At 70.8% G+C, this 57,671-nt stretch carries 47 protein-coding genes and 1 pseudogene (1 of these 48 running past the window's edge); 18 read left to right on the top strand and 30 right to left on the bottom strand.

Going from position 1 to position 57,671, the window contains the following annotated elements; genetic code table 11:
• On the top strand, positions 1-595 hold the end of the coding sequence (locus AC0T5L_RS23805) for a family 16 glycosylhydrolase (protein ID WP_476167707.1). 683 nt of this gene lie to the left of the window's left edge; 595 of the gene's 1,278 nt are visible here — the last part of the coding sequence; the start codon falls outside the window, past its left edge; it ends in the stop codon at positions 593-595.
• A gap of 58 nt (positions 596-653) precedes the next feature.
• On the opposite strand, the gene AC0T5L_RS23800 is transcribed toward AC0T5L_RS23805, so the two are convergent.
• A complete protein-coding gene (locus AC0T5L_RS23800) occupies positions 654-1,469 on the bottom strand; it encodes an NRDE family protein (protein WP_476167706.1) in 816 nt (271 codons plus the stop codon).
• A gap of 524 nt (positions 1,470-1,993) precedes the next feature.
• On the opposite strand from AC0T5L_RS23800, the gene AC0T5L_RS23795 reads away from it, so the two are divergent.
• Positions 1,994-4,435: an HAD-IC family P-type ATPase gene (locus AC0T5L_RS23795; RefSeq protein WP_476167726.1), complete on the top strand. Its 2,442-nt coding sequence runs from the start codon at positions 1,994-1,996 to the stop codon at positions 4,433-4,435.
• Positions 4,436-4,477: 42 nt separating this feature from the next.
• Here AC0T5L_RS23795 and AC0T5L_RS23790 read toward each other — a convergent pair whose 3' ends face one another.
• Complete coding sequence (locus AC0T5L_RS23790; protein ID WP_476167705.1) at positions 4,478-5,137, bottom strand: class I SAM-dependent DNA methyltransferase; 660 nt, start codon at positions 5,135-5,137, stop codon at positions 4,478-4,480.
• Positions 5,138-5,276: 139 nt separating this feature from the next.
• Here AC0T5L_RS23790 and AC0T5L_RS23785 point away from each other — a divergent pair, with 139 nt between their 5' ends.
• Complete coding sequence (locus tag AC0T5L_RS23785) at positions 5,277-5,756, top strand: nucleoside deaminase (RefSeq protein ID WP_476167704.1); 480 nt, start codon at positions 5,277-5,279, stop codon at positions 5,754-5,756.
• Positions 5,757-5,825: 69 nt separating this feature from the next.
• Here the strand turns inward: AC0T5L_RS23785 and AC0T5L_RS23780 are convergent, their stop codons facing one another.
• The gene (locus tag AC0T5L_RS23780; protein ID WP_476167703.1) at positions 5,826-6,383 is read right to left on the bottom strand and encodes an FxsA family protein; all 558 of its coding nucleotides are present in this window, start codon (positions 6,381-6,383) and stop codon (positions 5,826-5,828) included.
• Positions 6,384-6,487: 104 nt separating this feature from the next.
• On the bottom strand, positions 6,488-8,185 hold the full coding sequence (lnt, locus tag AC0T5L_RS23775; protein WP_476167702.1) for an apolipoprotein N-acyltransferase: 1,698 nt from the start codon (positions 8,183-8,185) through the stop codon (positions 6,488-6,490).
• Positions 8,186-8,793: 608 nt separating this feature from the next.
• Here lnt and AC0T5L_RS23770 point away from each other — a divergent pair.
• The 4 genes from AC0T5L_RS23770 to AC0T5L_RS23755 all read left to right on the top strand — a co-directional run bounded on the left by AC0T5L_RS23770 (position 8,794) and on the right by AC0T5L_RS23755 (position 15,726).
• Complete coding sequence (locus tag AC0T5L_RS23770; RefSeq protein WP_476167701.1) at positions 8,794-10,014, top strand: ABC transporter ATP-binding protein; 1,221 nt, start codon at positions 8,794-8,796, stop codon at positions 10,012-10,014.
• 227 nt (positions 10,015-10,241) lie between these two features.
• Positions 10,242-12,425, top strand: coding sequence for a prolyl oligopeptidase family serine peptidase (locus tag AC0T5L_RS23765; RefSeq protein ID WP_476167725.1), 2,184 nt, complete (start codon positions 10,242-10,244; stop codon positions 12,423-12,425).
• A gap of 232 nt (positions 12,426-12,657) precedes the next feature.
• Positions 12,658-13,860, top strand: a complete 1,203-nt coding sequence (locus AC0T5L_RS23760) for a JmjC domain-containing protein (protein WP_476167700.1) — start codon at positions 12,658-12,660, stop codon at positions 13,858-13,860.
• 1,005 nt (positions 13,861-14,865) lie between these two features.
• The gene (locus AC0T5L_RS23755; RefSeq protein ID WP_476167699.1) at positions 14,866-15,726 is read left to right on the top strand and encodes a ferric iron reductase FhuF-like transporter family protein; all 861 of its coding nucleotides are present in this window, start codon (positions 14,866-14,868) and stop codon (positions 15,724-15,726) included.
• Between the two features lie 23 nt (positions 15,727-15,749).
• Here the strand turns inward: AC0T5L_RS23755 and AC0T5L_RS23750 are convergent, their stop codons facing one another.
• The 4 genes from AC0T5L_RS23750 to panD form a co-directional block, all read right to left on the bottom strand.
• A complete protein-coding gene (locus tag AC0T5L_RS23750) occupies positions 15,750-16,352 on the bottom strand; it encodes a hypothetical protein (RefSeq protein ID WP_476167698.1) in 603 nt (200 codons plus the stop codon).
• A gap of 336 nt (positions 16,353-16,688) precedes the next feature.
• Complete coding sequence (locus AC0T5L_RS23745) at positions 16,689-17,978, bottom strand: MFS transporter (RefSeq protein WP_476167697.1); 1,290 nt, start codon at positions 17,976-17,978, stop codon at positions 16,689-16,691.
• Positions 17,979-18,080: 102 nt separating this feature from the next.
• Positions 18,081-18,338, bottom strand: coding sequence for a hypothetical protein (locus AC0T5L_RS23740; RefSeq protein WP_476167696.1), 258 nt, complete (start codon positions 18,336-18,338; stop codon positions 18,081-18,083).
• A 282-nt stretch (positions 18,339-18,620) separates the two neighbouring features.
• On the bottom strand, positions 18,621-19,025 hold the full coding sequence (gene panD / locus AC0T5L_RS23735; RefSeq protein ID WP_476167695.1) for an aspartate 1-decarboxylase: 405 nt from the start codon (positions 19,023-19,025) through the stop codon (positions 18,621-18,623).
• A gap of 279 nt (positions 19,026-19,304) precedes the next feature.
• Here panD and AC0T5L_RS23730 point away from each other — a divergent pair, with 279 nt between their 5' ends.
• Positions 19,305-20,384 carry a LacI family DNA-binding transcriptional regulator gene (locus tag AC0T5L_RS23730; protein ID WP_476167694.1) on the top strand — a complete coding sequence of 360 codons (1,080 nt, stop codon included), beginning with the start codon at positions 19,305-19,307 and terminating at the stop codon, positions 20,382-20,384.
• A gap of 65 nt (positions 20,385-20,449) precedes the next feature.
• Here AC0T5L_RS23730 and AC0T5L_RS23725 read toward each other — a convergent pair whose 3' ends face one another.
• The 7 genes from AC0T5L_RS23725 to AC0T5L_RS23695 form a co-directional block, all read right to left on the bottom strand.
• Positions 20,450-23,290, bottom strand: coding sequence for a DEAD/DEAH box helicase (locus AC0T5L_RS23725; protein ID WP_476167693.1), 2,841 nt, complete (start codon positions 23,288-23,290; stop codon positions 20,450-20,452).
• 12 nt (positions 23,291-23,302) lie between these two features.
• Positions 23,303-24,199, bottom strand: coding sequence for a diacylglycerol/lipid kinase family protein (locus AC0T5L_RS23720; RefSeq protein WP_476167692.1), 897 nt, complete (start codon positions 24,197-24,199; stop codon positions 23,303-23,305).
• Between the two features lie 65 nt (positions 24,200-24,264).
• Positions 24,265-24,687, bottom strand: coding sequence for a DUF397 domain-containing protein (locus AC0T5L_RS23715; protein WP_476167691.1), 423 nt, complete (start codon positions 24,685-24,687; stop codon positions 24,265-24,267).
• Between the two features lie 107 nt (positions 24,688-24,794).
• A complete protein-coding gene (gene tatC / locus AC0T5L_RS23710; protein ID WP_476167724.1) occupies positions 24,795-25,625 on the bottom strand; it encodes a twin-arginine translocase subunit TatC in 831 nt (276 codons plus the stop codon).
• A gap of 165 nt (positions 25,626-25,790) precedes the next feature.
• Positions 25,791-26,108: a Sec-independent protein translocase subunit TatA gene (tatA, locus tag AC0T5L_RS23705; protein ID WP_476167690.1), complete on the bottom strand. Its 318-nt coding sequence runs from the start codon at positions 26,106-26,108 to the stop codon at positions 25,791-25,793.
• Positions 26,109-26,174: 66 nt separating this feature from the next.
• Positions 26,175-26,360, bottom strand: coding sequence for a hypothetical protein (locus tag AC0T5L_RS23700; protein WP_476167689.1), 186 nt, complete (start codon positions 26,358-26,360; stop codon positions 26,175-26,177).
• A 60-nt stretch (positions 26,361-26,420) separates the two neighbouring features.
• Positions 26,421-28,472, bottom strand: a complete 2,052-nt coding sequence (locus AC0T5L_RS23695) for a helix-turn-helix transcriptional regulator (RefSeq protein ID WP_476167688.1) — start codon at positions 28,470-28,472, stop codon at positions 26,421-26,423.
• 96 nt (positions 28,473-28,568) lie between these two features.
• On the opposite strand from AC0T5L_RS23695, the gene AC0T5L_RS23690 reads away from it, so the two are divergent.
• Positions 28,569-29,672, top strand: coding sequence for a DUF3866 family protein (locus AC0T5L_RS23690; RefSeq protein ID WP_476167687.1), 1,104 nt, complete (start codon positions 28,569-28,571; stop codon positions 29,670-29,672).
• 57 nt (positions 29,673-29,729) lie between these two features.
• Here AC0T5L_RS23690 and AC0T5L_RS23685 read toward each other — a convergent pair whose 3' ends face one another.
• The 6 genes from AC0T5L_RS23685 to AC0T5L_RS23660 all read right to left on the bottom strand — a co-directional run bounded on the left by AC0T5L_RS23685 (position 29,730) and on the right by AC0T5L_RS23660 (position 35,901).
• Entirely contained in the window at positions 29,730-30,845 is a 1,116-nt protein-coding gene (locus AC0T5L_RS23685; RefSeq protein ID WP_476167686.1) for a methionyl-tRNA formyltransferase, read from the bottom strand.
• Between the two features lie 266 nt (positions 30,846-31,111).
• Positions 31,112-32,245 (bottom strand): FKBP-type peptidyl-prolyl cis-trans isomerase, encoded by a 1,134-nt coding sequence (locus tag AC0T5L_RS23680; RefSeq protein ID WP_476167685.1) that lies wholly within the window; start codon positions 32,243-32,245, stop codon positions 31,112-31,114.
• A gap of 144 nt (positions 32,246-32,389) precedes the next feature.
• Entirely contained in the window at positions 32,390-33,748 is a 1,359-nt protein-coding gene (pafA, locus tag AC0T5L_RS23675; RefSeq protein WP_476167684.1) for a Pup--protein ligase, read from the bottom strand.
• Positions 33,749-33,859: 111 nt separating this feature from the next.
• Positions 33,860-34,633 (bottom strand): proteasome subunit alpha, encoded by a 774-nt coding sequence (gene prcA / locus AC0T5L_RS23670; RefSeq protein WP_476167683.1) that lies wholly within the window; start codon positions 34,631-34,633, stop codon positions 33,860-33,862.
• A gap of 54 nt (positions 34,634-34,687) precedes the next feature.
• Complete coding sequence (gene prcB, locus AC0T5L_RS23665; RefSeq protein ID WP_476167682.1) at positions 34,688-35,530, bottom strand: proteasome subunit beta; 843 nt, start codon at positions 35,528-35,530, stop codon at positions 34,688-34,690.
• Between the two features lie 167 nt (positions 35,531-35,697).
• The gene (locus tag AC0T5L_RS23660; protein ID WP_476167681.1) at positions 35,698-35,901 is read right to left on the bottom strand and encodes a ubiquitin-like protein Pup; all 204 of its coding nucleotides are present in this window, start codon (positions 35,899-35,901) and stop codon (positions 35,698-35,700) included.
• A 736-nt stretch (positions 35,902-36,637) separates the two neighbouring features.
• Between AC0T5L_RS23660 and AC0T5L_RS23655 the strand changes: the two genes are divergently transcribed.
• The 3 genes from AC0T5L_RS23655 to AC0T5L_RS23645 all read left to right on the top strand — a co-directional run bounded on the left by AC0T5L_RS23655 (position 36,638) and on the right by AC0T5L_RS23645 (position 39,985).
• Positions 36,638-37,789, top strand: coding sequence for a S1 family peptidase (locus AC0T5L_RS23655; RefSeq protein WP_476167680.1), 1,152 nt, complete (start codon positions 36,638-36,640; stop codon positions 37,787-37,789).
• A gap of 503 nt (positions 37,790-38,292) precedes the next feature.
• Complete coding sequence (locus tag AC0T5L_RS23650) at positions 38,293-39,453, top strand: S1 family peptidase (protein ID WP_476167679.1); 1,161 nt, start codon at positions 38,293-38,295, stop codon at positions 39,451-39,453.
• A 286-nt stretch (positions 39,454-39,739) separates the two neighbouring features.
• Positions 39,740-39,985 (top strand): hypothetical protein, encoded by a 246-nt coding sequence (locus AC0T5L_RS23645; RefSeq protein ID WP_476167678.1) that lies wholly within the window; start codon positions 39,740-39,742, stop codon positions 39,983-39,985.
• 34 nt (positions 39,986-40,019) lie between these two features.
• Here the strand turns inward: AC0T5L_RS23645 and AC0T5L_RS23640 are convergent, their stop codons facing one another.
• Positions 40,020-42,566 (bottom strand): FtsX-like permease family protein, encoded by a 2,547-nt coding sequence (locus tag AC0T5L_RS23640; protein WP_476167677.1) that lies wholly within the window; start codon positions 42,564-42,566, stop codon positions 40,020-40,022.
• 3 nt (positions 42,567-42,569) lie between these two features.
• Positions 42,570-43,280, bottom strand: coding sequence for an ABC transporter ATP-binding protein (locus tag AC0T5L_RS23635; protein WP_476167676.1), 711 nt, complete (start codon positions 43,278-43,280; stop codon positions 42,570-42,572).
• A gap of 519 nt (positions 43,281-43,799) precedes the next feature.
• Between AC0T5L_RS23635 and AC0T5L_RS23630 the strand changes: the two genes are divergently transcribed.
• The gene (locus AC0T5L_RS23630) at positions 43,800-44,813 is read left to right on the top strand and encodes an ethyl tert-butyl ether degradation protein EthD (protein WP_476167675.1); all 1,014 of its coding nucleotides are present in this window, start codon (positions 43,800-43,802) and stop codon (positions 44,811-44,813) included.
• Positions 44,814-44,970: 157 nt separating this feature from the next.
• On the opposite strand, the gene AC0T5L_RS23625 is transcribed toward AC0T5L_RS23630, so the two are convergent.
• Both AC0T5L_RS23625 and AC0T5L_RS23620 read right to left on the bottom strand, forming a co-directional pair.
• Positions 44,971-46,584 carry an amidohydrolase gene (locus tag AC0T5L_RS23625; RefSeq protein WP_476167674.1) on the bottom strand — a complete coding sequence of 538 codons (1,614 nt, stop codon included), beginning with the start codon at positions 46,582-46,584 and terminating at the stop codon, positions 44,971-44,973.
• 95 nt (positions 46,585-46,679) lie between these two features.
• On the bottom strand, positions 46,680-47,978 hold the full coding sequence (locus AC0T5L_RS23620) for an MFS transporter (RefSeq protein WP_476167673.1): 1,299 nt from the start codon (positions 47,976-47,978) through the stop codon (positions 46,680-46,682).
• 270 nt (positions 47,979-48,248) lie between these two features.
• Here AC0T5L_RS23620 and AC0T5L_RS23615 point away from each other — a divergent pair, with 270 nt between their 5' ends.
• Complete coding sequence (locus tag AC0T5L_RS23615) at positions 48,249-49,763, top strand: PucR family transcriptional regulator (protein WP_476167672.1); 1,515 nt, start codon at positions 48,249-48,251, stop codon at positions 49,761-49,763.
• Positions 49,764-49,822: 59 nt separating this feature from the next.
• Here AC0T5L_RS23615 and dop read toward each other — a convergent pair whose 3' ends face one another.
• Both dop and AC0T5L_RS23605 read right to left on the bottom strand, forming a co-directional pair.
• Positions 49,823-51,340 carry a depupylase/deamidase Dop gene (gene dop / locus AC0T5L_RS23610; protein WP_476167671.1) on the bottom strand — a complete coding sequence of 506 codons (1,518 nt, stop codon included), beginning with the start codon at positions 51,338-51,340 and terminating at the stop codon, positions 49,823-49,825.
• Between the two features lie 253 nt (positions 51,341-51,593).
• A pseudogene (locus AC0T5L_RS23605) lies at positions 51,594-51,868 on the bottom strand (hypothetical protein); the annotation flags it as partial.
• Positions 51,869-52,298: 430 nt separating this feature from the next.
• Here AC0T5L_RS23605 and AC0T5L_RS23600 point away from each other — a divergent pair.
• Positions 52,299-52,448, top strand: a complete 150-nt coding sequence (locus tag AC0T5L_RS23600; protein WP_476167670.1) for a hypothetical protein — start codon at positions 52,299-52,301, stop codon at positions 52,446-52,448.
• A gap of 91 nt (positions 52,449-52,539) precedes the next feature.
• Positions 52,540-53,028, top strand: coding sequence for a hypothetical protein (locus tag AC0T5L_RS23595; protein ID WP_476167669.1), 489 nt, complete (start codon positions 52,540-52,542; stop codon positions 53,026-53,028).
• A 39-nt stretch (positions 53,029-53,067) separates the two neighbouring features.
• Here AC0T5L_RS23595 and AC0T5L_RS23590 read toward each other — a convergent pair whose 3' ends face one another.
• A complete protein-coding gene (locus tag AC0T5L_RS23590) occupies positions 53,068-53,436 on the bottom strand; it encodes a DMT family transporter (protein WP_476167668.1) in 369 nt (122 codons plus the stop codon).
• A gap of 74 nt (positions 53,437-53,510) precedes the next feature.
• Between AC0T5L_RS23590 and AC0T5L_RS23585 the strand changes: the two genes are divergently transcribed.
• A complete protein-coding gene (locus tag AC0T5L_RS23585; protein ID WP_476167667.1) occupies positions 53,511-54,077 on the top strand; it encodes a TetR family transcriptional regulator in 567 nt (188 codons plus the stop codon).
• A gap of 1,342 nt (positions 54,078-55,419) precedes the next feature.
• A complete protein-coding gene (locus AC0T5L_RS23580) occupies positions 55,420-56,016 on the top strand; it encodes a hypothetical protein (protein ID WP_476167723.1) in 597 nt (198 codons plus the stop codon).
• A 315-nt stretch (positions 56,017-56,331) separates the two neighbouring features.
• Here AC0T5L_RS23580 and AC0T5L_RS23575 read toward each other — a convergent pair whose 3' ends face one another.
• Together AC0T5L_RS23575 and AC0T5L_RS23570 are read right to left on the bottom strand one after the other, a co-directional pair.
• Entirely contained in the window at positions 56,332-56,715 is a 384-nt protein-coding gene (locus tag AC0T5L_RS23575; protein WP_476167666.1) for a macro domain-containing protein, read from the bottom strand.
• A gap of 532 nt (positions 56,716-57,247) precedes the next feature.
• On the bottom strand, positions 57,248-57,460 hold the full coding sequence (locus AC0T5L_RS23570; RefSeq protein ID WP_476167722.1) for a tyrosine-type recombinase/integrase: 213 nt from the start codon (positions 57,458-57,460) through the stop codon (positions 57,248-57,250).
• Positions 57,461-57,671: the final 211 nt, after the last annotated feature.

Here is a 57,671-nt window from a genome sequence, read left to right as displayed (position 1 = left end):
GTCCGTGGACGGCACCCCCTTCAACACCATCACCTCCGCCGACGTCGGCGGAAACCCCTGGGTCTACGACCAGTCCTTCTTCATGATCCTCAACGTCGCCGTCGGCGGCGAATGGCCCGGCTACCCCGACGAGACCACACAGTTCCCGCAGCAGATGGTCATCGACTACGTCCGGGTCCACTCTCTGGAGGACGGCGGCCCCGGCGGGGGCACCGGCACGGTCACCGCATCCAACGGCCTCTGCCTCGACGTCGCCGGGGCGCAGACGGGCGACGGGACCCCCATCCAGCTGGCGCACTGCAACGGCAGCCAGGCCCAGCAGTGGACCGTGGGCACCGACGGCACGGTCCAGGCGTTCGGCAAGTGCCTGGACGTGGCCGGCGGCGGAACCACCGCCGGCACCCCGGTACAGCTGTGGAGCTGCAACGGGACCGGCGCCCAGCAGTGGGCCCACGACGGCGGGGCGCAGGCTCTGCGCAACCCGCAGTCGGACCGCTGCCTGCAACCGCAGGGAAGGGTGCAAAACGACGGCACCCGCATGGAGATCGCCGACTGCGACGGCAGCGACGTCCAGCGCTGGAACCTGCCCGGCTGACCCCCACGTCCCCGTAGGTGCCGCCCATCAGGCCTTCCCGGTGGGCGGCACCGTGCTCTCAGGCCCGGGGCGACGGCGGCGGGTCGGTCATCCGCCACGCCCCGAGGTCGGCCGGGGCGTCGGTGAAGGCATAGCGCACGGTCTCGCGGTCCAGAGCCAACAGGGTCACCGACCCCGTGGCCCATACCCGCCCGCCGCCCAGGTCGGCCCGGGCGACCAGGCCGCCCGGGTCACCGGACTCGTCGGTACCCGCCGAACGGGGCGCGGAGTTGGCGGCCTCGGTGATCAGGCTCGGCCACTCCCCCCACACGTCCTCGACGCTCTCGGCGCGTGCGAGATCGACCGGGTCGGGCCGGGTACGCGCGAACCCGGGGGTGTGCCGCACGGCGCGCGGGTCCTCCGGGTCCAGCCCGGTGTTGACCACGATGCTCACCCCGACCGGCAGCGTCCGTGTGTCCAGGCAGCGGCCGTCCCAACTGTGCAGACTGGCCCGGTGGGCGTCGGCGTCCAGCAGGTGGAAGGGCGCGTACAGGGTGGGATCCTCGCCATGCAGCGGGTCCCGCTCCGGGTCCCTGACCGTGTGCGCGAGGGCGCGCAGCGGCAGCTCCCCCCGACTGGCCGGGTAGGTGCCCTCCCAGGGCATGCGCCCGTCCCAGGGCCACCCGTTGAGCAGAGCGGCCGTCCGTGCGCGGAGGGGGTCGACGGCAAGCCAGGTTCCCCCGGCCAGACGGTCGCGGCCGCCGACCAGGTCGGGCTGGTCGGGCCAGTGGTGCCCGGGCCGGTCCCAGGGCCGGGAGGAGATCTCGTCCCTGAGCGCGGCGATGACCAGGGGCGTGTCCGCGCCGGGATCGAAGCCGACGATGACAGTGCACATGACGACCTTTGCTGTGGCTCCCGGCGACGCGGCCGACGTGGCGGGACGACCGGGAAGGCGGACGGATAAACGAACGCAACGGTACCCGGACTCTACGACGCGGTGCGCCCCGCGGGCGACAGGTGTGGACATACCCGAACCGTGTGGTGCGAACACCGGGCCCGGGTACTCGTGTGCGGACCCGGGGCCGCCCAGTGCGGCGGCCAGACGCCGGGCGAAACCGGCCAGCCTCGGCGGTCACCGCACTAGTCTTTTTGACTCCTTATTGTTGAGCATCCGGGGCGGGTGTGTCCGACGTGCTCTCCCCGGACCACCGCCCCGGCTCCCCGTATCACCCAGGAGTGTGCGTGCCCGAACAATCCGACCAGCCCGACGACGGTGCGCGCGGTACCGCGGACAGGGCGCAGAGGACCGTCCCGGCGGCCACCGGCACGTGGCCGGGCAGCTGTTCCCCCGGAACGTCCGGCACGGCGGACTCCCCGGCTGGCCGGTCCGGCCCACAGGCTCCCCCGGACGAGCCCGGCCTGACCCGGCAAGAGGTCGCCGATCGCGTCGCCACCGGCCGGACCAACGACGTTCCGGTACGCGCCAGCCGCACGGTCGCCCAGATCGTCCGCGGCAACGTGTTCACCCGGATCAACGCGATGATCGCGGTGCTGTTCTCCATCATCGCGGTGATCGGCCCCGTCCAGGACGGGCTGTTCGCGATGGTCATCCTCATCAACACGTTCATCGGTATCGTCCAGGAGTTGCGCGCCAAGCGCACTCTGGACAGGCTCGCCATCGTCAACGCCGCCCGCCCGCGGGTGGTGCGCGACGGCGCCACCGTGCGCGTGACCACCCAGGAGATCGTCCTGGACGAGGTTCTGGAGGTGGGCGCCGGCGATCAGATCATGGTCGACGGCACCGTCAGGTGGGCCGGTGCGCTGGAGGTCGACGAGTCGTTGCTGACCGGCGAGGCCGACCCGGTGGTCAAGCGTCCCGGCGACACGGTGATGTCGGGCAGCTTCGTGGTGGCGGGCACGGGCCGCTTCCGCGCCACCAAGGTGGGGCGGCACGCCTACGCGGCACGGCTCGCCGAGGAGGCGAGCCGGTTCTCGCTGGTGCGCTCGGAGCTGCGCTCGGGGATCAACCGGATCCTGACGTGGATCACCTACGCGCTGTTCCCGATCGGCGCCCTGCTGGTCTACAGCCAGCTGTTCATGGGCGGACACGTGACCCTGGAGGAGCCGACGGCGGGCGGGCAGCTCTCCGGCCCACTGGCTGACGCGCTGCGCGGCATGGTGGCGGCGCTGGTGTCGATGATCCCCGAGGGACTGATCCTGCTCACCAGCATCGCGTTCGCGGTCGGGGTCGTCCGGCTGGGGCGGCACAAGTGCCTGGTACAGGAATTGCCCGCGATCGAGGGCCTGGCCCGCGTGGACGTGGTGTGCACCGACAAAACGGGCACGCTGACCGAGGCGGGCATGAAGCTGGCCGGGGTCCGCGACCTGGGCGGGCACGGCGACGGGCCGTCTCCGGCCCGGGTGCTGGCGGCACTGGCGCTCAACGACCGCGACCACAACGCGAGCATGGCGGCGATCGCACGCGGATGCGCGTCCTCGGGCTGGTCCGCCCCCGACTGGCCGGTGGTGGCGCTGGCGCCGTTCTCCTCGGCCCGGAAGTGGAGTGGGGCGAGCTTTCTGACCCCCGACGGCGAGGAGCACTGGGTGCTGGGCGCAGCCGATGTGCTGGCCCCGTCCGAGGGCCCTGCGGCGGCCGAGGCGGCCCGGCTGGGCGCGCGGGGGCACCGGGTGCTGCTGTTGGCCCGGGCCTCGGCCCGGGTTGACTCCGAGGAGGCACCCGGCACTGTGGTGCCGGTGGCTCTGGTGGTGCTGGACCAGAGGGTGCGCGAGGACGCCGGTCCGACCCTGGACTACTTCGGCGAGCAGGGCGTGGACGTCAAGATCCTCTCCGGCGACCACGCGGCGTCGGTGGGCGCGGTGGGCCGGGAGCTGGACCTGGCGGGCGCGGACCAGCCGGTCGACGCGCGCGCACTGCCTGAGGACGGCGGTGAACTGGCCCGCGAGGTGGAGGAGCGCTCGGCTTTCGGGCGGGTGACGCCCGAACGCAAGCGCGACATGGTGCGGGGCCTGCACGAGCGCGGGCACACGGTGGCGATGACCGGTGACGGTGTCAACGACGTGCTGGCGCTGAAGGAGGCCGACATCGGCGTGGCGATGGGCTCGGGGAGCCCGGCGTCGCGTTCGGTGGCCCAGTTGGTGCTGCTCGACGACCGTTTCGCGGCACTGCCGCGCGTGGTGGCCGAGGGCCGCCGGGTGATCGGCAACATCGAGCGGGTGGCCGGCCTGTTCCTGACCAAGACCGTGTATACGATGACGCTGGCCACGGTCGTGGGGCTGCTGGCGGTGGCCTACCCCTTCTTCCCGCGCCACGCGACGCTGATCAACGCTGTGACGTTCGGTATCCCGTCGTTCTTCCTGGCGCTGGCGCCCAACACCGACATCGCCCGGCCGGGGTTCGTGATGCGGACGCTGCGACTGGCGATCCCCGCGGGAATGGTGTCGGGCTTCGCGGCGGTGACCACCTACCTGCTGGTGCTGGGCGGGCGGACGGTGCCCGATCCGGCGGACCGCACGGCGGTGGTGATCACGCTGTGCGCGACGACGCTGTGGGTGCTGCTGCTGGTGGCCAAGCCGTACGTGTGGTGGAAGTTGGTACTGGTGGGGTCCATGGTGGGCCTGCTGTCGCTGGCCATGGTGACGCCGCTGGGGCAGTGGTTCTTCGACCTGGACGTGAGCGACCCGGCCAAGGTGCTCACCGGCCTGGCCGTGGCGGGCGTGGCGATCGCGGCGATCACGGTGATCCGCGTGGTGGACGACCGGATGATCGCCCGCTCGGAGGCCCGGACCACCGAGGAGTCCGCCCGGAGGGGGTCCGAGGAGCGCGCCCCCGAGCCCGTCTGAGGACTGCCGCGGGGGCCGCTGGGATCACGGCGGCCCCGTCGGTCAGCCGCGGTCCGGCCGGCGGGCGAGGAGGTAGGCCTGCCGGGTGGACTCCGGGCCTTCCGGCTCACGCACCGCTCGGGTGTGCACGACCAGCCCGGCGGCCTCCAGCAGGTCCGCGATCCGTTCCGGGGTACGCCGGTGGAAGTCGAGCAGTACGGCGTGCCCGAACGCCTCCTCCAGGTGCAGCGGCGGCCCGTCGCCCGCCTGGAACACGACCAGTGCCTGGCCGCCCGGGGCCAGGGCGCGGCGGAACCCCGCGAACACCCCCGGCAACAGCTCGGCCGGGACGTGGATGGTGGAGTACATGGCCACGATCCCGCCCAGGGAGGCCTCCGGCAGGTCGAGGCCGGTCATCGAGCCCTCGGTGAAACGCAACTCCGGGTAGGCGCGCCGGGCTACTTCCAGCATCCCCGGCGACAGGTCGATCCCGGACACGTCCAGCCCCAGTCCGTGCAGGTGGGCGGTGGTCGTGCCCGTACCGCACCCGACGTCGGCGACCGGGCCGCCGCGGGCCCGGACGAGTTCGGCGAACAGGGTGAGCATCGCCCGGTCCAGCGGCTTGCCCGCGAGCTCGTCGCGGAAGTGCTCGGCGTAGTCGGCGGCCACAGCGTCGTAGGAGGCGCGTGTGTCGGCCAGGAAGGAGGGGTCGGGTCCGGTCATGTGGCGCAGGGTAGCTGGTAGCGCCTGGCCGGTGGCGGCCGGTCGGCGCTAACGTAGCGCGATCCGTGACGCGTTCGCCCGGGCCGCTCTGGCGAACGACCGCGTCCGGTTCTCACGGACCGCCTGAGAGGGAGACACCATGTTGAACGACGCCGACCTGCGACACCTGCGACGCGCGGTGGACCTGGCCGCCCAGGCCCTGGAGTCGGGCGACGAGCCGTTCGGCTCGGTGCTGGTGGGCGCGGACGGGACAGCGCTCTTCGAGGACCACAACCACGTCGCCGGGGGTGACAGGACCCAGCATCCGGAGTTCGCGATCGCCCGGTGGTCGACGACCCGCATGACCGTCGCAGAACGCGCGGCGGCGACCGTGTACACCTCCGGAGAGCACTGCCCCATGTGCTCGGCCGCGCACGGGTGGGCGGGGCTGGGCCGGATCGTGTACGCCAGCTCATCGGCGCAGCTGGCCTCATGGCTGGAGGAGTGGGAGGTGCCCCCGGCACCGGTACGGGCGCTGCCGGTCGGCGAGGTCGTACCCGGGATCGCGGTGGACGGTCCGGTGGAGCCCCTGGCCGGGGAGGTACGCGCCCTTCAGGCCCGCTTCCACGGCCGACCGTGACGGGACCCGCCGTCGGGGCGTTTCGAGGCGGCCCCGCGCGTTCCGGGGCGCGCCGTCACCGCGGGGCGCTCAGTCCTTGGTGTCGCCTGGTTCGTCGGGCTCGAAGCTGCCCTGGATGACACGGCCCCGGTTCGGGGCGGCGGCTTCCTCGCCGGTGCCGGGACGGCGGCCGAAGGGGGCGCCCATGCCGCTGTGGGGGCCCTGACCGGGGGCGGCGCCGGCGCCCCCGCCGACGAACTCCCCGTTCATCCGCTCCTGCATCCGCTTCACGCGCCGCTGCGCCCATCCGGCGAACGCCCAGCGCAGGACGGGCCGGGTGAAGGGCAGGACCATCAACAGTCCGAGTGCGGCGGTGATGAACCCGGGCACGATGAGCAGGATGCCGCCCGCCATCAGCATGAGTGGGTCGAGCAGGCCGCCGCGCGGCTGCTCCCCCGACCGCATGGCCCTGTCCGCGTCACCGAAGGCCTTGGTGCCGGCCCGGCGCAGCACGGCCACGCCCAGGGCCAGCAGCGAGACCAGGGCGGCCAGCGTCCACGGCACACCGATCCAGCCGCCGACCGAGATCATCAGCCACACTTCCAGGAACGGCAGCGCCATCAGCGCCAGCACTGTCAGCAGCGGCATGCGAAACCATCCTCAAGGTCGTCGGCCGGGTCCTCCCTACAGGGGAGAACGCACACGCGGGCCTCATGGTTCCCCCCGCCGGGAACGCCGTGGGCGAACAGGGATCAGGTGCGGCGGCGGCCGATGACCACGGCGGCGGCCGCCGCGGCCAGGCCCAGCGCGCTCAGCAGCACCTCGGGGGCCGCGCCGAGCCGGGTGGCGACGGTCGTTCCCTCCATCGCCTCGAGCTCGGCGACGTGGATGTCGGCCACGGCCTCGTCCGAGGCGTAGGCGAGGGTCCCGTCGGGCTCGACCATGGCACTGACTCCACTGGTGGAGACGACCACCGCAGGGCGCCCGTGCTCGACGGCGCGCAGCTGGGTGATGGCCAGCTGTTGATTGGTCTGGCCGGTGAAGTTGTAGTTGGCGTTGTTGGTGGGGATCACGATGATCTGTCCGCCCTCGGCCACCGCCTCGCGCACCGGCGGGTCGAAGGCCACGTCGAAGCAGATGCCGACGGCCAGGGTGGTGCCGCCCACGTCCACCGCGCCGGGTTCGGTACCGGGGACGGCGTCGGCGCTGACCTGCTGCAAGCGGGCCACGAACCGTGTGAAGAAGTCGCGGTAGGGGACGTACTCGCCGAACGGCACGAGGTAACGCTTGTCGTAGGTCTGCCCCGGCCCGGTCTCGGGGTCCCAGACCACGCTGCTGACGTAGCGGGTGCCGTCGTCGTTGAAGCGGCTCATGCCCCACAGCAGGGGGACGCCCGCGTCGGCGGCGGCCGCGTCGATGGTCTCCCGTGCGGTGGGGTCGCGGAAGGGGTCGATGTCGCTGGCGTTCTCGGGCAGCAGCACCATGTCGGGCTGGGGGTACTCGCCGGCCCGGGCGGCCTCGGCGAGCTCGTGGACCCCTTCGGCGTGGTTGTCGAGGACCTGCATGCGCTCGCCGAGGATGGACATCTCGCCGACGCCCGGCACATTGCCCTGGACCATGCCGACGGCGACGGTGTCGGCGACGGCGGGGCGGCCGATCGCCGGGGCCAGCGTGCCGCCCGCGACGACCGCGGCGCTGGCGGCGAGGCCGACGGCGGCCAGCACCAGGTTCGTCCGCGTTCCCCGGCCACCGCCACCGTGGCGGTCACTCTGGTCCCGGTGCGCGGACCGTCGGGCGGAGGCGGCGCGCAGCACGCTCCACAGAAGCAGGCCGCCGGCGAGGGCGACGGCGAAGGAGACCAGCGCGGAGGAGCCCAGGGCCGCGTAGCCGACGAAGGGCGTGTCGGGCTGGGCGAAGGCGAGCTTGCCCCAGGGGAAGCCGCCCAGCGGCCAGCGGGCACGCACGGCTTCCTGGGCCACCCACAGGGCTGCGGTCCACAGCGGCCATCCGGGGAGGCGCATGGCCAGCGCCAGGCCCATCGCCATGGGTAGGAAGTAGACGGTCTCGGCGGCGGCGATGAGCAGCCACACGTCGACACCGAAGATGTCCTGCCAGCGCACCAGCGGGACCATGAGCGTGGCTCCGGACAGGATCCCGAGCCAGGCGGCGCGGCGCACGCGGGTCCCGGCCACGGCGAAGGCGAGCAGGGCCGCGCTGAGCGGCCCCAGCCACCACAGGCCGTAGGGCGGCAGGGCCAGGAGCTGGGCCAGGCCGGAGCCGACCGCGGCGAGTACCCGCCACACGAGGTCGCCGCTCCCCCAGCGGTGCCCCGGTACGAGGGCGGAGGCGAGGGAGCGTGTCGGGGTCGCCGTCCGCTCCCGCCCCACCGGTTCCGGCGAGATTTTGTCGGAGCCCGGGGCGCCGCCCTGATCGGTGTGCTCGGCAACCACGTGGGGTGCTCGCTTTCCGCTGGCTGGTGAAGTGCTCGCGGTCAGCATATTGGGGGGACGCGGAAAAGGCCCGAGCCACCCTTCGGACCGGCTCCGTCCCGTCGGCGGCGAGCTCGAAATACCGTTGTCTACTGGATGTTCGGGCCTTTTCCGGGTCCAACCCCCCGCCCGGTCGCGGTACTCCACATCTCACCCGATCCCAACTACACCTGGTGCGTGATGCAGCGTCCAATCGGACGAGTGGGGGCCGCACAACCGGTCCGTCCAGTGCTGGACTGGTCGTTAGGTTACCCAGACTCCCCGACCCGATGCCTCAACCCGGCTGCCGTGTCGTGGCCGCCGCTTCGAGTGCGCGAAGGGGAGAAAGTGATGAACCGTCGGACAGGCTAACGCACCTGGGGCTGCCACGCCAGCTGAGCGAACAGGGTTTGCTCCTGACCACAATCAGATCAACATCGACCCAAGTATGGACTTTTCGATCAAGATCGTGTCTGATGTGATCAGCAGAACAGCCTGGTTCGATCAAGTTCGAACAACCAGGCTCGGTGGTGCGGACTTCCTGAGGTCCACGTCACCCCCCTACGACCCCGGCCCGGGAGCTGACAACCATGGCGGAGATCGCCCTTGAGGGTGTTGACAAGATCTACGGCGGCGACGTCAAGGCCGTCGACGACCTGAACCTGAAGATCGAGGACGGCGAGTTCATGGTGCTCGTCGGCCCCTCCGGCTGCGGCAAGTCCACCGCGCTGCGCATGATCGCGGGCCTGGAGGAGATCTCGGCTGGCACGCTGGTCATCGGTGACGAGATCGTCAACGACCGCCCGCCCAAGGACCGCGACATCGCGATGGTCTTCCAGAACTACGCGCTCTACCCCCACATGAGCGTCGAGCAGAACCTGGCCTTCGGCCTGAAGTTGCGCAAGGTCGCCAAGCCCGAGATCGCGCGCCGCGTGAAGGACGCGGCCGAGATGCTGGGTCTGGAGCCCTACCTCAAGCGCAAGCCGGGCGCGCTCTCCGGCGGTCAGCGCCAGCGTGTGGCCATGGGCCGCGCGATCGTGCGCGAGCCGCGCGCGTTCCTCATGGACGAGCCGCTGTCCAACCTGGACGCCAAGCTGCGCGTGCAGATGCGTGCCTCCCTCAACCAGCTCCACGACCGCCTGGGCGTCACCACCGTCTACGTCACCCACGACCAGATCGAGGCGATGACCCTCGGCGACCGGGTCGCGGTGCTGCGCGACGGCCGTCTACAGCAGGTGGACACCCCCAAGCGCCTGTTCGACGCCCCCGTCAACCTGTTCGTGGCCGGGTTCATCGGCTCCCCGGCGATGAACTTCGTCGACGCCGAGCTGGCCGCCGAGGGCGACGGCGCGGTGCTCACCTTCGCCGAGCACAAGCTCCCGGTCCCGGCGAGTGTCCTGGACGATCGGCCGAACCTGCGCGACTACCTGGGCCGCAGCATCATCCTGGGCATCCGCCCCTCCGACTTCAACGACGCCGAGCTCGACAACAGCAGCGGCGACCCGCAGCTCCAGGTGACCGCGGGCGTGACCGAGGAGCTGGGCACGGAGATCAACGTGATCTTCGACGTCGACGCCCCGCCGGTGCGCCACGAGGACGCCGCCGCCCTGGCCAAGGACGCCGCGGGCGAGGAGGGCGAGGGCGAGAGCGGTATGCCGCTGGGTGGCGGCAACTCGCAGTTCACGGCCCGCGTGAGCCCCCGCAGCAACGTGCGCCCGAACAAGACGATCAGCCTGTCGGTGGACGTGAGCCAGCTGCACTTCTTCGACCAGGAGAGCGGGCTGGCCATCGGCCACCCGGCCAACTCCTAGTCGTCTCCGGCCGCCCCGCCGGGTCCTTCCCTCCTTCCGGGACCCGGCGGGGCGGTTCTGTGTCCGCCCCGCCGGGTGGCCAGGACCGAAACAGGCTCGACCGGCCCGGAGAGAACCGAAGCCCCCCGGTCAGCGCGATGCCAAACCTTGCTTTGAGGACATAGTCATGTGCCCGAGAGCAAGGGATCTGTTTCTTGACCGCTGACTCAGCTCACCCCAACGATGTGATGGTGCGCAACCGAGCCCCCGGAGCCGCCCTCGCCCCCGACCCGGTGTCCGCCGTCGACACACTGCACGGCCGGGCCGTGCCCGATCCCTACCGGTGGCTGGAGAACGCCGGCTCTCCCGAGACCCTGCGCTGGCTTGAGGAACGCGGTCACGAGTACGAGCGCGAGGCGGCCGGCTGGCCCCTGCGCGAACGCCTGTCCGCTCTCATCCGCTCGCTGGTGGACACCGACCTGTGGAGTCCGCCGGTCCACCGGCCCGGAGCGGCGGCCTTCGCCACCGTGCGTCCAGCAGGGACCGAGCACCCGCGTCTGGTCGTCCTGACCGGGGAGGGCCCGCCGCGCATCCTGTACGACCCCGTCTCCGAGGACCCCGCCGGGCGCACGACCCTGGACGCCTGGGAACCCAGTCCGGACGGAGGCCTGGTGGCGGTGCAGGTCTCATCCGGGGGTGTGGAGCGCGGTGGCCTGCGCGTGCTGCGCACCGGCACAGGCGTCCCGGTGGGCCCGCCCGTGCCGGGGGTGCGCTACTCCCATGTGGCGTGGGTCCCCGAAGGCGCGCCCTCCTTCTACTACGTGCGCCGCGACGGTGAACGGGGCGTACGCGGCGTGTGGCTGCGCCGAGCCGCCGACGGCGCCGAGACGCTTGTCCACGCGTGCGCGGCGCCCGACACCGTGCCCGGGGTGCGGATCCTGGGACACAGGTGGCTGCTGGTGACTGAAAGCCACGGCACCGGACACCGCACCGACCTGTGGTTGGCCGACTTGGCCGCCGCCGCACCGGGGAGCCCCGTGCTGCGCCCCGTCCAGGTGGGCCCCGAGAGCGAGACCGAGGCCCGTCTGGGGCCTGACGGGCTGCTGTACCTGCGCACCACCCTGGGCGCGCCGTGGCGGCGGATCTGCGCGGTCTCCCCCGAGGAGCCGGGGGTGGAGCACTGGCGCGAGGTGGTGCCCGAGGAGTGCGGAGCGACCCTGGACGCGTTCGCGCCGTGCCCCGGGGGGTCCGGGGGCGATCCGGCGCTGTTCGTGTCGCGCACACGGCTGGGGATCAGCGAGGCCACCGTGCACGACGCCCGCTCGGGCGCACCGCTGTACACGGTGGACCTGCCCGGAGAGGGCATGGTCTCCGCGCCCGAGACGGCTCCCGACGGATCGGTGTACCTGGGGTACGCGGACGTGGCCACCCAGCAACGGGTCCTGTGCCTGCCTCCGGGGGAACGCGTTCCCCGGCCGTGGCCGCCCGGCTGGTCCATGGCACCGCCCTCCCCGGCCGTGGAGCGCACTGTCGTCTGGTGCCGCTCCGAGGACGGCACGCGGATTCCGGTGACCGTGTTCACCGCCGTGGGCGGTGGAGGGCCGAAACCGCCGGCAACCGCCCCTCCGCCAGGGGAGGAGACCGTCGACACGCGGCGGGGCCCGTACGGCCCGCGCTCGGCGAGCGGGTCCGCGGGCCCGCCGGGGCCGACCATCCTGCACGCCTACGGCGGCTTCGGGCGTCCCCGTCAGTTCGGCTTCAGCGCGACCGTGCTGGCCTGGCTGCTCTCCGGCGGCCGGTACGCGGTCGCCCACGTGCGCGGAGGAGGCGACGCGGGCCGCGAGTGGCACCTGGCCGGTTCCGGCCGCGACAAACCGCGCGCCGTGGAGGACCTGGCGGCCGCGGCGGACACCCTGGTCGCGTCCCGAGTGTGCACACGCCGCCAACTGTGCCTGTCGGGCGGGTCGGCGGGCGGCCTGCTCGTCCTGGCCGCCGCGACGGCGCGCCCGGACCTGTGCGGAGCGGTGATCGCCTCCGCGCCGCTCGCGGACATGGCCCGCTTCGAACTGATGGGGCTGGGGCGCATGTGGACCCGCGAGTTCGGCACCGCGGCCGACCCCGACGACTTCGCCGCCCTGATGTCCTACTCCCCCTACCACCGTGCGCTGGACAGCGCGGTGCACGCGCCCGGGCGGCGCTTCCCCAGCGTCCTGCTCACCGGCTTCCACGGCGACACCCGCACCGACGCCGCCCACCCGCGCAAGATGTGCGCTGCGCTGCTGGCGGCGGCCCGGGCAGAGGAGCGCCCACCGGTCCTGCTCCGGTACGAGCGCGACGTGGGCCACGGCCCGCGCGCGGTCAGCCGTGCGGTGGGACTGGCCGCCGACGCGCATGCGTTCGCGGCCCACCGAACGGGGCTGTCATCGCGCTGAGCACGCGGGTGCGGTCCTGGCCAAGAAGAACGACACACAGAAAGCGAGGTGTGGTGCGTATGGACCCGATCGAGGTCGAGGTCGAGGACCTGGCGGAGGTGACCTCCCGCGACATCACCGCGGGCGGCGACAACGACGGCACCGACTCCAGTTCCGACTTCATCTGACCGATGTCCCGCCCGGCCCGGCCCCGGGCCGGGCCGGGCCCTCCCGTGCACCGAAAGGACGCGCCGTGATCGATCCCGGCCACCTGTTCACCCGGACCCTGTGCGACGTCGTGGGCCGGGACGCCCTCACCACACAGCTGTCGGAGGAGTTCGTCTTCGCCGACCTGGGAGCGGACGCGGTGCGTTCGCTGTTGACCTTCGACGACCTCAACGAACTGCTGGCCACGTGCTCCCCCGAACCACCGAGGCTGCGCCTGCACCGTGACGGGGCGGCGGTTCCGGTCGACCGCTACACCGAGGCGGCGACCTCCTCGCGAAACGCACGGCGGGCGGTGCGCCCCGAGGTCCTGTACCGGGAGCTGCGTGCGGGGGCGAGCCTGGTCCTGGACAGCCTGGACCGGATGCACCCGCCGGTGGGCGCGGCGGCCGACGACCTGATGCGGCTGGTGCGCGAGCGCGCGCAGGCCAACCTGTACCTGGTCTGGGGTGAGTCGCGCGGCTTCGACACCCACTGGGACGACCACGACACGGTGATCGTTCAGGTGGAGGGCACCAAGCACTGGCAGGTGCACGGTCCCGGGACGCGCCAGTACCCGATGAAGAACGACGTGGACCACACCCACACGCCCCCGCGCGACGCCGACGGCGAACTGCACCTGGTGTGGGAGGGCGTGCTGCGGCCGGGCCAGGTCATCCACGTTCCGCGCGGCTGGTGGCACACGGTGACCGGAACCGGTGAGGTGAGTATGCACCTGACCTTCGGCTTCACCCGGGCAACCGGGGTGGAGTGGGCGGAGGCACTGGTGCGGCGGCTGTTCGAGGAGGAGGTGTTCCGCAGGGACCTGCCGCGCTTTTCCGCACCGGAGACGCGGCGCAAGCACCAGGGCGAGCTGGTGGCGCGGATGGTGGAGCTGGCCGAGGGGCTGGAGGTGGACGAGTTCCTGGACGAGCGGGACGCGCGCTTCCCGCGCCGGACCTCGTTCTCGCTGCCGTGGCCCGTGGAGGAGGACGCCCCGCCCGCCGACGCGCGGGTGGAGTTCGTGCCGATCCTGCCGCCGCCGCTGTCCCGCGAGGGCGAGCGGGTGGCGATGACGGTGGGTGGGCGCCGATACCGGTTCCCGGCCTTGGCCGAACCGGTTCTGGAGGCGATCGCCGAACACCGGTCGCTGACCGTGGCCGGGTTGGCCGAGCACGCGGGCGTGGAGGTCGCGCGGACGGCGGAGATCGTGTCCGTGCTGTCGCGACACCACCTGGTGCTGGTGCGATAGGTGTCCGCGGACTGACGGACCGCCCGGCCCGCCGCGTACCGTGAGGGGCCCGGCCACGTGATGCTCCGAAGGAGCGACGAGACCGGCTCCCTCCCGGGTGGGCACCGCGGAACTGGCCCTCGGTCCGCGCCGAGCCATCGGAGGCGCGCTGGCGCCGCACGTACACCCCGATACCGTCCAGGACCCGGCGGACGGCGAAGTCCATCTCCTCCGCGGGTCCGCCCACGCCCTCCTCCGCGTGCGGGGGCTCCTCCTCCAACACGCCCTTCCGAAGCAGCCGGGAGATCGTGGGGAACTCCTCCTCGGTGACGACCCTGCGCAGTCCCCTGCTGTAGTCGCGATCGGTGTCGGCCATGGTCCCGCCCTCCTCCCGGACCGTGCGTTTCATGTCCGTCTCGGTGCGCAGCGTCTCGCGCAGGGTGGTGGACGGCAGCATGAGCACCTGAAGCGCAGATCCCACGTCCAGGCCGGAGCGGACGAGTTCGCGCAGGCCCGCCTCCGTCCACCGCAGCCCGTTGGGTCCGCTGGGCGGCCCGCCCAGGAGCAGGTACACCGACCACGGGTGCTGGCGGTACAGGGCCGTCACTCCGCGACCCGCTCCTCCACGCCGGCCCGCCAATCGCCGTTCTCACGCGGTGCTGGGGGTCCGCGTCCATGCCTTCCGGAACCGGCGGACTCCGGATACGGACGGGGGCGGAGAGGCACGGCAGTCCCTCTCCGCCCCCATCCGCCAGTTCTGTCGCAGCAGGTAAAACGAGCAAAAACTACATAAAAACGACACCAGCGACAGAAGCCACATCACCACCCCCGCTCGCGATCCCGCCGGGGCCCGTACCTTCACCGTTCCCGCGCGGACACGGGATCCTCGGATGATCATTGCGGCACGCGGGGACATTAGGATAGCCTCACTTAATAGGCGCAGATGCACCCACTCTCCCGCAGGTCACTGCGGCCACACCATCCCCGGACATGACGGCATCGTGCGACGAAGGGCAGGTTCACGCGGTGGTTGCAGATCCGCTCGACGCGCTCCGTGGCGCCTGTGCGCCACTGAAGTTCGCGCCGCTGCCCGACCTGCTCTCCCCTGAGGAGTTCCGGGGCAGCCCCGCGGGTCCCGTGCACTGGCACCAGGCCGGCGCCCTGGCCGCGGACGGCTGGCTGCCGGTCCTGTTCGACAAGCTGCGGACCGAGCACGGCCCCGGCCACCGGCTCCCCGCCGCCACCAACTTTCTCCGGGTCACCCTGCGCGAACCGATCTTCATGGTCTCGGCGTCGCTGTACCTGACCGGGCGGGCGCCGCTGCTGAGCCCCGAGAGCCTCCACCTGCCCTGGGACGCCGTCCGGGCGCGGTTCGCCACACCCGCCCTGGTCGGCACCCGCATGGCGGTCCTGCCGGACGACCCCGCGGCCGACCACCCGGACACCGTGGTCGCCGAGGACGAGGACGCCCAGCTGCGGATGGCCGCCGAGGCCCTGTTCGCCACGTTCGACCCCCTCATCAACGCCCTGCACGCGCACTCGCGCTCGGGCAAGCGCACCCTGTGGGGGTGGGTGCTCGACACCCTGCACTTCTACATGCTCAACCCGGCCCGCTACCTGGGCCGGGACGCCGAGCAGGCCTGGGAACTGGCCTCCCGGCTGGGGGACGCGGTGGTCGAGGCCGGCGCGGTGACCCGCAAGCGGCCGCGCCTGTTCCCCTTCGCCCCCGAGCACCCGCGCGGGACGTGGGCGGTGCGCGGCACCTGCTGCTTCGACTACAAGGCCGACTCCGAGCACGGATACTGCACCACGTGTCCGCTCAAGTGCGACGGGGAGCGCCAGCAGGACCTGTCGGAGTGGTTGCGCGACCCCGCCCTGGCCCCCTGAGCGGACCTGACGCGGCCCCGGGCTCAGCCCTCCCGTTCCCCCTCCTGGACGCCGGTCCTCTCCGCCTCGGGTTCCCCGCTACCGGCGGTGAGCAGGGCGATCGTCGTGCAACCGCCCGCTAGGAGCAGCAAGAGCAGGAGCACGCCGCAGCTGATGCCCAGGATCTTTCCCCACGGGGTGGGCCGGGCCTCCGGCGGACCGTAGCCGCCCTGGGGCGGGTAGCCCTGGCCGTGGCCCCCGGCCTGCCCCCGGACGTATCCCGACCCCTGGCCGGAGGGGTAGCCACCTGCCTCGGAGTATCCGGGTACCTGGCCGGAACTGAAGTTCTCCGGCTGCCCACCGGGCGGAGGGGCGCCCGGGCCCGTCGCCGAGACATCCGCCTCCCCGTACCCGGGCGCGTAACCGGCGTGCTCGTACCCGGCCTGGCTGGGACCGCTGGGACCTTCGGAGAGCTCGCCGGCCACCGACTCCGGAGGCGCGCCCGTCGGATGCTCCCCAGGACCACCGCTCGGGGGCCGGCCCTCTGGGGGAGGGCTCCCGTAGGCATGCGCCCCCTGTGAGGGGCCCGGGCCCTCCGAGCGCTGGCCGGGCGGGACGGCCGCCCCGCCCGGAGGCGGCTGTCGCATGTGCGGATCGTGGTGGGGATACCTGTGCGGCGGTTCCCCCGGAGGCTGCGACCCACCCTCCATCGGGTCACCGGGGTCACCGGGACGCCACTCCTCCGGGGGATGGTGGTTCACCGGGTCCTGGTGCCGTCCCGGCTGCTCCCCCGGCACGTCCTCGGGTTCTCGCTCGGACAATGAGAACACCCCCTGTCAGCGGAATCCGCCCACCGGGGCCGGTAGGCGCCTCACGTCTGCACGGTAATCACACGGACGGGGATCTCCGTGGAGGTCGCTGGGCGTTTCCTGTAAAGGTCCGGATGTGTCGCGCGGCTTCGAGGCCGCGACCGCGCGAGGGGGTCACCCGGTGTGCGGAGCCCGGCCCCTCCGGGCCAGGAGCACGCGAGCCGCGAGCACGAACACCGGCGCGGTGAACAGTGCCGCGAACAGGTTCAGGCCGCCGAAGCCCGCCTGGGACAGCACCACGCCCGACAGCGCCCCGGCGGTGGCACCGCCCAGGTTCATGACCAGGTCGCTGACCCCCTGCGCGCGGGGGCGCACTTCGGCCGCCAGGGACTCGGCCAGCAGCGCCGTCCCGGACACCAGGCCGAACGACCATCCCAGGCCCAACAGGACCAGCCCGACCGTCACCCAGGTCTCATCCTGCCCGGCCGTGCCCGCCATCGCCGCGGCGGCCAGCAGGATCACCTGTCCCGTCAGCAGCACGGGTACCCGGCCGAACCGGTCTGTGAGCCATCCCACCACCGGCGAGAGCGCGTACATCCCGGCGATGTGCAGGGAGATGGTCAACCCGATCACGGTCAGCGCGGCGCCGTGGTGGGACATGTGCACGGGGGTCATGGTCATGACCGCGACCATCACCGTGTGGCTGGCCACGATGCCGACCACCGCGAGCAGGGCGCCAGGACTGGCCGCGATCACCCGGAGCGCCCCGGCCACGGACAGCCGTTCACCGGAGGTGGTGTCCTCTCGTGCCTGGGCCGCGGTGGCCACCCGCAGCGGGTCGGGACGCAGCAGCACGAAGGTCAACAGCGCGCCCAGGACGAACCCGACCGTGGTGAACAGCACCGGGCCCAGCAGTTCGGGCAGGCCGAAGAGGGCGGCCACGCCCCCGCTGGGACCGATCAGGTTGGGGCCCGTCACCGCGCCGACCGTGGTGGCCCACACCACGATGGACAGGTCCCGGCCGCGGCTGCGTTCGGACGCCAGGTCGGCGGCGGCGTGGCGGGCCTGCAAGTTGGTGGCGGTGCCGGCGCCAACCAGCACCATGCCCACCAGGAACAGTGCGAACGTGCCCAGCACCGTGGCGGTGATGGTGATGACGCCGCCGAGCGCGCCGAACACCCAGCCCGCCGCGAGGCCGGGGCGGCGGCCGTGCCGGGCGGCCAGCGAAGCCAGGGGGAGGGCGAACACCGCGGCGCCCAGGGTGATCATGGTGGTGGCCGCGCCGGACCAGGCGTCGGAGCCGGTGAGCTCCAGGGCGATGAGCGCGCCCACGGCGAGCATGGCGCCCATCCCGATACCGCCGACCACCTGGGCGATCACCAGGGTCAGGACGGTGCGGCGCTGGAGCCGGGCCCGTGCCTCCTCAGCGAGGGGTCCCTCTGGATGTGCGGTATGTATCGACACGCGGCTTACTCCCCGATTCGTCCCAGTAACGGAAGAAGCCTAGCCCCGGACACGGCGCGGCAGCTATGTCGGACCGCCCACCTTCAAGGACACGTACACGCCTCATCCGCGCCCGTAGCGCCACCGCAGGAAGTCGTGCTCGCGTTCGACGTAGCGCATCTCCGAGTAGAGGACGTGCGAGTCGTCCGCACTGATGACGACCCCGCTTCCGGGAACCACCGGCCAACACGCGAACGCCCAGAAACAGCGGGTGTAGGGCCCCCACAGGACAACCCACGCACCCTGCTTCTGCCACTCGACGTGTTCGGCGATTCGGCGCTGTTCCTCGTCCCCTGTCTCGTCCATGCCGACTGTGGACATACCCGGCACTGGAAGAACCGACCAGGCCGGAACCGGCCATGGCACCGGTGACATGCGGCCCTTGCGCGGACCACCGGATGTGGTGCGGCTCCGGGCGCCCCGCGTCCACGCGGCGGCCGAGGCGCGCGGGCACCGGCGGAGGTCGTGCCCGCGGGGACACCGGCCCGGGGAAGGAGCGGCCGCTCTCACCCGCCACCACCCGACAGGACGCACGTCCCGAGAGGACAAGGTGCCCGTGTCGGTGCGCGCGCACCGACACGGGCACCGGCCCGCCATGAGGGCTCAGCGGCCGGAGACCAGCTCGCTGTCCGGAACCGGCTCGGCCGGGTCGTTGCCCAGGGCGACGATCCTGTTGTCCCGGTCCACGTGCACGATGTGCTGCACGTGCTCGGCCCGCTCGGCCTCGGTCAGCTGGGCGTAGGAGATGACGATGACCAGGTCGCCGGGACTGACCAGCCGTGCGGCGGCGCCGTTGATACCGATGACGCCCGTGCCGCGCTCACCGGTGATCGCGTAGGTGACCAGCCGGGCGCCGTTGTCGATGTCGACGATGTGGACCTGCTCGCCGTCGACGATGTCGGCGGCGTCCATCAGGTCGGCGTCGATCGTGAGCGATCCGACGTAGTGCAGATCGGCCTGCGTGACCGTGGCGCGGTGGATCTTGCCGTTGATGAGGGTGCGCAGCACTACTCAAGCCTCGTTTCAGGTCTCTTGCGAACTACAGGCCCAAGGGTCCCGTGTTCCTCCATGATGGCCCCATCCGTGTGCCGCTTCGGCCACCGGGGTCCTCCAACGCACGCAACGCCCCGGCAGGTCCTGGTGTTCCGCCTCGTCTCCCTCCCCTCGCGGTGGCACCCTCCAGACGACCACCGACGGTCCTGGCACCGCCCCGGAGGGGGTGTGTGAGGCAGAATGAGACCCGTCCCAGGGGCCCGGTCGCACTGTTGTGAGGAGAAACCAGCTCAGATGTCGGTGGACCAGACAGATAACAGGCAGGCCGACCCGCCCGCGGGGCCACCGTCACCCCTGCGCCGCGCCACCATGCGCGACGTCGCCGCGCTGTCGGGGGTGAGCATCAAGACCGTCTCACGCGTCATCAACGGGGTCGCCACGGTCTCCGAGGAACTACGTGACCGCGTCACCCAGGCCATCGTCCAGTTGGACTTCCGGCCCAACCTGGCAGCCTCAAGCCTACGCCGTACCGACGGCGCCACCCGGCAGATCGCCCTCCTGCTGGAGGACGTGGCCAACCCCTTCTCCGCAACGCTGAGCCGTGCGGTGGAGAACGTCGCCCGCGACCACGGAACCCTGGTGTTCGCCGGGAGCCTGGACAAGGACCCCCGGCGTGAGACAGAGCTCGTACGGGCCGCCACACTGCACCGGGTGGACGGCATCATCCTCGTTCCCGCCGCACCTGACCAGGGGTATCTGCAACGGGAGATCCGCAACGGAATCCCCGTGGTGTTCGTGGACCGCGCTCCGCGCGCGCTGGCCGCGGACGCGGTGCTGTCCACCAACGCCGAGGGCGCCCGGAAGGCGGTCCTGCACCTGGCCGGCCACGGACACACCCGGATCGCCTTCCTCGGCGACCAGCGCACCATCAGTACCTGCGACGAGCGCTTCACCGGGTACCGGACCGCGCTGGCCGAGCGCGGACTGCCCGAACACCCCGGCCTGATGGTGCGGGACCTGCGCGATACCGCCAGCGCCGCACGCGCCGTCGCCGCCCTGCTGGACGCCCCGGAACCTCCGACGGCCCTGTTCGCCTCACAGAACCTGGTGACCGGCGGTGCCATCCAGGCCCTACAGGAACGCGGTCTGCAAGAGCATGTGGCCGTGGTGGGCTTCGACGACTTCCCTATGGCCGACCTGATGGCGCCGAAAGTGACGGTGGTCGCCCAGGACGTGATGCGGATCGGCACCCTGGCCGTGCAGCGCCTGTTCGAGCGCACCGCCGGGGACACCTCCCCGCCCCGGGAGGAACGGGTGCCCACCACGCTGATCGTGCGCGGGTCCGGCGAGATCCCCCCGCCGGACCGACGCTGAACCACTGACAGAGCGTTCCCGTCCCGGGACCGGAGGCCCCGGGACGTGCTCCGCGAACACGCTCCCTAGCTGAACGAGGAGTAGGCCACCACACCCCGGCGCACCAGGTCGCACGCCTTGCGCGCGGTGGAGCGCATCTCGGGATCGCCACTGGCCCCGGCGATCTGGCTGAGCATGTCGACCAGCATCTTCGTGGTGCGCACGAAGTCCCCGGCGGTCATGTCCGCCTGGCGCAGGATGGCGTCCAGCCGGTCGCCGCTCGCCCAGCGGTGCGCCGTCCACACGAACCCCAGGTCGGGCTGGCGCAGGAACGACACCCGGTGCCGGGCCTCGACCTCGTTGAGCTCACCCCACAGCCGCACCATCTCCACGAGCGTCTCCTCGATCCGCCCTCCGGGCAGGCGCGGGAAGGCGTCGTCGTTGCGGCGCGCCTCATAGACCAAGGAGGCGGTGCAGGCCGCGAGCTCCACCGGGTTCAGGTCCTTCCACAGTCCGCGGCGCAGGCACTCGGCCACAAGCAGGTCCAGAGCGGAGTAGACCTTGGCCAGCCGTGTCCCGTCGTCGGATACATGGTCCCCCGACAGGTACTCCAGGTCCTCCAGGACCCCGCACACCCGGTCGAAGGTGCGGGAGATGACGTGCGAGCGCCCCTCCACCCGGCGGCGCAGGCTGTCGGTCTCCTTGCGCAGCCGGAAGTAGCGCTCGGCCCAGCGGGCGTGGTCCTCACGGTCGGCGCACCCGTGGCAGGGGTGCTGGCGCAGCTCCGAGCGCAGCCGCAGCACCTCGGCGTCCTCCCCGGACTCGCGTGGGGCCCGCTCGTAGGCGGGTTCGGCGCCCCGCTCCTTGAGCTTGTTGCGCAGCGTGGAGGCCAGGTCCTGGCGCGAGCGCGGCGACTTGGCCGAGAACGACTTGGGCACGCGCATCCGCCCGGACGGCTGCACCGGCACGGTGAAGTCGCTGGCGTTGACCCGCTTGACCTGCTTGTCCACGGTGAGTACCAGCGGCGCGGGCAGGTTGTGGCGCAGCCCCGGGTCCAACACGACCGCGTGCCCGGAGAAGCGTCCCGACGGGATGCGGATGATGTCGCCGGTGCGCAGCTTCTCCAGGCTCTCCAGTGCCTCGTCGCGGCGCCGGACCGAGCGGTTCTTGGAGAGCATGGACTCGCGCTCGCTCAGGGCACGGCGCAGCGAGGCGTACTCCATGAAGTCGCCCAGATGGCACTCGGCGGCCTTGGCGTAGCCGTCCAGGGCCTCCTCGTGCTTGCGCAGCTGTTTGACCAGGCCGACCACGGCGCGGTCGGCCTGGAACTGGGCGAAGGAGGCCTCCAGCATGTTGCGGCTGCGCCGGCGACCGACCTGGCCGACCAGGTTGACCGCCATGTTGTAGGACGGCTCGAAGCTGGAGTTGAGCGGGTAGGTACGGGTGCCCGCGAGGCTGGCGACCGCCTCGGGATCGGTCCCGGCCTGCCACACGACCACCGCGTGGCCCTCCACGTCGATGCCGCGCCGCCCGGCTCGCCCGGTGAGCTGCGTGTACTCGCCGGGGGTGAGCTGGGCGTGGGTCTCACCGTTCCACTTGTCGAGCTTTTCGATGACCACCGTGCGCGCGGGCATGTTGATGCCCAGTGCCAGGGTCTCGGTGGCGAACACCGCGCGGATGAAACCGCGCGAGAACAGGTACTCGACGATCTCCTTGAACTTGGGGAGCATCCCGGCGTGGTGGGCGGAGATGCCCAACTCCAGGGCGCGCAGCCACTGGTCGAAGCCGAGCACGGCCAGGTCGGCGGCCGGAATGTCGGCGCACTGGGTCTCGGCGTACTCGCGGATCTCGTCGGCCTCCTCCGGGGTGGTGAGCACCAACCCGGACGACACGCACTGACGGACGGCCTCGTCACAGCCCGCCCGGCTGAAGACGAAGGTGATCGCGGGCAGCAGGCCACCGTCGTCGAGCTCCTCGATGATGGTGGGCCTGGAGGGCGGCGCGAACCTGGAGCGGGGCCGCACCTTGCCGCGGGCCCGGGTCTGCGGGTGGCGGCGCCGGTCGGCCAGCTGGGTGATGCGGGAGTCCTCCTCGGCGAAGCGGGACAGCCGCGGGTTGATCCGCAGCTTCTGCCCGCCCACCTCGATCTCGCGGGGCTGCCAGCCCTGGCGGCGGCGTTCGCGTTTGCGCTTGCCCCTGCGGCCCCGGGACCCCTCCTGTTCCTCCTGCTCGGCGGAGGGCTCCTCCACGTCCACGAACAGGTCGTGGATGCGGTCGCCGACCATGACGTGCTGCCACAGCGGCACGGGGCGCTTCTCGTCGACGATGACGGTGGTGTCACCGCGTACCTGTTGCAGCCATTCGCCGAACTCCTCGGCGTTGCTGACGGTGGCCGACAGGGCGACCATGCTCACTGACTCGGGCAGGTGGATGATCACCTCCTCCCAGACCGCGCCGCGGAACCGGTCGGCGAGGTAGTGCACCTCGTCCATCACCACGTAGGCCAGGCCGCCGAGGGTCGACGAGCCCTCGTAGAGCATGTTGCGCAGCACCTCGGTGGTCATGACGACCACGGGCGCCTCGCCGTTGACGCTGTTGTCCCCGGTCAGCAGCCCGACCTGGTCAGCACCGTAGCGCTTGACCAGGTCGTTGTACTTCTGGTTGGACAACGCCTTGATGGGCGTGGTGTAGAAGCACTTGGTGCCCTCGCTCAGGGCCAGGTGCACGGCGAACTCCCCGACCACGGTCTTGCCCGACCCGGTCGGCGCGGCCACCAGGACCCCGTGGCCGTTCTCCAGAGCCTTGCAGGCGCTGATCTGGAACGGGTCGAAATCGAACCCGTAGAGGCCCTGGAAGGCCTCGATGGCGGCGCTGGAGGCTTCCTGGCGCCGACGGAAGGCGGCGTACCGCTCAGCGTGACTACTCATATGGCTTCCAGCTTATGAGGTGAGCTCCAACATCTCGACCGATTTGGGTACGACCTCACAGACCAGCGGCGGCTCGCCCGTGCGCTCGCCGTCGGCGTAGGCCACGCCCGCGTCGGCCCGGATGGTGACCGTGCTTCCGCGTTCGACCACCACCTCGTCGAGCCCGGTGTGGCTGCCGTTGAACACCCGTGGGAACAGGCGCAGGAAGCGGCCGAGTGAAGCCTGTCGGATGAAGACCACGTCGACGAGGCCGTCGTCGGGCTCGGCGTCGGGGCACACGCGCATGCCGCCGCCGTAGGCGCGGGTGTTGCCGACCGCGACGAGTATGCCGGGTTCGGCGATACGGCGTCCGTCCACGTCGATCTCGTAGTCGATGGGGCGAAAGGTCCGCAGCTCGGCCAGGAGTCCGGCCACGTATCCGGCCCGGCCGATCCGGAACCGGAATCCGTTCACCCGCTCGTTGACACGGGCGTCGAAACCGCAGGCCAGGACGCTGAGAAAGTAGCGCTGGGTGCCGTTGGCCAGGTGCAGGCGCACGGCGTCGGCCGGGCGGGTGCGCCCCCGCAGGATCGCGGCGGCCACGTCCTGGGCCGACCCGCGCGGGCGGCCGAAGGCGCGGGAGACGTCGTTGCCGGTTCCGGTGGGGATCGTGGCCAGAGGCACCCCGGTGCCCACCACCGCCTGCAACGCCTGGTGCACCAGCCCGTCCCCGCCCACGGCCACGAGGGCGTCGGGCCGGTCGACGGCGGCCAGGCGGGCCATACGGCGGCTGTCGGCGGCCGATCGTCCGGTGTAGACGTGTACACGGGCTCCGGCGTCGCGCAGCGCCTCCTTCAACCGCACCGCGACAACGGCCGCGCGGCGCCGACCGGAGTGCGGGTTGACAAGGAGGGCGATGTGAGGGGGCATGCGGGTCCTTGAGTCCTTGCTACCCGGGAACCGGGAGACGGGGGGTACGGGACGGCGAGCTTGCCCTAGGAGTCCTCGGTCTGCCCCTGCTCGGCCTCCTCGCGCTGGCGGCGATGGTACTCCTCCATCGCCTTGGGCGTGTTCAGCGGGGAGGGGACCCAGGCCACCTCCGAGTCGGCCTCGCCGCGCTGGATGCGGCGCTCCTCCTCGGTGAGGTACTCCTCGGGGATGTCGAACTCGCCGTCACGGGCCCCCAGGACGAAGGCCTCCCACTCGGCGGGGGTGAAGAACAGGGTGCCCTTCTCAGGGGCCTTGCCGTCGCGTACGGCACGGAAGCCGTCGTCGAAGGTGGCGACCTCGACCACGGCCTCGGACTCCTCCTTGGACAGGGAGGACCGCATCCAGACCGCGTCGGTGGTGTCGTGCCACTTCTCGTTGCCCATGGCCTCGGGCGGGAGCTCCCGCTTGGCCTCGGTCCGCTCGCTCATCGAACTTCCTCTTCCCAACAACCGTCCTCGGCCGGGAGCCCCCGAGCCGCCGGGGTGGCGTCACCGGTCGCCTCCACCGCCCGACCCTAGCGTGCGCCCGGGGCGGCTCAGGAGCGTTTGCCGGACTGCTCACCGACGTCGGGGTCATCCAGCGGGGACGGGGTCTCGTCGATCTTGGAGATCTGGTCGTCGTCCAGGCCCGCGTAGGGGTCGTCTCGCCGCTTGCGCCGGTCGTTGAGGAAGGCGAACAGCTCGGCCAACTCGAAGAGGAGCACCAGCGGCAAGGCCAGGGCGAGCATGGAGATCGGCTCGGCCGGGGTGATGACGGCCGCGACGAGGAACGAGACGAAGATGATGACGCGGCGCCACTTGGCGAGGGCCTCGTGCGGCAGGACCCCGGCGATGTTGAGCAGGACCACCAGCAGCGGCAGTACGAAGCCCACGCCGAACATGCCCATCATGATGAGCATGTAGTCCAGGTACTCGCCGATGGTGAGGAAGGGGTCCGCGTCCTCGGGCAGGAACCCGAAGAGCATGGTCAGCGCGTAGGAGGTGATGTAGTAGGCCAGGCCCGCGCCGACGGCGAACAGCAGGGCGGCGAACGGCGCGAAGATGTAGGCGTAGCGCTTCTCGCGGCCGTGCAGGGCCGGGGCGACGAAGGCCCACAGCTGGTACATCCAGAACGGCGCGGAGACGAGGGCGCCGACGAACAGCCAGACCTTGAAGGCGACGAAGAAGGCGTCGAAGGGGCCGGTGACGATGAGGGAGCAGTCTTCGGGGCCGCTCACCCGGGACTCCGGAAGGGAGCAGTAGGGCTCCACCAGGAAGTCCCACACCAGGTCGTAGACCAGGTAGCCGACCACGGCGCCCAGCGCGAGGGCGATCATCGCCTTCGTCAGACGGTTGCGCAGCTCGCGCAGGTGGTCCATGAGCGGCATCCGGGCCTCGGGGTCGGCAGCCCGGCGTCGTGCCCTCATCGTGCGGTCACTCTCTATCTCCTTCGGCCCGCGCCAGGGGGCGGCGGGACCTGTGGCCGGGGCCCTGCGGCGTCACGATGCACGGCGCACCGCGGGGCCCTGTGTCAGGTTCCGGCCGGTTCCGTGCTAGTTGCCGTAGGTGCGGTGCGTGGTCTCACCGGTCTCGCTGACGATGCGCTGGCCGGCGGGCAGCTGCGGGTAGCCGGGCTGCTGGGGCTGCTGCGGCTCCGCGGGCGCCTCCTGCTGCTGGGAGGCCTGCTGGTTCTGGGCGCCCTTGGCCTCGTCGGTCTCGTTCTCCTCGTCGATCAGGCCCTTGCTCTCGGCCTTGAGGATGCGCGCGCTGCGCCCCAGGGAGCGGGCCAGGTCCGGAAGCTTCTTGGCTCCGAATAGCAGCAGGGCCACAATCACCAGGATGGCGATGGTAGGTCCGTTCAACGGTCCCATGGTTCTACCTCTCTGTGGGGCGCGACCAAGCGCCTTCGATGGTACGCGCTTTCGGACGCGGGTCCATCATGCCCCCGCACCGCTTCGGCCGACGCGCTCACGCAGGTCAGCGTTACTCGTCCGGTACTCGCCCGACGCCCATGCCACCGTTTCCGACAGCACGCCCGCCGCGCGGCGCGCACGCAGCACGAGGACGCCGATGGCGACGAGTCCGGTCGCAACCGCACCGAACAGGACAGCGAGGACGATCACGCTTCAACCCTATCCCTTCAGACATGGACTGCACCTCGCCCCCGGGTGAACGTCTGGGCCTCACTCAGGCGACGAAGTGGTCTCGACCAATTTCTCAGAGGTTTGAGACGCGCCGTAGTGCTCCAGGGCCCGTCGGGCCTCGGCCCGCGCGTCCTCGGCGAGCGCCTCGGGAGCCACCACACGCCCCTGCGGTCCCAGACGCAACGCCAGTCGCACCACCCAGGTGGGAGCGGGGGTACGCAGAGTGGCGCGGATCCCTCCCCCCGGCAGTTCGGCCACGGACTCGCACACGTAGTCCTCGGTCACCCAGCGGGCGGTGGGCTCCAGTTCGAGGACGACCGCGGCATCGCGGTCCGAGCGCTGGAACACGCCGCCGGACAGGTCACGGCGGCCCACCCCCTCGGGCACCTGGGCCGCGTAGGGCAGCACGGTCAGCTCCAGGACCCGGTCCAGTCGGAACAGGCGCACGTCGCGGCGCAGGTGGCAGTAGCCCTCCAGGAAGGGGTAGCCGTCCTGGACCACCAGGCCCATGGGGTCCACGTCGCGTTCGGTGACCTGGTCGAGGTAGCCCGACAGGTAGCGCAGGTGCAGGCGCTGTCCCGACTCCAGGGCGTCGGCGCAGCGGCGCTGGGTCCGGGCGACCTCCTCGTCGCCCTCCAGGCGCACCTGGACCGAGTCGGCCAGGGACCCCAGTGCGGCTCCGGCGGCGGTGCGCAGCTTCTCGCTGACCCGCTTGAGCGCACCGACCTCCAGTCCCTCGGCCTCGGGCAGGGCTTGGAGCAGCGACAGGCCCACGACCAGGCTGGCCGCCTCGTCGGCGGTCAGGCGCAGCGGCTGGGCGAGGGTGTCGGCGTTGCCGATGATGATCTCGCCGGTCTCCTTGGCGGCGTCGAGGTCGACGTCGATGAGGTCGCCGGGGGTGTAGCCGGGAAGGCCGCACATCCACAGCAGGCGGAGGTCGGCGACCACCTGCTTCTCGCTGAGCCCGAAGTGCCGGGCCACCTCGTGCACGCGCACGTCCCGGCCCAGGGCGTAGGGGACCAGCATGAGCAGACGGCGCAGCTGGTCGGCCGAGCGCGGGCCGCGCGTGGGGGCCTCGGGGTCCTCGCCCGCGCCGGAGCCTCCGGGTGCGACGGCGGTGGAGGCGGCTTCGGCGGTGGCCGCCAGGTGGGCGGCCATGGCCTCGCGGGCCTCGACGGGTTCGACGATGACGGCGCGCGAGCCGAAGGAGGCCACGTTCCGCACGAGGTCGGGGGTGTCGGCGTAGGGGTAGGTGAGGGTGTCCCAGCCGCCGCCGGAGCTGTCGTGCTCGCCGGGGACCACGCGCAGGGCGCTGCGGCGCAGAGCATGCGCTGAGTCGGTGCGCACCCGCAGGACCGCGGTGCGCTCCGGCTCGGCCTTTTGCCCCGCGACCACCGAGCGCAGGTCGACGCCCTCGGGGACGACGATGTCGGGGCCCTCGCGCAGGATGGTCACCTCGCCGCGGATGCGGCCCAGGCGGAAGACCCTGCGGGCGTCGCGGAGGCGGTCGTGGCCGACCACGTACCAGTGGCCGCGCAGGTTGACGATGCCCCAGGGTTCGATCTCACGGGTCTCGGCCCTGGTCTGAGCGGGCTTGCGGTAGTCGAAGGAGACCGGGCGACGGTCGCGCACGGCCTGCCAGACGGGCCCGAAGGAGGGCTCGTCGGTGCGCATGGCCGGAGTGAGGCCGGGAGCGGCCTCAGTGTCGACGGGGACCCCCGCGGAGCGGAGCTTGAACAGGGCGTTGGCGGCGGCCTCGCCGAGGGAGGCGTGCCGCCAGGCGCGGGCGGCCAGGCCCAGGACGAGGGCCTCGTCGGGTAGGAGCTCGATCTCGGGCAGCTCGTAGTCGGAGCGGGAGATGCGGTAACCCTCCTCGCCGCTGACGGCGTCGCCGGTGCCGACCTGGATGGGGATACCGCTGTCGCGCAGTTCGCGCTTGTCGCGCTCGAACATCCGCTTGAAGGCGGACTCGGTCTCGGCCTCGGCGTAGCCGTGCACCGTCTTCCTGATCTCCTGCGCAGTCAGATGACGGCGCGTGGACAACAGACAGATGACGAGGTTCAGCTGTCGTTCCGTCTTCCTGCGCGACATCGTCCGCACCCTTCTCGCCTGTGGTGGATGGACCGGGCGGGGCGCGCTGGCGCGTCGCCCCGCGGCCGGTACAGCAACGACGGTACCGTGCCCAACATGATCCGGTGGCGCCGTGGCGAAGTCCGTCAGATCCTCCCCTCCTGGCCGGGGGCCGTACTGTGCGTGGTGGCGGTGGACCCCGTCGGCGACGGAAGGGACGGGCCCGATGGGAGCGGGCCGGTGACGTGTCGCGCGCTGGCCTACACCGACCTGGTGGGCTCCCCCGAGGCGGGCGACACCGTGCTGCTCAACACCGGTGCCCTGGACCTGGGCCTGGGGACCGGCGGGTACGCGCTGGTCGTGGCTGTTCCGGACCGGCTGCCCGCCGACCGGGAGGGACCCGGGCACCTGGTCAAGGCCAGGTACACGCCGTTGCAGGCGACCGTTCTGGGCGCCGACGAGCAGGGGTCCCCCCACCACGAGGCACTGCGCTCGGCCGAGGGCGTGGACGGCATGCCGGTGGTGGTGGCCGACCTGCACTCGTCGCTGCCCGCCGTGGTGGCGGGGGTTCGCGCGCGGCGGCCCGGAGCGCGGATCGTCAACGTGATGCTGGACGGTGGTGCGCTGCCCGCGGCGTTCTCGCGCCTGGTGGGCGAACTGCGTGAGGAGGGTCTGCTGGCGGGGTGTGTGACCACGGGCCAGTCCTTCGGCGGCGATCTGGAGGCGGTGACCGTGCACTCGGGGCTGCTGGCGGCCCGGCACGTGATGGACGCGGACGTGGCGGTGGTGTGCCAGGGACCGGGCAACCTGGGCACCGGAACGCCGTGGGGGTTCTCGGGGGTCTCGTGCGGTGAGGCGGTCAACGCGGCGGCGGTGCTGGGAGGGCGTCCGGTGGCATCGCTGCGGGTGAGTGAGGCCGACGCGCGCGAGCGGCACCACGGGGTCTCACACCACAGCCTGACCGCCTACGGGAAGGTGGCGCTGGCCCGGGCCCAAGTGGTGGTGCCGCTGCTTCCGGGGGCGTTCGGTGAGCGCGTGCGCGCCCAGGCCGGGGCACTGGGCGACCGGCACGAACTCGTACGGGTGGGCGTCGACGGCCTGGAGGAGGCGGTGCGGGCGCTGCCGGTGAGGGTCTCGACGATGGGCCGCGGGTTGGAGAAGGACCGCGCCGCGTTTCTGAGCGCCGCTGCGGCGGGTCGCCACGCGGCCGAACTGCGGTAGCCGCTCCCGTTCCCTCCGGGACGGGACGGGACGGGGCGTCGGGCCTCGGATCCTGCCTCAGCGCTGGTCAGCAGGGCTGGGATCACCCGTCATGACACCGGGCGCGAGACCAGGGTCCACCGTCTCAGAGGGCTCCGGGGACTCCGAGGAGTTTCTGGACGCGGGCACCGCCTTGCTCACCGCGTCCTGCGTCTGTCCGGGTACGGGCGACCGGCGAGTGGCCGCCAGCATGTGCGGCGAGGGCACGTCGAAGAAGGCACCCGAACGGAACATGGCCAGCGACGTCGGCTCCGCCCGCACCCCCTCGTCCACTCGCAAGGCCTCGGGCACGAACACCGTCCCGTCCCCGCAGGTGATCCCCCACCTGCGCCCCTCTCCCGCCGCCACCACCTGACCGGGCGCCCCTCCGGGGACCCGGTCGATCAGCCGTCCCGCGCACAGTGTGATCCGCGCGCCGCCGAACATCGCGAACGCCCCCGGGTAGGGGTCGGCGAGCGCGCGCACCATCCGGTCCACGTCGCTTCCGGAGGCGGTGAGGTCGAGCTGGCCGTCGCTGGGGCGCCGGCGCGGCCACACCGAGGCGTGGCCGGTCTGCGGACGCCGGGGGGCGGTGCCCTCCAGGAGACCGTCCATGTGCCGTGCGAGCAGTTCCGACTGCAACTGGCCAACGCGTTCGTACAGGCCGGTGGCTGTGGCGTCGGGCGCCACGTCGAACCAGGCCTGGTCGACGATGTCGCCGGTGCCCGTCTCGCCTCCCAGGTGGAGGAGGGTGACGGCGCTGGAGCGCATGTCCCGCAGGATGGTCCACGGGATGGGCGCCCAACCGCGCCCGACCGGCAACGGAGCGGGGTGCAGGCCGATCCCGCCCAGCGGCAGGGCGGACAGGGCCCGGCCGTGGACCGGCTGCGACCAGCCCGCGACGACCATCAGGTCCACGCCGTGCTCCGAGAGGGCCTCGCGCACCTCAGCGGAGCCCAGGTCGGCCGCGCGCAGGTGCGGCAGGTCGTGTTGGCGCGCGACGGCCTCGTAGTCGAGGTAGCCGGAACAGTGCGCGAGTTCGGCCGGGTAGGACACCACCAGGCTCGGTGGGCGCCCCTGTGCGCAGAGCTCCTCCAGCGCCGGAACACCAAGGCTCAGTCCGGACGCGTAGCAGTAGCGCCGCCGGTCTGACATCAGCTCCCCCTCGCCTGTCCAACGATCCTCCGACTCTACGTACCCCGGCGCCGATGTCCGTGAGTCCGGGAGAGGTCTGCGTGTCAGAGTCGGGCGAACATCCCGCCACCCGGCGATCCGCACGCGCGGGCCCGGACGCGGGCGGGAGCCGGGGCGATCCGCGCACCGCGGTGGTCAGGAGTGGTGGAAGGCCCGCGAAAGCCCCCACGGGAGACGATCCCGCGGGGGCTTTCGTACGCTCAGGCGCTCGGAGACGTGGGAGCGGGTTACTCCTCGCCCTCGCCACCGTCCTCGGGCGTGTCGGCCTCCTCCTCGGTGGAGCCCTCACCCTCCGTGTCCTCGGCGCCCTCCTCGCCTGCGGCGCCCTCCTCGGGCTCGGCCGGCGGCGGGTTGTCGTAGGCGCCCAGGACGTCGATGACGAAGACCAGCGTCCCCGCGGGGGCGCCCATGGCCTCCTCCTCGGTCTCGCCATAGGCCATGTCACTGGGCACGACCATCAGCAGGCGGCTGCCGACCGGCTGGCCGACGATGCCCTCGTCCCAGCCCTCGATGACCGCGCCCGCACCGACCGTGGTGTCGAACGGATCGCCGCCGCGGCTCCACGTGGAGTCGAACACCGGGTGGTCGCCGTTCTCGTCGGCCTCCCAGCGCATACCGGTGTACTGGACGATGACCTGCTGGCCCTCCTCCACATCGTCGCCGCGGCCCTCGATGAGCGGGAGGACCTCCAGCTCCTCGGGCGGATCGGTGTCCGGGATCTCGATGTCGGGCTCGCTGTGTCCATCCTGAGAAACCTCGGGCAGACCGTCGCCGCCGTTGGTGTCCTGCTCCCCGGGCACGACCGAGCCCTTGTTGAAGCGGTCCATCAGATCGATGACCAGGACGCTGGCGCCCTCCTGGGCGGGCTGGCCGGACGCCTCGGCCTGCTGCTTCTCCTCCTCGGTCAGCGGCGGGAAGACGTACACCGCCCGGCTGCCGATGGGCTGGTTGACCAGTACGTCGCCGATCTGCTCGGGCATCTGCTCCATACGGATCAGGTCAGGAGCGCCGGACTCGTAGCTGGACTGCCCTTCGACGGCCTCGCCCTCAGCGGGAGCAGTCCACTGGTACTGGATGACGTTGGCGATCAGGAGGTCGTCGGCGCGCACCAGCTCGTCCTCGCCCGACCCCTCGCTGACGATGCCTGAAAGCTCCTCCTCGGGAGGCTCGGCATCGGGGAAAGCGACCTCTGGTTCCTCACCGACTGGGCCGGTGACGGTGGGAATCCGTGAGTCGAGCTGTTCCTCCCCCATACGCAGGAAGGCGGGAGTACGCCACTCCTCGGGAATGTTCGCGCAGCTTGAGACCGCCAGGGCAATGGCGGTCAGCGGCACCGCGAGGGCGGCAGCGCGTCGGTGCATGAGTCACAACCTCTGATTTCCGGCTTAGGACACGGTCACACTACCGAAAAGAAAGGCCGTAACCACCCCCCGGAACGTCACGAACACCGCGACCCCGCCACAGGAGGCCTTTTCGACTTCGACCGTATGGCGGGGCCCGGAGGATCACATCCCGGCGATGAGCTTCTCCACCCGCTCGTCCACCGACTTGAAGGGGTCCTTGCACAGCACGGTGCGCTGTGCCTGGTCGTTGAGCTTCAGGTGCACCCAGTCCACCGTGAAATCGCGGCGCTGTTCCTGGGCTCGGCGGATGAACTCGCCGCGCAGACGGGCCCGTGTGGTCTGCGGAGGCACCGACTTGGCCTCGAAGATCTTCAGGTCTCCGATCACCCGGTCCATCTGGCCGCGGTTCTGCATCAGGTAGAATAGTCCGCGGTCGCGGTGGATGTCGTGGTAGGTCAGGTCGAGCTGGGCCACCCTCGGCGAGGACAGGGACAGGTCGTGCTTTTCCCGGTAGCGCTCCAGCAGCAGGTACTTGGCGACCCAGTCGATCTCCCGGGAGACGGTTTCCAGGTTCTGTGTCTCGACCGCCTCCAGGGTGCGCTGCCACAGGTCCAGGATGCGCTTGCCGGTGGCGTCGGTGCCGTGCCGGTCGACGTAGCTCTGTACCTTGTCCAGGTACTCGCGTTGGATCTCCAGCGCGCTGGCCTCGCGTCCGTTGGCCAGGCGCACCTTGCGGCGGCCGGTCATGTCGTGGCTGACCTCGCGGATGGCCCGGATGGGGTTCTCCAGCGTGTAGTCGCGCATGACCACACCAGCCTCGATCATCCGCAGCACCAGGTCGGTCGAGCCCAGCTTGAGCAGGGACGTGGTCTCGCTCATGTTGGAGTCGCCGACGATGACGTGCAGGCGTCGGAAACGTTCGGCGTCGGCGTGGGGCTCGTCGCGGGTGTTGATGATGGGGCGCGAGCGCGTGGTGGCCGAGGAGACGCCCTCCCAGATGTGTTCGGCGCGCTGGCTGACACAGAACAGGGCCCCTCGGGGGGTCTGTAGGACCTTTCCCGCGCCGCAGACGATCTGGCGGGTGACCAGGAAGGGGATGAGCACGTCGGCCAGGCGGCCGAACTCGCCGTGCCGCCCGACGAGGTAGTTCTCGTGGCAGCCGTAGGAGTTGCCCGCCGAGTCGGTGTTGTTCTTGAACAGGTAGATGTCCCCGGCGATGCCCTCCTCGTGCAGGCGCTGCTCGGCATCGACCTGTAGCCCCTCCAGGATGCGCTCACCGGCCTTGTCGTGGGCCACCAGGTCCGCGAGGTTGTCGCACTCGGGGGTGGCGTACTCGGGGTGGCTGCCCACGTCGAGGTACAGACGGGCGCCGTTGCGCAGGAACACGTTGCTGCTGCGCCCCCAGGAGACCACCCTGCGGAAGAGATAGCGGGCGACCTCGTCGGGGGACAGGCGGCGCTGCCCCCGGAAGGTACACGTGACCCCGTATTCGTTCTCCAGTCCGAAGATCCGTCGTTCCACGCGGCCTCACCAACTTCCTGTCACCGGGCGCGGACGACGGGGCCTCGCCGTCCGCACCCGCCCGTCCGGTGTGGCGTCCCGGGACGCCACACCGGAATCATCGTTTCCAGGTCACTCGTCGGCCTCGTCCGCGGTGGCCGTACCGGAGGCCTCTCCGGAAGCCTCACTGCCGGAGGCGGCATGCCCGTTGGCCTTGCCCTCCTCGATGAGCCTGGTCAGGCGCCGGCCGTGGACGCGGCGGAACTTGCGGTGCTCCCTGGACCGCTCCAGGATGGCGACCTCCAGGTTGGCGGCCTCCAGTTCGCGTTCCTCACCGTTCTCCCGGGCCAGGGCGTGGGTGGCCGTGTTGAGGGCTGCGCTGAGGGAGGCGTCGGCTGAGAACCGGTCCTTGAGCACGTTCGACACGTGCTCGGAGGAACCGCCCACGGCCACGCATCCCTGCTCGTCCACGATGGATCCGTCGAAGGTGATGCGGTAGATCTCGTCCCCGTCGGATACGTCGCCGACCTCGGCGACGACGATCTCCACCTCCCAGGGCTTGAGGCTCTCGCTGAAGACGGTGCCCAGGGTCTGGGCGTAGATGTTGGCGAGCTGGCGCCCGTTGACGTCGCGGCGGTCGTACTGGTATCCGCGAACATCGGCGAAGCGCACGCCCATCAGGCGTAGGTTCTCGAACTCGGGATAGCGTCCGACGGCGGCGAAGCCGATGCGGTCGTAGAGCTCACTGATCTTGTGCAGGGTGCGGGACATGTTGTCCGCCACCATGAGGATGCCGCCCTCGTACTGCAGGACGACGGCGCTGCGGCCGCGCGCGATGCCCTTGCGCGCGTAGTCCGCCTTGTCCTTCATCTGCTGTTCGGGGGCGACGTAGAACGGCATCGACACCGCGGATCGTTTCCTTACCTAGTCGGGAGATGTCTGGTGTGGGGACGGGGCCTCTCAGCCCAGCGGGGCCGTGGGGCCGTCGGGGTTGGCCGCGCGTCCCTCCACCACCTCGGTCGCCAGGCGCGCGACCTCCTCGGTGGGCATGCGGCGGTGGCCGTCCTCGGTGATGACGTCGACGAGGGGGAAGATCTTGCGGTGCAGGTCGGGTCCACCAGTGGCGGAATCGTCGTCGGCGGCGTCGTAGAGGGCCTCCAGGGCGACCTTGACGGCATCGGTCTGGTCGAGGTCCTCGCGGTAGAGCTTCTTGACCGAGCCCCTGGCGAAGACCGACCCGGACCCGATGGAGTGGTACCGGTGCTCCTCGTAGCGACCGCCGACGGCGTCATAGCTGAACACGCGGCCCTGTTCGGTGTTCTCGTCGTAGCCGACCAGGATCGGGACGACGACGAAGCCCTGCATGGCCATGCCCAGGTTTCCACGGACCATCTGGGCGAGCTTGTTCGCCTTACCTTCGAGGGAGAGCGAACGGCCCTCCATCTTCTCGTAGTGCTCCAGCTCCACCTGGTAGAGGCGGGCCAGCTCGATACCGATCCCGGCCGAACCGGCGATGGCGACCGCGGAGAACTCGTCGGTGCGAAAGACCTTTTCCATATCGCGGTTGGCGATGACGTTACCCTGCGTAGCCCGGCGGTCGCCGGCCAACAGCACGCCCCCGGGAAAGGTCAGGGCGACGATGGTCGTGGCGTCGGGGGTGAGGTGCTCGGTCCCGCCACCCTGGGGCAGCTCGTGTCCGGGCAGCATCTCGGGCCTGACCGAACTGAGAAACTCGGTGAAGGACGAGGTTCCCGCACTCATGAAAGCGGCAGGCAACCGTCCGCCCTCGAACCCTTCGAACACGCGACTCCCTCCACTCGCGCCCCACCCCGGTGTTGGGGGCGGGTGGGGCGCCTTTTGTCCTTGTTTTCGGTGGCCGGGCTGTGACCGGCCGTTGGAACTGACCCTAGTCCTGCGCGTGGCGGGGCTGACCGTGCTGGAGTGCGCTGTCAGCGAACCGCCGCCGGAGGCTACTGGCCGCCCTTCTGCACGAACTGCCGGACGAAGTCCTCGGCGTTGTTCTCCAGCACGTCGTCGATCTCGTCGAGGATGTCGTCGACGTCCTCGTCCACCTGGTCCTTGCGCTCCTGGACATCAGCCGAGGCCTCGGTCTTCTCGACCTCCTCATCGCGGCGCGAAGTGTGCTTCTGACCGCCGGTATCCTTCGTCGCCATAGCCTGTTACCTCCCTTTCGGGATCCCCGTTCGGGGCTCTCGCCCTTATCTTGGCCCAACACCGGGCGGCTCAACCCCCTTCCCGGGGCCCGATACCCGCTAGTTACCTTGGATCGTCCCGTGTGCCAGCGCACGTGCTCGTACGTGTGCCGACCACGCCCCGGGCGTGTCACCAGAACTGTGCGGAAAGAGCCGGCAAGGCGGCCGCTTCGGCCGTTCCGCCAGGGCTCCCGCCACGGCCGCCCGCCGCCTCCCGACCGTTCCGGCCGGATCCGTTCACCCTTCGAACAGGGTGACCAACGGGCCACCGCTCCTACCTTCGGAGTCGTATACGTGTGTCCGTCCCGTCACGGACGGCATCCGGCACCGGTGACCGCATCCGGCCACGCAGCACCCCTTGCGTTACCCACGAGCTCCTAGCCGGAAAACAAATCCTCCCAAAACCCCAAGGTCAGACACACCATCACCATACGTCACATAACTAAATACAACCTGTCATCCCATAACCCTGTCATCCCTTGAATGGGTTATCAGTTGTATGCCCTTCCACTCGCCACGATGCGCACTTATGGTGTGTGATCGTTTACCGAGTGTCTTGGCGACAGGAGGCCCGGTGAACGGTCCGGGGAACTCCGCCTCATCACGTGGACTCCCCGACACGTGGGGTCCGACGTCCTCGCCGGCGGGCGTCGGGCCCCGCAACCCCCATCCACACCCCCAAGGAGAGTAGGGATCTATGCGACCCTCCCCCGCCATCTCCGCGATCGGCACCGGCGCGTTGGCGTTCGGCCTGGCGTTCTCCGTGACGCCGGGCGCGAGCGCCGCGACCGTCCCGGCCGAACCCGCCGCCAACGGCGAGGCCGCGACGATGCTGGAGGCGCTTGAGAGGGATCTCGGCCTCACCCCGTTCGGGGCCGAGGAGCTTCTCAACGCCCAGGCCGACGCACTCGAAGCCGACACCGAGGCCGCCGAGGCCGCGGGAGACGCCTACGGCGGCTCCCTGTTCGACACCGAGACGCTCGAACTCACCGTGCTGGTGACCGACGCCTCGGCCGTCGACGCGGTCGAGGCCGCCGGCGCCGAGGCCACCGTCGTCTCCCACGGCACCGACGGACTGGCCGAGATCGTCGAGGAGCTCAACGAGACCGGCGGCCGGGAAGGGGTCGTCGGCTGGTACCCGGACGTGGCCAGCGACACCGTCGTGATCCAGGTCGCCGAAGGCGCCAGCGCCGACGGCCTCGTCGAGGCCGCGAACGTGGACCCCTCCGCCGTCCAGGTGGAGGAGACCGGTGAGACGCCCCGTCTGTACGCCGACATCGTCGGCGGCGAGGCGTACTACATGGGCGGCGGACGCTGCTCGGTCGGCTTCCCCGTGACCGACGGCTCCGGCGCGGGCGGTTTCGTGACGGCGGGCCACTGCGGCACCGTCGGCACCTCCGCCCAGAGCTCCGACGGCAGCGGTTCCGGCACGTTCGACCAGTCCGTCTTCCCCGGCAACGACGGCGCCTTCGTGGCGGCCACCTCCAACTGGAACGTGACCAACCTGGTCAGCCGGTACGGCTCCGGCGACCCGCAGGCCGTGTCCGGCTCCGCCCAGGCGCCGGCGGGCTCGGCGGTGTGCCGTTCCGGTTCCACCACCGGCTGGCACTGCGGGACCATCCAGGCCCGCGGCCAGACGGTGAGCTACCCCCAGGGCACGGTGCGGGACCTGACCCGGACCGACGTGTGCGCCGAACCCGGTGACTCCGGCGGCTCGTTCATCTCCGGCGACCAGGCCCAGGGCGTCACCTCCGGTGGCTCCGGCAACTGCTCCTCCGGCGGCACGACCTACTACCAGGAGGTCAACCCGATGCTGAACACGTGGGGCCTGTCCCTCGTGACCGGCTGACCCGGATCCGCCCCCTTCACGGCGTCCCCGTCCACTCCTGTGGGCGGGGACGTCCGTATTTCCAGGGGCTTGGCTTCCCAGGGGCCTTGGCTGGGGCCCTTCCCAGGGGTCCGTGACCTCCGAAGTTACGTCCATGTAGCCGGGCGATCACGGATGGCACCCGGTACCAGTGTCCGAATCCGGCCACACAGCACCCCTTGCCCCAAGGAATCAACTTTGGTCCGTGATCATCCGAATGCGAAGACCACAAGGTCGCACGGGCGGCGACTACGCGTAGCCATCATGAAACGAGGGGTCATAGGACCATCCCTTGTCCTTCTGAATGGATTTACACCAAGAGGGTCTTTTCACCGTCAAAGTGTGCACTTATGGTTGGGAATCGTTTACCGGATGTATCGGTGAACTTCGGGAGTCGGACCAACTCCGACCTCCGAAAGGGGCTTTTAGCTCCCACAGGAACGGAAGCCCCGAATCCCCCGTCAATCCCCCTGGAGAGTAGGGACATGAGACCCTCCCCCGTTATCTCCGCCGTCGGCACAGGAGCACTGGCCTTCGGCTTGGCACTGTCCATGGCCCCGGGAGCCCTCGCGGCGACCGGACCCGCCGCACCCCAAGGCCCCGTCGCCGACGACAACGCGTCCAGCATGGCTGAGGCGCTCGAGCGGGACCTCGACCTGGCCCCGCTCGAGGCCGAGACGCTCCTCGAGGCGCAGGAAGCGGCCATCGAGACCGACACCGAGGCCACCGAGGCCGCGGGAGACGCCTACGGCGGCTCCCTGTTCGACACCGACACCCAGGAGCTCACCGTCCTGGTGACCGACACCTCGGTGGTCGACGAGGTCGAGGCCGCCGGCGCCGAGGCCACCGTCGTCTCCTACGGAACCGACGGACTGGCCGAGGTCGTGGAGGACCTCAACGAGGCCAAGGCCCAGAAGAACGTCCTCGGCTGGTACCCGGACGTGGCCAGCGACACCGTCGTGGTCGAGGTGCTGGAGGGCTCCGGCGCCGACGTCGACGCCCTGCTCGCCGACGCCGGTGTGGACGCCTCCGCCGTCCAGGTGGAGGAGACCAGCGAGTCTCCCGAGGTCTACGCCGACATCGTCGGCGGCGTGGCCTACTACATCGGCTCCGGCAGCCGCTGCTCCGTCGGCTTCCCGGCGACCAACAGCTCCGGCCAGCCCGGTTTCGTCACCGCCGGCCACTGCGGCAGCGTCGGTTCCAGCGTCACCATCGGCAACGGCAACGGCACCTTCGAGCGGTCGGTCTTCCCCGGCAACGACGCCGCCTTCGTGCGGGGCACCTCCAACTTCACCCTGCACAACCTGGTCTCCCGCTACAACGGCGGCTACCAGTCGGTGACCGGCACCAGCCAGGCCCCGGTCGGCTCCGCGGTGTGCCGCTCCGGTTCCACCACCGGCTGGCACTGCGGCACCATCCAGGCCCGCAACCAGACCGTGCGCTACCCCCAGGGCACGGTCTACTCGCTCACCCGCACCAGCGTGTGCGCTGAGCCCGGTGACTCCGGCGGCTCGTTCATCTCCGGTTCGCAGGCGCAGGGCGTCACCTCCGGTGGCTCCGGCAACTGCTCCTCCGGCGGCACGACCTACTACCAGGAGGTCAACCCGATGGAGAACTCCTGGGGCGTGAACATCCGCACCAGCTGACCCCGCCCCCACCCATCCCCCTCACCGTCCCCCGTCCGCGCGCAGGCGCGGGCGGGGGACGCCCGCTGTGTACGGGGCAGGAGCCGGGCCGGGCCCGCAGCCGCGCGGTAAGCTGGCCCCGGGCGGCCCGGAAGAGCACGGCCTGCCGCGCCCCGGGGTGTCCAGCGTGCGGAATCCCGTCCCACCACGTCCTGTGAACCCGGGGTGTCCGTGCACACGCCGTGGGCCGCCCGGCCGTGCGAGACACAGCGCCCCAGGCGCCACCCGACCCCCAGGAGAGCATGAGATGGGCGGCCCCTACCGGTTCGCGAAGAGTTCGGACGACGCCGAGCCGCACCGCGACGGCACGCCGAAGAGCCCGGGCCGGTCCACGGCTCGCGTCCTGCTGTGGGTGCTCCTGCTCCTGTGCGTGGCGGGCAACGGGGTCACTTCCCTCGGAGGCTTCCACCCGCTGATCAGCTCGGTGTTCGGCCTGGCGGCCATCGCATGCATCGTCCTGTTGGTCGTCCACCACCTGCGTCACCGCAGATAACCGACGCACCGCCGCCGATGGTGCGGCCCCCGAGTCACTCCTGGACGCCGGTCGCCTCCACCGCGGGGGTGCGCAGGGCCAGGCGCACGGGGAGCATGACCGAGAGCGTGCCCAGCACCGCGGTCACGGCGACCACACCCGCGTACACCAGCGGGGAGCCCGCCGGGACGGGGGTGCCCAAGAGGGACATGCTCAGCACCGCCAGCGGCGGCACGGCCACGAGCGTGCCCAGCAGGACGGCGAGCACGACGAGCACCGACACCTCCCAGCGCATGGCCCGCAGCACCTGGCCGCGGGTCGTGCCGATCAGCCGCAGCAGGGCGAACTCACGGGAACGGGCGACCGTGGACATCACCAGGTTGTTGACCACGGCGACCGCGATGTAGCCCAAGATCACCGCCAGCCCCGTGAGGTTGACCCAGGCCGCCAGATCGGCCTCAGCCCGGGTCTGGTCGGCGAACCCGTCCCGGTCGGTGACCGACAGCGTCGGATACCGCTCGGCGAACCCCTCCAGAGCCGTGACCAGCTCCTCCTCGGAGGTGTCATCTCCCGCGCCCACCAGGACCTGGGACGGCGGACCCGCGTGCCCCTCCAGCACCTCGTGGGGGACCATCGCCCCGCCCAGCCCCAGTCCGCGCTCATAGGTCGCCACCAGCCGCAGCGGGGCCTCGGAGCCATCGCCCAGGTGCACGTCCAGCTCGTCTCCGACGCCCACGCCGATCAGGTCCGCACCTGAGCGCTCCAGCGCGATCACCTGGCCCGAGAGGTCGGCCAGATCGCCGTCCACGACCCCGGGATCCAGGGTGTCGGCCAGCCCCGCGGCGGGCACCCCGCGCGTCGAGAAGCCCGCCTGTCCGGGTTCGCCGAGCACCTCGTAGGGCACGAACAGCCGTGTCTCCCGCAGCGGCGTGACCGCGCCCGTCTCGGGCAGGTCGGACAGTCGCCCCACGACCTCCTCGCCCACGCCTCCGGAGCCGGTGTCGACCACCACGGCGTCAGCGTTCACCCCTTCCTCCACCTGGGCGGCGACCGCGCCGGCCAGCACCGGCTGGGTGTAGACCATCGTCAGGGTGAAGCCGACGGCGAGCACCAGCGGAGTGATGACGACGCCCAGACGGCGTAGATCGGCCATACTGGCCTCCGCCGCGAGGAAGCCGCTGACCCTGATCTTGCGCAGCGGACGCACCAGGGCCGTGACCAGCGGTCGCAGCAGCACCGGGCCGAGCAGGGCCACCGCGATCACCAACAGCAGGGCCGCGCTCCCGGTCCCGGCCGCCCCGGCGTCGTTGCGCAGGGCGATCGGGGTCATCGCCGCGCTGATCCCGAGGACCAGGCAGACCATCCCTGCGGTGCCCCGCCAGCGGGCCGGGGCGCGGGGGGCGACCGCGGACTCGCGTACCGCCTCCACCGGATTGACCCGGGCCGGGCGCAGTGCCGCGGCCAGGCCCGCGACCACCGCGGTCAGCACGGTCAACAGGACCGCCCCGAGGAAGGGCAGCGGACCGAACACCAGCGGCAGGTCGGCGGGGACCACTCCGAGTCGGGCGAAGGCCATGCGCAGCACTTGGGCGACCAGGGCACCGAGTACACAACCGGGGACCCCGGCGACCAGGGACAGCAGCAGGGCCTCGGAGCCGACCATGCGCAGGATCTGTCCGGGGGTGGAGCCGATGGCGCGCAGGACCGCCAGCTCCCTGCGGCGGGTGCTGATGGACAGGGCCAGGGTGCCCGACACCACGAACAGGGCGATCAGGACCGCCAGCCCCCCGAACGAGGTGGCGATCAGCAGCAGGAGTCCGCGCGCGTCGCCGACGTCGCGGAACTCGATCCGGTTCACGGAGGCGCCGGTGTGGAGTGAGACCGGTGTGCCGCCCGCGGCGTCCTCCAGTGCTGCGGTGAGCCGGTCCGGGGCCACCCCGTCGGCCGCGACGGCCCCGATCGCGTCGAAGGCATCGGGGTCGGCGGACAAGCGTGCCGCCTCGTCGGGGTGGAGGAACACCACGCCCTGTCGGGCACTCTCGGCGTCGTCGTGCGCGGCCAGGCCGCTCACCCGGTACTCGGCGGGTTCGGCGGCGCTGGTGATCCGTACCGTGTCCCCGGCGGCCACGCCGAGGGCGGCGGCCACATCGCCTGCCAGCACCACCTCCGCGGCGTCCTGGGGGTGCGAGCCCTCCGTCAGGGTGAAGGGGCCCAAGGGGGCGGTGTCCCACCCGTGCCCGGTGACCGGCACCGGGGACGCACCGTCCGTGTCCCCGACCGCGAGGGTCAGGTGGTGGTCACCGACCGCCAACTCCACCTCGTCCAGCGCGCCGAACGCCTCCACCAGGTCGGCGGGCAGGCGGACGGTCTCGGGGAGGCGTTCAGCGGTGGCGAAGTCGCCGCCGGGCGGCCGGAGCGTCTGTTCTCCGCCCGCCACCGCGTCCGCGGCCGCGTACCGGTGGGGGTCCACCGACGAACGCAGGCCGGACTCGACCAGCACACCGGAGGCGGCGATCAGCGCGGTGCCGCACAGAAGGGAGACGAACGCCCCGGCGAAGGAGCCCTTGCGGGCGCGCAGGGTCTTCCATGCGATATCGAGCATGGGTCAGCTCTCCCCCAGACGGCTCATCCGCTCGGCCACGGCCGCGGGGGACGGGGCGTCGAGCGAGTCCACGAGCCGTCCGTCCGCGAGGAAGAGCACGGTCTGCGCGTAGGAGGCGGCCACGGGGTCGTGGGTGACCATGAGAACGGTCTGGCCCAAGGCGGCGACGGTGTCCCGCAGCAGGGCGAGGACCTGGGCGCCGGTGCGCGAGTCCAAGGCGCCGGTGGGCTCGTCCGCCATCACCAGGTCGGGGCGGTTGATGAGGGCGCGGGCGATGGCCACGCGCTGCTGCTGGCCCCCGGACAGTTCGGCGGGGCGGTGGTGCAGGCGCCCGGCGATCCCGACCTGCTCCACGACCTGTTCGGCCCAGGCCGGATCGACGGCGGTTCCGCTCAGCCGGAGCGGCATGGTGATGTTGTCCTCCACGGTGAGCGCGGACAACAGGTTGTAGGCCTGGAAGACGAACCCGACCCGTTCCCGGCGCAGCCGGGTGAGCTGGTTCTCCGACATCCCCGAGAGGCTGGTCCGGCCCAGCCACACCTCGCCGCCGGTGGGCCGGTCCAGTCCCGCGGCACAGTGCAGGAACGTGCTCTTGCCCGACCCCGACGGCCCCATCACCGCGGTGAAGCTGCCTTTGGCGAGCTCCACGGAAACACCCTGGAGAGCCGTCACCTTTCCAGCACCGGAATCATAGGTCCGGTGGACTTCGCTCATTCTGAGCGCGGGAGCGGGTTCCTCCGTCCCGGCCGTTCCGTAACCGACATTCGGATCCGCAGACCTTCGCCCGAACACATAAACTCCTTTGGCGGCTCTCCAGAGAATGCTGCCATCGCAACTGAATCGCCCGCTCTTCCTCTTCGGGCCGCCTGGGAGCAATTGCTCGTCACATGAGGGGGACCGACCGAGCGACCGTCACACCCTACTGGGTCCGGTGTTCGGCAGCGTCCGCTGCACCGTGCTTCCCGGGGCACTCCAAGCGGCCTTCCGCTCGCACACGGCGATGGTCGTGATCCGCATCGGTGTTCTGACAAGCACGGCTGGCAGGTGAACTGCGCGGGAATACCGAAAGAGGCTCCCGACCGTTCGGCGGGCACCTGAAAAGCAATACCGGGAAAGACGCCGACACGTGCCCGATGCCGAGGTCGTGCCTTCGGTGTGAGTGACCATGCCCCGGTAGGAGTCCAGACTGGTGAGCGGCACAGAACGGTGTGACTCCACGTGTAGGAGTACACCATGAGCCACGGGAAGCAGACCGCTAGGGATACCGCCCGGCCGAGCGAGGAGCTGGCCGCTGAGCTGACGGCCGAAGCCGGTGGCGTGGACACGGCCGGCCTCGAAAACGCCGCCGAGCTGGCCTTGACGGCTTTCTGCTGGTGGCGCGCCGACATCCCGCAGGAAGTATGCGAGGTCTACTGGCGCGACGTGCACGGGATCATGCTCGCCCGCGTTCCGGGCATGTGGCAGTGCCGGCAGCTGCGCCTCGCGGCCAACCGTCCCGGCCTCTGGCCGGCGGTCCGGGGCGTCTCGTTCGATGCGCCGGACGCGGCTCAGCCCCAGGGCATGGGGCACGGGCTCTTCCTTTCCGAGGCCGTCCTTGCCGCGTTCGGCGGCAACCCGATCGCCGGGGAGGCCATTCCCAAGCACGCACACGACTTCATCGGCCGCATCGGTGCCCAGTTGTCGCCTCCCGGTAGTGGCCGCACGCTTGTCGACCGCGTCAACGATCCCGCTGTGCAGGGCCCTCCCCCCGTACCGACCTTCGTGCTCGGCTTCGTCCCAAGAGCCGGAGCCGCGTCCGCCGAGGTGTTCCACCACTGCCTGACCGAGCACGTTGCGCGCCCGTGGAGTGAACATCCGGACGTCATGCGTCTGCGCGTTGAGCCGCTTCCCCCCTACGACCACTCGGTGATGGGCTCGCCCGGTGTGGCGCGCCAATGGCCGAACGACGAGACCTATCTCGGCTGGATCGAACTGGCGGTGCGTACCGAGGGCGCGGTCGTCGATCTCCTGGCGGGCGCGGACACCGGCGAACTCGCCGAACAGGTGGGGGCCGTCCACACCTATCCGGTCCGCGAGGTCTACACGATCATCTCCGCGGGACGACCGACCGAGGTCGGCCTGCGCGGCCATCCGGCGGTGCGGACGATCATCGCCGCGGGCGTGGTCTATCAGCGCGATGAGGCCATCCTGAAAACCCTCTTCGGCGATGCCGTGCACGGGCTGGACCAGCTCAGGCGGCGAACCTGATCCGCGTCATCCCGTGTCGGTGTCCCGGGGGCGGTACACGGCCGCAGCGGCACGGGCGCGTGCCGGGGCGCTGCGGGACCTCCACCGAGGTATCGGTGGTCCCGGTTCGGAGCGAGCCGGGACCGGTGCGAGACGAACGCGATGCCGCGGACGCGCTTCAGGCGGTCCGGTGCGCGGTCCGCCCGTCCAGGACGGTCATCCACGCGGACACCTCACGCAAGCGCTCCTTCGGCAGAGCCTCGATATCGCCGTCCAGGACCACCAGGTCGGCCAGGTAACCGGGACGCAGAGCGCCCAGGCGGTCCTCCACGCCCAACGCGTGCGCGGCGTCCAGGGTGTGGGCGCGCAGGGCCTCATGCAGGGTGACGGCCTGGTCCTCGCCGATCGGCCCGCCCTCGCGTGTGGTGCGGCACACCGCGTTGGCGACGGTGTCCATCGGACGCAGGCTGGAGACGAAGGAGTCGCTGGAGAGTACCGGGCGCAGTCCCAGGTCGATCTCCTCGCGCATGGGCTGGAGCCGGTGGGCCCGCTCACCCAGGCGGCGCACGAAGTCGCCGCCGCTGTCGTGGAGGAAGTTGGGCTGGTTGACGGGGATGACCCCGTAGTCGGTGAAGCGCTTGGTCTGCTCGGGAGTGGGGTAGCCGCAGTGCTCCACGCGCGGGCGCGGGTCGGGGCCGCCCACCCGCGCGGCCGAGGCGATGGCGGCCAGCGTGTTCTCCATGGCGGCGTCGCCCTGGGTGTGGACCGCGATCTGCCAGCCCTCCCCGGCGGCGCGCGTGATCAGGTCGACGAGCTGGTCGGGGTGGTGGTAGAGGCTGCCCGCGAACTCACCATGCTCGCCGTAGGGAACGCTGAACTTGGCGGTACCGCCCAGCAGGGAACCGTCGGAGTAGAACTTCATGCCGGTCAGCCGCAGCCAGTCGTCACCGAAGGGGCTGGCCAGCCCGGCGAAGGTGAGCGCGTCCAGCTGGTGGGAGAGCGGCATGCCGAACGTGCGCAGCGGCAGGGTCCCGGCCGCGCGGGCGGCCCGGTACACGCGCAGCTCGCGGGCCGAGACCTGCGGATCGCACACGGTGGTGACTCCGGCCGACAGGTAGGGGCCGGCGGCCTCGGACAGCCAGCCCATGAGCTGGTCCACGGGCAGGTCGGTGTGGAAGTTGGGACCGTGGCAGCCGATGTCCACGGCCAGGGGCAACAGCAGTTCCATGGCCGAGTCCAGGACCATGCCGGTCAGGCGTCCGCCCTCGTCACGGACGAAGGAGCCGCCCGCTGGGTCGGGGACGTCCTCGCCGATACCGCTCCAGGCCAGGGCGGCGGAGTTGACCACGGCCTGGTGGCCGGAAACGTGGTAGACGATGACCGGATGCTCGCTGGTGGCCCCGTCCAGGTCCCGGCGGGTGGGGCGGCCGCCGGGGAACTTGGCGTCGTCCATGTGGAAGGCGCGGATCCACTGCCCGGCGGGGGTGCGTTCGGCCTCGGCGCCGATGACGGCGACCAGGTCGGCCGCGCTGCCCACGCGGGGGTATCCGGCATCGACCGCCACCAAGGACTCGGCGGTGGACAACAGGTGGTTGTGCGGATCGATGAACCCGGGCAGGACGGTCCGCCCGCCCGCGTCCACCTCCACCGCGCCCGGGCCGGCGGCGGCCCGGGCCGCCTCGACGCTCCCGGCCAGGCGGACCCGGCCCTCACGTACGGCCACGGCGCTGGCCCGGGGGTTGGTGTCGTCCATGGTCAGGACGTTGGCGTTGTGGATGAGCAGACCAGACACGGGTGCGGTTCCTCCTTGGTGGACGGTCTCCGGGCCGGTCGGCCCGGAGGAGGGGGTACGTGACGCCTGACGGCGGTACCGGTTGGCTGGACGGGTCAGGCGGAGGCCAGTTCGGTGTCGCGGTGACGGGGTGCCTTGGCCAGGCAGGCGATGCTCACCGCGGACATGGCCATGAGCAGTCCGACCACGGGCAGGATGCTGCCGGTCGCGGCGAGCAGGGCGGTGCACACGATCGGGGACAGTCCGCCGAAGACCGCGCCCGCGACCTGGTAGGCGATCGAGATGCTCGTGTAGCGGGCCCGCGGCGGATACATCTGGGCGAGCACCCGGGCGATGGGACCGTAGACGGCGGCCATGGCCAAACGCATGACGCACAGCATCAGTAGGACCAGGACCGCGCTGCGTGTCTCCAGGATCAGGAACTGGGGAAGCGCCAGCACGATCACGCCGACCAGTCCGACGGTGACGACGCGGGCGGCACCGAAGCGGTCGCCCAGCCAGGACACGCCCAGGGTCGCGACGAGCTCGACGAACGCGGCCAGGGTCAGGCCGTTGAGGATGAGCTGTTCGCTGATGCCGACCTCGGTGACCCCGTAGGCCTGAAGGAACGTTGTCACGATGTAGTAGCCGCCGACGGCCACCGGCAGGACACCGATGCCCAGCAGCAGCGGCCGCCAGGAGGTGCGCACGGCATCGCGTAGCGGCAGTTCCTCGGGCTGGTCCTGGTTCTCCTGGACGGCGGCGAAGACGGGGGACTCCTCCACCTTCAGGCGGATGAACAGGCCCACCAGGACCAGCAGGACCGAGGCGAGGAAGGGTAGGCGCCAGCCCCATGTGTGGAGCAGGTCCGCGTCCCAGGCGGCGATGAGCCCGAAGGAGCCCGTGGCCAGCAGCGCACCGGCCGGGTTCCCGAGCTGGGCGAAGGAACCGTAGAAGGTCTTGCGGTTCTCGGGGGCGTGCTCGACCGCCATCAGGACGGCACCGCCCCACTCCCCGCCCACGGCGATGCCCTGGACGAAGCGCAGCAGGACCAGGAGCAGCGGGGCGACGAACCCGGCCTGCTCGTAGGTGGGCAGCAGGCCGACGGAGAAAGTGGCCACACCCATCATCAGCAGGGTGATGACCAGTGCGGACTTTCGGCCCAGGCGGTCGCCGAAGTGGCCGAAGATCACGCCGCCCAGGGGCCGCGCGAAGAAGCCCACCGAGAAGGTGGCGAAGGAGGCCATCAGGCCGATCATTGGGTCGGTGCCGGACGGGAAGAACAGGGTGCCGAACACCAGGCCGGCGGCCGTGGCGTAGACGTAGAAGTCGAACCACTCGATGGTGGTGCCGACGAAGGCCGCTACGGCCGCACGCGCGGGGTGCGAGGACGTGGGGGCGGTCCGTTCTGACATGTGTACTCCGTTGCGCGTTCGGTGCGGCCGGGTTGGTCGGGTTGGTCGGGTACGCCTCACCCGTGCGGCTCCGTCCGGGCCTCGGCCCGGGAACGGCCCGAACGAGGACGCCCCTCGGGACGGATGTCACCGCTGGCCACAGCCGGTGGTTCAGGTGTTGGTGTGACCGTAGACACGCGGGAGACGTCCATGCCAGGACGCTCTGCACGCCACCTGCTGTTACACATGTGCAGAGTGCACACAGCCTCGGAATGTGTGAGGGGAAGGACCTTGGCAATCACGGTTGGCGACATCGCCGCGGACCCGGCCCTGGAAGTGCGCGTGGCGGCGGGGCGTTCGGGCCTGGGCCGGGAGATCCGATGGGCGCACGTGATCGAGCTGCACGACCCGGTGCGGTGGCTGCGCGGCGGTGAACTGGTGTTGACGGTCGGGCTGGGACTGGGCACCGACGAGGAGGGGCGCCGTGCCTACGTACGCCGGCTGCACGGCGCCGGATGCGTGGGCCTGGCGTTCGCGATCGACGTGTGGTTGAGCGACGTCCCGCCCGAGGTGCTGGCCGAGGGCGAGGCTCTGGGCCTGCCGATCCTGCGTGTGGAGGGGGAGACCCCGTTCATCGCGGTGGTGGAGACGGTCGCCGACCACTACGCGGCCGAGCGGACACGCGCACAGCAGCGGGTCCTCACCGCGCAGGACGCGATGGCGCGCGCCGCGCTGCGCTCGGGGCCGTCCGGGGTCATGGGGGAGCTGTCCTCGACGACCTCGGGGGCCTCGCTGCTGCTGGACCGCAACGGCATGACGAGCACGGCGGTACCCGAGACCGAACAGCCGTGGCACGCGCTGGTGCGCTCGGCGCTCGCGGGGCGTCCCCGCGGGATGACGGTGCTGGCGGACGAGGACGCGACCATCCTCCTACAGACGCTGGGGCCGACCGGCCGAACGCTCGGCTGGCTGGCACTGCGCTGCCCGTTCCCGGTGACACCGCACGTGCGGATGCTCGCCAACCACGCGGCGTCACTGCTGGCGGTGGACCTGCTGCACTCGCGCGACGCCCGGCGGGCGCTGTACCGCGAGCGCGCACCGGTACTGCTCGCCGCGGTGACCGGACGTCCCCGGGCGCCGGTGGCCCTGCCCACTCCCCCGTGGGAGGTGGTCTGCTTTCGCGGTTCCTCCCCCGCCCCTCTGCTGGACCAGGCGGCGGACGCGCTGACCGACGTGCTGGGCGACACCGAGGCCGCCCGCAGGAGTGGGCTGTTCACCTTGGACGGCACGCTGGTGGCGGTCCTGCCCGACACCGACGGCGGGCCGCGCCTGGGCGGGCTCCTCTTCTCGGTGCTGTCCAAGCTGCCCGAGGCCCCGCGCGCCGCGGGTGCCTGCGGCGCGCGGGGCCTGGACGACCTGCCCGCGGCCGTGGACCGGGCGCGCCAAGCCGCCACGGAGGGGTACCGGCACGTGGACGAGAGCGATGCCTGGGCTCTGCTGCGCTCCTCGGTTCCAGCGGAAGGCGCACGCGCCTTCGACCAGGCCGTGCTCGGGCGGCTGCGAGACCATGACGCGCGCAACGACACGGATCTGGTGCACACCCTGCGCCACTACCTGGACAACAGCTCCCAGGTGGAGGCGACCGCCCGGGACCTGGGGGTGCACCGCAACACCCTGCGCTCACGCCTGCACGTCGCCGAACGGGTCATGGGCCGTACGCTGGGCGCGCCCCGGGTCCGGCTGGAGCTGTGGACCGCCCTGAGCCTGGAGCCGATGCGTTGCCACGACGGCACCTGGCACGCCTGAGGGAGCCCTTGGCCGGTCCTTCCGACGACCCCCGCTCAAGGGGCCCCCGGCGTGCTGGGTCAGCGCCTCCTGGTGAGTACCGAGACCAGGTCGACGGCGGTGTCGGAGGCGTCCAGCAGGTCCCCCACGTGCTCCTTGGTCCCCCGGCTCGGCTCCAGGGTGGGCACCCGCTGTAGGGAGTCATAGCCCGGCAGGTCGAATATCACCGAGTCCCAGGAGGCCGCGGCCACCTCGTCGGCGTACTTGGCCAGGCAGCGCCCACGGAAGTAGGCCCGGGTGTCCTCCGGCGGCTCGGTGACCGCGCGCCTCACCTCCGGTTCCTCCAGCAGGCGCTGCATCCGCCCGCGCGCCGCCAGCCGGTTGTAGATCCCCTTGTCCGCACGCACGTCCGAGTACTGTAGGTCCACCAGCTGCAAGCGCGGGTGCGACCACTCCAGGTCGTCACGGGAGCGGTATCCCTCCAGCACCTTGAGTTTGGCCACCCAGTCCAGTTCGGTGGCCAGGCTCATCGGGTCGCTGCCCAGCCGGTCGAGCACCGACTCCCAGCGGTCCAGGACGTCGGCGGTGTCGGCGTCCACGTCGGTGCCGAAACGGTTCTCCACGTACTTGCGGGCCTGGTCCAGGTACTCGCGCTGCAACTCCAGCGCGGTCATCCTCCGCCCGTCACGCAGCCGCATCCGGTGTGTGAGGCCCGGGTCGTGCGAGACCGCCCGCAGATCGGCCACCGGGGTCTCCAGGGACAGGTCCACGCTCAGGAAGCCGTCCTCGATCATCGACAGCACCAGCGCGGTCGTCCCCAGCTTGAGGTAGGTGGAGACCTCGCTCATGTTGGCGTCACCGATGATGACGTGCAGGCGTCGGTAGCGGTCGGGGTCGGCGTGCGGTTCGTCCCGTGTGTTGATGATGGGACGCTTCAGGGTGGTCTCCAGTCCCACCTCGACCTCGAAGAAGTCGGAGCGCTGGGAGATCTGGAACCCGGTGCTCTGGCCGTCGGAGCCGATACCGACCTTGCCCGCGCCCGTCACCACCTGCCGGGAGACGAAGAACGGGATCAGGTGCCGGACGATGTCGCCGAACGGCGTCGACCGGTTCATCAGGTAGTTCTCGTGGCAGCCGTAGGAGGCGCCCTTGTTGTCGGTGTTGTTCTTGTACAGCTGGATGGGGTCGATCCCCGGCGTGGCGGCCGCCCGCGCCGCGGCGTCGGCCATCACCCGCTCCCCCGCCTTGTCCCACAGCACCGCGTCACGCGGGTTGGTGACCTCCGGCGCCGAATACTCGGGGTGGGCGTGGTCCACGTACAGGCGAGCACCGTTGGTGAGGATGACGTTGGCCAGGCCCAGGTCCTCGTCGGTGAGCTGGGTGGGATCGGCGACCTCACGTGTCAGGTCGAAGCCGCGCGCGTCGCGTAGTGGGTTCTCCTCCTCGAAGTCCCAGCGGGCACGGCGTGCCCGAGCCGCCGAAGCGGCCAGATAGGCGTTGACCACCTGGGTGGAGGTGACCATCGCGTTGGCCCCGGGGTTGCCTGGTACGGAGATCCCGTACTCGGTCTCGATACCCATAATCCGCCGCACACTCATGGTGAGAGGTTATCCACCGCGGCCCGGTCTTGAACGCCTACACGCTAATTGTGGTCCAAGTGCCGTGTTCCCGGGCGTTTCACAACAGGAGACGCACCACTGTCATCGCAGTTCAGAGCGGTCAGGCGCAGCCGTGGGACACGACAAGCGGCCAGGGGATCTCTCGTCGGCCCCCGAACGCACGAGACACCCGGCGCAAGTCCGACCAGAACACGGTGCCCGGATCCGGCGGCACCGGGTCCGGGCACCGCCGTCACCTCGGACTGTCCACGTGATCGCCGCGCAGGATCCGGCTGGCCAGGTCGCCTCGGAGCGTCCGTAGCCGGTGGCCGCCCACACGCTCTCGTCCGCGGGCACTTCGTAGTAGGGGATCTCGCGGCCCTGGTGACGCGCGGACAGGACGGTGGGACGCCGCCGGTCACGGACGACCTTGGCGCACGGGGCGCACAGAGGCACCGTGACGTCCCCGCGCCCACCGAACTCGCGCCACCGCGTCATCTTGGTGTCGGTCCCGTGGAGCGGGTTCGCTTGACGTCCTCCCCGGGGTGAACCCCGGGGATTCCCACAGCCTCGCGGCCATGGGCGCGGTGCGCCTCGCGGCGTCCGCTGGTTCCTGCTTCCCGGGCCAGTGCCCCACCCATGGGGTGATGGTCTTACCCAACCTCCCGCCCCTACTGCGAAGGCTTCGCCATGATCTCGCAGCGGGGGCCCGGCGTTTCAGCTCTCCGCTTCCCGCTCTGGGACGAGTCTCCGTCCAGCGGAAAGCACCACGAGAGCGGTCAGCAACGCAGGCGCCGGGAACGACAACGCACGGCGGACCGCCCGGAAGCCCCGGCCCCAACAGGTGTTCGCAGGGGCGCCGTTACAGGTCCTGGCCGGTGTTGGGCACCGTGTCGATGCTCCGCCCGGGGGCCGCGCCGTGCGGGAAGCACTCCGCACCCTCCCGAACCGACTCAACATGCCGTCCCCGGAATCCAGCACCGAGGTGGTATACGACCACGAGCACAGACGGACCAACGTCGCGGTCGCCATCGGCGCCCTACTCGGCATGGTCGGCCGCAAGGCCTACCGGCTGCCCGCCAACCCTGTGGGTGGACCGGCACCTTGAGTACAGCAAAGCCAAGGGTAGGAGGAGAACTAGCGAAGCTCCGCAAATGGGGAATTATTGTACCCTGACCCTGTATCCTGAACGCTTGAGAATGGAGCTGACCATTAAAAGACGGAAACTTGTAGCTCTGGCGGCAGCGGCTGCTCTCATGATGACCCCGGCCCTCGCGTTCTTCGGCCGCAATATCATCACAGGCGCAGCTATCACATCGCTCTCATCGGACGTCCACGTAGCTTCGTTGTCTGGTGAAGAAGCTGTGCCACACAAAGTTCCCATGGCGTTCAGCCCTAGCACCTATGTGAAGATGAGGTCTGTGACCTGGACTGGTTGGGGGCAGGATCAGGCAGAAGGGTATGCTCGAATATCATCCAACTACCCCACTGACGGAGTATTTTCAGGACAAGGTGGATGGGTGCACCTGCGGCTGAGCTGCCCGACTGAGCAACACGATGGGCTCACCTATTTCAGTAGATACGACATCACTTGGTTGTCAGATCCTCCCGAGACTGGTGTTGACGGCTGGGAAAAGGGTGGAGAGTTCGTGGTTTTCGATGGCCCTTGCGAAGGTGGGGCAGCCTGACTTCCTGCTCCGCCTGAGGCATGTGGATCTATGTGAATCTCAGGTGAGGGGTGTTTCCCACGATGCCCGCCACGTCCACGTCTCAGTCGCCTCGCGCAGGTTCAGGACCACCACCCCGATGATGATCATCGCGATCCCCGCGACCTTGGCCAGGTCGAGACGCTCCTGGAGGAACAGCACGCCGATGACCGCGATGCCCACGGTGCCGAGGCCCGACCAGATCGCGTAGGCGACCGAAACCGGGATGTGCCGGATCACCATGACCAGCAGCCAGTACGACAGTGCGTAGCCGAGCAGTACCAGTCCGGTCCAGAGCGGGTCACGGAAGCCGTCGGTGCGCGGCAGCGTTGCGGTCGCGGCGTTCTCGACGCCGATGGCCGACAACAGCAGTGCCCAGGCCAGGAACATGACTCACCTCTTGTGTAGCGTATGCTACAACCGTAGCAGTCGCTACACTTGGGTCAATGGGACGAGGAGGCGTCATGGCCCGGAACACTGCACGACGTGAGGAGCTGGCCGCGCAGGCGACCGACTACGCGCTCGGCCACGGCCTGATCGGACTGAGCCTGCGACCGCTCGCCGCAGCGATCGGCACCAGCGACCGGATGCTGCTCTACCACTTCGCCGACAAGGACGACCTCGTCGCCGCCATGCTCCGGATCTCCAACGACCGGTCGGTCCAGGCCGTCCGGGCGCTGCCGCGGTCCCGGAGCGTGCGCACGGCGGTCCTGGACCTCTGGCGGGCCAGCACGTCGGAGAAGTCCGACCACTGCCACCGGATGTACGTCGAGGCCGCCGCCCTGGGGCTACTCGGGCGCGAACCCTACGTGTCGGTGGCCCGCGAGGCCAACGAGCGCTGGGTGGCCGCCCTCACGGACCACCTGACCGCTGCGGGCTGCACGCGGGCACGTGCGGAGCGAGCGGTGGCACTGCTCGACGCCGCCTTCATGGGCCTGCAACTGGACCTGCCGCTCGACCCCGATGAGTCCCAGCGCAAGCGCGTGGTCAACGACCTGGCGGACTCGATCGCCACGATCGCGCGAGGCTGACCAGCACCGGCCGTGTCCGTTCATGCGGCCCCGGCCCCGGCGCTTCTCTTCGACGGACTGGGAGTGGCTCCTCGGCACCGCGCTCCTACACGCCCGCCTGCGGTCGGGAGAAACCATCGTGGCCTCCGAGCTGCGACCGAGGGTCTGCACGCATCAGCTTCGTCGTTGCGTCCTCTGAGGACCGGGAACCCGGAAAGAGCCCGCGCCAGCGCGGTCCTGGCGTCGTTCCCGGCCGTGCCGCAGCCAACCGGACCCACTGTGGCAGCACAGTCCAAAGCCCCCCGCAGTAGTCCGCTCCCAGGGGCTCAGGTTGGCCCTGGCGGACGGATTCCAGTAGCTCCACGGACCGTTGGCGGGCACTGCGACGCGCTCGTCCCCCCTACGGCACCCGCTTGCGCCGGAACCCCAGGGAGGCTCCCCGCGACAAGAGTGTGACCAGCACACCAAGACGGGACGTCGGAGGCTCGTCGGTAACGGTGTGGGCGTCCCCGCCGACGACCTCCCATGGGCAGACCCGGGCGGCCGTGACCTGCTCATCGTGGACACCCAGAGCCTCACCGTCGTGGGCAAAAGGTGGGTGCGCTGGAAGGACACCTCCTTCTCCCTCCTCTGGCCGGACCTGGAGGGCGTCCGTGTGATCGCTGCGCTCCGGGATGCCTCCCAGATGGTCACCGTCAGGTCCGAGAGCGATGTCTTCGCCTTCGAATGGATCAAGCCCCAGAGGTCTTGGGGAGGTGCCGAGCCTTTCAAGAAGTCCCACGGCGGGCTCGTCCGTGGCGGCACTGCCGCTGGGCGCTGGCAGGACCGAACAGGCCGCGCTCCTGCCCGTGCTGCGGTCGACGCTGGCCCGCTACGCAGGGGACGTCTACATGGCACCCGAAAGGTAGCCCTGTTGCACCGAACCGAGAGGCCGCCGCTCTGAACGCACTCACCGTCGACCGCTGGAGTCCGCATTCGGGCGGCGCGTTCTCGGCTGGTGCCCGCTCCCGTGCGGCGGCGTGGCGAGCCGGTTCGAACCCTCATGGGTGAGCGGGACCCGGCCTTGGGCAGTCGACCGTAGAAGCCATCGAACGTGCTCTTTGCCCGTCCATGTGCGTGGGAGGGCGAGAGGGTGCGGCCTGCCGCAACCCCTGATAGAGAGGGCACGGTCCGGGCCGGATGGGCGCTCTCGGCCACGTTCGCGCTGGTCTCGCCGGTGACGGTGCGCCGGTGTGCGCGGGCGCGCCGTATGCCGCCGGCCCACAAGGTTGCTCAGACTTGGTGTTGGCTTTCCCACCCCCCTGGTGTGGTTTCACGCACTGTCAAAGGGCTGGTCATCGCATAGATTGCACCCGTGAAATTTATAGGATCGATACCCAAGTTCGCGTTTACCACGACCTCAAGCCTGCTGCTCAGCGCGGGGCTGCTCCTGACCGGCCCGGGCACCGCTGCCGCGGACGCGTCCGAGGAACTCGGCTGTTCCGAGGGCGAGTGCGTGGCACTGGCCTCCGACGAGCGCACCGACGCGGATGCAGCGGCCGCCGATGCCCTCAACAGCGAGCTGAGCGCCGACATGGCCGGCCACATGACCGACGACCACGTCGCCCACGCCCGTGCGATGGTCGAGGCTGCGCAGGAACGCGACATGAACCAGCAGGCCGCCGCCATCGCGGTCACCACCTCCATCGTCGAGACCCACCTGAACAACTACCCGGGGGGCGACCGTGACAGCGTCGGCCTGTTCCAGCAGCGCGACCACTACGGCTCGCAGGAGCAGCGGCTCGACCCCAGCTGGACCACCAACGCCTTCTACGACGAGCTGAACCGTGTCTACCCCGACGGGAGCTGGTCCGACGAGCCGATCGGCGACGTCTCACAGGACGTGCAGCGCTCGGCCTACCCCGACCGGTACCGGCACCAGGCCGAGGACGCCGAGACCATCGTGAACCACCTCTGGTAAAAGACCGTCCCAGAACAGGCGGTGGAGCGTGTGAACCCCGCTCTTGCACGCTCACAGGACACGCCCGCAAGGGGGCAGCTGCTTGGTCAGCGGCCTCCTCTCCGCTGAGACGTGGCGTTCTTCGCCCGTTCGGATGCGACGCGGTGAAGCGTCGGAGGCGCCTTCTTCGACCGCACCACCGTGTTCGGCGTTCGATGGCCGGGTGGAGGACCTGGAGCCAGGACCCCGGCGGGGTGTTCGTGGTGCCGCGCGGGGCCATCGTGTGCCGGGGGCTGGCCGTCGCTCCCGCCCCGGATCAGTCGGTGTCGTAGACCGTCACCACGGCACCGCGGGCCAGGAACTCCCGCTCCACGAGGGGTCGGACGCGCTCCCACCTGCCACCGGCCAGTCCACGGCCGATCCGGGGCATGTGCACGGCGGCACCGGGTTCAAGGGCACGAGGGGCCAGCGCGCGCAGGCAGGGGCCACCGCTTCGTAGCGGATGGGCGGGCCGCCGCTGTCGCGGCGCGTGCCGTGTTGGGCGACCATGTTCGCCACCCATGTGTCGGGCCTGACCCGGACAAGGTGCACGGTCCCGAGTGCGAAGTCGTTGCGGGCGCGCTCGCGGTGCCAGGCGCGGTAGTCGCGTTCGGGTTCGGGCCAACGGCGGGACAGCGTCAGGACGAACCCTTTGCCCCAGCCGCCCCGGTCGTTGCACACGTGGGCGATGATCTTGTGTCCTGGGGCCTGCGGGCTCGTAGCGGGACACGAGGGGGCACGGGCATTCGGGCACGATAACGAAAGGGGTCGGCACCCGTCCGAGATCCCTGGCGAGCGGTGGGGAAGCTGTCGGCCGCCGACTGGGCGCGGGGAGGCACTCTATTCGTTGCGCGCCTGAGTATGAGCTCATCTCACAGGAGGCGAGCCTCCCAGGTGTGGGATGACGGTTCCTCGGCGCGGGCTCGGCACACGGCGAACGCCCTGCGACGGCTGGACGGAACCGAGCCGTCACGGGGTCCGGAAACGACCGGCACGAGCAGGGGCCGACCGGAAGTCCGGTCGGCCCCCCAGAGCGCTCTGGCAGGTGCGTTCCTACAGGTACTGGCCGGTGTTGGGCACCGTGTCGATGCTCCGACCGGAGTCCGCGCCCTTCTTGCCCGTGACCAGGGTCCGGATGTAGACGATGCAGTCGATACGAGCAGGTTGCCCAGGTCAAGGACCATAGAGGGACACTCTTGCCATCACACTGACATCACACCGCCAGGCGCATCTGTTCGTACTGCCGATTGAGCATGTTCCGCGCCGATGCCACCGACCCCTGAAGCAGGTGCCAGTAGACACGCTCCGTGATCGTTGAGTTCTTGTGTCCCATGATTCGGGCCAGTTGAGGCAGAGGCATCGTGTCCCGGATACACCGCGCCGCGAAGTCATGCCGTAGCCAGTGGAAGACGAACTCCTCCGTCAGTTCCGCCGCCCCCCCCCCACACCGTCGCGGAAGTCCTCGTAGTAGGTGGGCCGATGAGGGTCTGGTTCAGCCGGACCGCCAGTGCCTCCCCGATACGCATTCCCGCCGCATGGCCGAAGTACACGGAGAGCTGCCAGGGGCCGTACAGCTAGGGCACCGGTGCGCGCTGGCCACGCGCACCGGCCAGGGCGTGCGCTGCGTACGTCATCGC

This window comes from Nocardiopsis sp. TRM 82005 (assembly GCF_056312425.1).
The sequence above is the reverse complement of the archived record's forward strand: the minus strand, read 5'-3'. Positions and strand labels throughout refer to the sequence as shown.

Excerpts from the sequence above, each read along its gene's own strand:
- AC0T5L_RS23740 (WP_476167696.1), bottom strand. The coding sequence starts at position 18,338 with ATGTCCACAGTCGGCATGGACGAGACAGGGGACGAGGAACAGCGCCGA.
- AC0T5L_RS23590 (WP_476167668.1), bottom strand. The coding sequence starts at position 53,436 with ATGTTCCTGGCCTGGGCACTGCTGTTGTCGGCCATCGGCGTCGAGAAC.
- AC0T5L_RS23695 (WP_476167688.1), bottom strand. The coding sequence starts at position 28,472 with ATGTCGCGCAGGAAGACGGAACGACAGCTGAACCTCGTCATCTGTCTG.
- AC0T5L_RS23645 (WP_476167678.1), top strand. The coding sequence starts at position 39,740 with ATGGGCGGCCCCTACCGGTTCGCGAAGAGTTCGGACGACGCCGAGCCG.
- dop (WP_476167671.1), bottom strand. The coding sequence starts at position 51,340 with ATGAGTGTGCGGCGGATTATGGGTATCGAGACCGAGTACGGGATCTCC.
- AC0T5L_RS23585 (WP_476167667.1), top strand. The coding sequence starts at position 53,511 with ATGGCCCGGAACACTGCACGACGTGAGGAGCTGGCCGCGCAGGCGACC.
- AC0T5L_RS23780 (WP_476167703.1), bottom strand. The coding sequence starts at position 6,383 with ATGCCGCTGCTGACAGTGCTGGCGCTGATGGCGCTGCCGTTCCTGGAA.
- AC0T5L_RS23630 (WP_476167675.1), top strand. The coding sequence starts at position 43,800 with ATGAGCCACGGGAAGCAGACCGCTAGGGATACCGCCCGGCCGAGCGAG.
- AC0T5L_RS23690 (WP_476167687.1), top strand. The coding sequence starts at position 28,569 with ATGATCCGGTGGCGCCGTGGCGAAGTCCGTCAGATCCTCCCCTCCTGG.
- AC0T5L_RS23660 (WP_476167681.1), bottom strand. The coding sequence starts at position 35,901 with ATGGCGACGAAGGATACCGGCGGTCAGAAGCACACTTCGCGCCGCGAT.
- AC0T5L_RS23765 (WP_476167725.1), top strand. The coding sequence starts at position 10,242 with ATGGTGCGCAACCGAGCCCCCGGAGCCGCCCTCGCCCCCGACCCGGTG.
- AC0T5L_RS23725 (WP_476167693.1), bottom strand. The coding sequence starts at position 23,290 with ATGAGTAGTCACGCTGAGCGGTACGCCGCCTTCCGTCGGCGCCAGGAA.
- AC0T5L_RS23655 (WP_476167680.1), top strand. The coding sequence starts at position 36,638 with ATGCGACCCTCCCCCGCCATCTCCGCGATCGGCACCGGCGCGTTGGCG.
- AC0T5L_RS23790 (WP_476167705.1), bottom strand. The coding sequence starts at position 5,137 with ATGACCGGACCCGACCCCTCCTTCCTGGCCGACACACGCGCCTCCTAC.
- AC0T5L_RS23750 (WP_476167698.1), bottom strand. The coding sequence starts at position 16,352 with ATGCGACAGCCGCCTCCGGGCGGGGCGGCCGTCCCGCCCGGCCAGCGC.
- tatA (WP_476167690.1), bottom strand. The coding sequence starts at position 26,108 with ATGGGACCGTTGAACGGACCTACCATCGCCATCCTGGTGATTGTGGCC.
- AC0T5L_RS23800 (WP_476167706.1), bottom strand. The coding sequence starts at position 1,469 with ATGTGCACTGTCATCGTCGGCTTCGATCCCGGCGCGGACACGCCCCTG.
- AC0T5L_RS23720 (WP_476167692.1), bottom strand. The coding sequence starts at position 24,199 with ATGCCCCCTCACATCGCCCTCCTTGTCAACCCGCACTCCGGTCGGCGC.
- AC0T5L_RS23730 (WP_476167694.1), top strand. The coding sequence starts at position 19,305 with ATGTCGGTGGACCAGACAGATAACAGGCAGGCCGACCCGCCCGCGGGG.
- AC0T5L_RS23595 (WP_476167669.1), top strand. The coding sequence starts at position 52,540 with ATGGAGCTGACCATTAAAAGACGGAAACTTGTAGCTCTGGCGGCAGCG.
- AC0T5L_RS23600 (WP_476167670.1), top strand. The coding sequence starts at position 52,299 with ATGCCGTCCCCGGAATCCAGCACCGAGGTGGTATACGACCACGAGCAC.
- AC0T5L_RS23685 (WP_476167686.1), bottom strand. The coding sequence starts at position 30,845 with ATGTCAGACCGGCGGCGCTACTGCTACGCGTCCGGACTGAGCCTTGGT.
- AC0T5L_RS23650 (WP_476167679.1), top strand. The coding sequence starts at position 38,293 with ATGAGACCCTCCCCCGTTATCTCCGCCGTCGGCACAGGAGCACTGGCC.
- AC0T5L_RS23620 (WP_476167673.1), bottom strand. The coding sequence starts at position 47,978 with ATGTCAGAACGGACCGCCCCCACGTCCTCGCACCCCGCGCGTGCGGCC.
- tatC (WP_476167724.1), bottom strand. The coding sequence starts at position 25,625 with ATGCCGCTCATGGACCACCTGCGCGAGCTGCGCAACCGTCTGACGAAG.
- AC0T5L_RS23785 (WP_476167704.1), top strand. The coding sequence starts at position 5,277 with ATGTTGAACGACGCCGACCTGCGACACCTGCGACGCGCGGTGGACCTG.
- AC0T5L_RS23770 (WP_476167701.1), top strand. The coding sequence starts at position 8,794 with ATGGCGGAGATCGCCCTTGAGGGTGTTGACAAGATCTACGGCGGCGAC.
- AC0T5L_RS23635 (WP_476167676.1), bottom strand. The coding sequence starts at position 43,280 with ATGAGCGAAGTCCACCGGACCTATGATTCCGGTGCTGGAAAGGTGACG.
- AC0T5L_RS23640 (WP_476167677.1), bottom strand. The coding sequence starts at position 42,566 with ATGCTCGATATCGCATGGAAGACCCTGCGCGCCCGCAAGGGCTCCTTC.
- AC0T5L_RS23680 (WP_476167685.1), bottom strand. The coding sequence starts at position 32,245 with ATGCACCGACGCGCTGCCGCCCTCGCGGTGCCGCTGACCGCCATTGCC.
- AC0T5L_RS23715 (WP_476167691.1), bottom strand. The coding sequence starts at position 24,687 with ATGAGCGAGCGGACCGAGGCCAAGCGGGAGCTCCCGCCCGAGGCCATG.